The 57671-nt window shown below is 41.0% G+C and carries 63 protein-coding genes and 1 other annotated feature (1 of these 64 running past the window's edge); of the genes, 6 read left to right on the forward strand and 57 right to left on the reverse strand.

The genetic code is table 11. The features are described from left to right. The first annotated feature begins 202 nt into the window (after positions 1-202). Positions 203-859 carry a VTT domain-containing protein gene (locus tag HMPREF0501_RS05065; protein ID WP_006916808.1) on the forward strand — a complete coding sequence of 219 codons (657 nt, stop codon included), beginning with the start codon at positions 203-205 and terminating at the stop codon, positions 857-859. Here HMPREF0501_RS05065 and HMPREF0501_RS09365 read toward each other — a convergent pair. From HMPREF0501_RS09365 to HMPREF0501_RS05140, 18 genes are all read right to left on the reverse strand, one after another. Further along, positions 830-1168, reverse strand: coding sequence for a DUF1461 domain-containing protein (locus tag HMPREF0501_RS09365; RefSeq protein WP_081443420.1), 339 nt, complete (start codon positions 1166-1168; stop codon positions 830-832). The two genes, HMPREF0501_RS05065 and HMPREF0501_RS09365, sit on opposite strands and share 30 nt — an antisense overlap. Further along, positions 1131-1286, reverse strand: a complete 156-nt coding sequence (locus HMPREF0501_RS09370) for a DUF1461 domain-containing protein (protein ID WP_081443421.1) — start codon at positions 1284-1286, stop codon at positions 1131-1133. The genes HMPREF0501_RS09365 and HMPREF0501_RS09370 overlap by 38 nt, the downstream gene beginning before the upstream one ends. Continuing rightward, positions 1261-1911 (reverse strand): metallophosphoesterase family protein, encoded by a 651-nt coding sequence (locus HMPREF0501_RS05070; protein WP_006916809.1) that lies wholly within the window; start codon positions 1909-1911, stop codon positions 1261-1263. Before HMPREF0501_RS05070 ends, HMPREF0501_RS09370 begins: the two co-directional genes overlap by 26 nt. 81 nt (positions 1912-1992) lie before the next feature. Beyond that, positions 1993-3192 (reverse strand): acetate/propionate family kinase, encoded by a 1200-nt coding sequence (locus HMPREF0501_RS05075; RefSeq protein WP_006916810.1) that lies wholly within the window; start codon positions 3190-3192, stop codon positions 1993-1995. A gap of 12 nt (positions 3193-3204) precedes the next feature. Then, the gene (locus HMPREF0501_RS05080) at positions 3205-4215 is read right to left on the reverse strand and encodes a class I SAM-dependent methyltransferase (RefSeq protein ID WP_081443422.1); all 1011 of its coding nucleotides are present in this window, start codon (positions 4213-4215) and stop codon (positions 3205-3207) included. A 76-nt stretch (positions 4216-4291) separates the two neighbouring features. Further along, positions 4292-4567, reverse strand: coding sequence for a hypothetical protein (locus HMPREF0501_RS05085; RefSeq protein WP_040455951.1), 276 nt, complete (start codon positions 4565-4567; stop codon positions 4292-4294). Next, positions 4536-4970: a competence type IV pilus minor pilin ComGF gene (locus tag HMPREF0501_RS05090; RefSeq protein WP_040455954.1), complete on the reverse strand. Its 435-nt coding sequence runs from the start codon at positions 4968-4970 to the stop codon at positions 4536-4538. Before HMPREF0501_RS05090 ends, HMPREF0501_RS05085 begins: the two co-directional genes overlap by 32 nt. Continuing rightward, a complete protein-coding gene (locus HMPREF0501_RS05095) occupies positions 4964-5230 on the reverse strand; it encodes a hypothetical protein (RefSeq protein ID WP_006916814.1) in 267 nt (88 codons plus the stop codon). The genes HMPREF0501_RS05090 and HMPREF0501_RS05095 overlap by 7 nt, the downstream gene beginning before the upstream one ends. Next, positions 5202-5597, reverse strand: coding sequence for a hypothetical protein (locus tag HMPREF0501_RS05100; RefSeq protein ID WP_204365201.1), 396 nt, complete (start codon positions 5595-5597; stop codon positions 5202-5204). Before HMPREF0501_RS05100 ends, HMPREF0501_RS05095 begins: the two co-directional genes overlap by 29 nt. Positions 5598-5632: 35 nt before the next feature. After that, the gene (comGC, locus tag HMPREF0501_RS05105) at positions 5633-5935 is read right to left on the reverse strand and encodes a competence type IV pilus major pilin ComGC (RefSeq protein ID WP_006916816.1); all 303 of its coding nucleotides are present in this window, start codon (positions 5933-5935) and stop codon (positions 5633-5635) included. Continuing rightward, complete coding sequence (locus HMPREF0501_RS05110) at positions 5932-6999, reverse strand: type II secretion system F family protein (protein ID WP_081443423.1); 1068 nt, start codon at positions 6997-6999, stop codon at positions 5932-5934. Before HMPREF0501_RS05110 ends, comGC begins: the two co-directional genes overlap by 4 nt. After that, positions 6917-7693, reverse strand: a complete 777-nt coding sequence (locus HMPREF0501_RS05115; protein WP_006916819.1) for an ATPase, T2SS/T4P/T4SS family — start codon at positions 7691-7693, stop codon at positions 6917-6919. The genes HMPREF0501_RS05110 and HMPREF0501_RS05115 overlap by 83 nt, the downstream gene beginning before the upstream one ends. After that, positions 7632-7895: a hypothetical protein gene (locus HMPREF0501_RS09110; protein ID WP_081443424.1), complete on the reverse strand. Its 264-nt coding sequence runs from the start codon at positions 7893-7895 to the stop codon at positions 7632-7634. Before HMPREF0501_RS09110 ends, HMPREF0501_RS05115 begins: the two co-directional genes overlap by 62 nt. A gap of 120 nt (positions 7896-8015) precedes the next feature. Further along, positions 8016-8756, reverse strand: coding sequence for a YebC/PmpR family DNA-binding transcriptional regulator (locus HMPREF0501_RS05120; RefSeq protein WP_006916821.1), 741 nt, complete (start codon positions 8754-8756; stop codon positions 8016-8018). 67 nt (positions 8757-8823) lie between these two features. Continuing rightward, a complete protein-coding gene (locus tag HMPREF0501_RS05125; protein WP_006916822.1) occupies positions 8824-9639 on the reverse strand; it encodes a hypothetical protein in 816 nt (271 codons plus the stop codon). Between the two features lie 10 nt (positions 9640-9649). Beyond that, a complete protein-coding gene (ccpA, locus tag HMPREF0501_RS05130; protein ID WP_006916823.1) occupies positions 9650-10675 on the reverse strand; it encodes a catabolite control protein A in 1026 nt (341 codons plus the stop codon). Positions 10676-10896: 221 nt separating this feature from the next. Continuing rightward, complete coding sequence (locus HMPREF0501_RS05135) at positions 10897-11274, reverse strand: hypothetical protein (RefSeq protein WP_006916824.1); 378 nt, start codon at positions 11272-11274, stop codon at positions 10897-10899. A gap of 17 nt (positions 11275-11291) precedes the next feature. Further along, entirely contained in the window at positions 11292-11696 is a 405-nt protein-coding gene (locus HMPREF0501_RS05140; protein ID WP_006916826.1) for a DUF948 domain-containing protein, read from the reverse strand. Positions 11697-11847: 151 nt separating this feature from the next. Here HMPREF0501_RS05140 and HMPREF0501_RS05145 point away from each other — a divergent pair, with 151 nt between their 5' ends. Continuing rightward, positions 11848-12690, forward strand: a complete 843-nt coding sequence (locus HMPREF0501_RS05145; RefSeq protein WP_006916827.1) for a mechanosensitive ion channel family protein — start codon at positions 11848-11850, stop codon at positions 12688-12690. A 12-nt stretch (positions 12691-12702) separates the two neighbouring features. Then, positions 12703-13560 carry an HAD-IIB family hydrolase gene (locus HMPREF0501_RS05150; RefSeq protein ID WP_006916828.1) on the forward strand — a complete coding sequence of 286 codons (858 nt, stop codon included), beginning with the start codon at positions 12703-12705 and terminating at the stop codon, positions 13558-13560. A gap of 52 nt (positions 13561-13612) precedes the next feature. Here the strand turns inward: HMPREF0501_RS05150 and HMPREF0501_RS05155 are convergent, their stop codons facing one another. The 3 genes from HMPREF0501_RS05155 to murI are packed head-to-tail and all read right to left on the reverse strand — an operon-like array spanning position 13613 to position 15533. Then, positions 13613-14134, reverse strand: a complete 522-nt coding sequence (locus HMPREF0501_RS05155; RefSeq protein ID WP_006916829.1) for a YfcE family phosphodiesterase — start codon at positions 14132-14134, stop codon at positions 13613-13615. Further along, on the reverse strand, positions 14134-14727 hold the full coding sequence (locus HMPREF0501_RS05160; RefSeq protein ID WP_040455961.1) for an XTP/dITP diphosphatase: 594 nt from the start codon (positions 14725-14727) through the stop codon (positions 14134-14136). The genes HMPREF0501_RS05155 and HMPREF0501_RS05160 overlap by 1 nt, the downstream gene beginning before the upstream one ends. A 2-nt stretch (positions 14728-14729) precedes the next feature. Beyond that, positions 14730-15533, reverse strand: a complete 804-nt coding sequence (murI, locus tag HMPREF0501_RS05165; RefSeq protein ID WP_006916830.1) for a glutamate racemase — start codon at positions 15531-15533, stop codon at positions 14730-14732. Between the two features lie 163 nt (positions 15534-15696). Between murI and HMPREF0501_RS05170 the strand changes: the two genes are divergently transcribed. Then, the gene (locus HMPREF0501_RS05170) at positions 15697-16194 is read left to right on the forward strand and encodes a DUF2507 domain-containing protein (protein ID WP_006916831.1); all 498 of its coding nucleotides are present in this window, start codon (positions 15697-15699) and stop codon (positions 16192-16194) included. 69 nt (positions 16195-16263) lie between these two features. Here the strand turns inward: HMPREF0501_RS05170 and trxA are convergent, their stop codons facing one another. From trxA to HMPREF0501_RS05185, 3 genes are all read right to left on the reverse strand, one after another. Next, positions 16264-16578, reverse strand: a complete 315-nt coding sequence (gene trxA, locus HMPREF0501_RS05175; RefSeq protein WP_006916832.1) for a thioredoxin — start codon at positions 16576-16578, stop codon at positions 16264-16266. A gap of 76 nt (positions 16579-16654) precedes the next feature. Next, positions 16655-19030, reverse strand: a complete 2376-nt coding sequence (locus HMPREF0501_RS05180; RefSeq protein ID WP_006916833.1) for an endonuclease MutS2 — start codon at positions 19028-19030, stop codon at positions 16655-16657. 10 nt (positions 19031-19040) lie between these two features. Continuing rightward, on the reverse strand, positions 19041-19580 hold the full coding sequence (locus HMPREF0501_RS05185; protein WP_006916834.1) for a CvpA family protein: 540 nt from the start codon (positions 19578-19580) through the stop codon (positions 19041-19043). A gap of 38 nt (positions 19581-19618) precedes the next feature. Here HMPREF0501_RS05185 and rnhC point away from each other — a divergent pair, with 38 nt between their 5' ends. Next, positions 19619-20539 (forward strand): ribonuclease HIII, encoded by a 921-nt coding sequence (gene rnhC, locus HMPREF0501_RS05190; RefSeq protein WP_006916835.1) that lies wholly within the window; start codon positions 19619-19621, stop codon positions 20537-20539. 121 nt (positions 20540-20660) lie between these two features. Here rnhC and HMPREF0501_RS05195 read toward each other — a convergent pair whose 3' ends face one another. The 30 genes from HMPREF0501_RS05195 to tpx form a co-directional block, all read right to left on the reverse strand. After that, positions 20661-20966 (reverse strand): DUF1292 domain-containing protein, encoded by a 306-nt coding sequence (locus HMPREF0501_RS05195; RefSeq protein ID WP_006916836.1) that lies wholly within the window; start codon positions 20964-20966, stop codon positions 20661-20663. A 9-nt stretch (positions 20967-20975) separates the two neighbouring features. After that, entirely contained in the window at positions 20976-21416 is a 441-nt protein-coding gene (ruvX, locus tag HMPREF0501_RS05200; RefSeq protein WP_006916837.1) for a Holliday junction resolvase RuvX, read from the reverse strand. Next, entirely contained in the window at positions 21416-21679 is a 264-nt protein-coding gene (locus HMPREF0501_RS05205; protein WP_006916838.1) for an IreB family regulatory phosphoprotein, read from the reverse strand. The genes ruvX and HMPREF0501_RS05205 overlap by 1 nt, the downstream gene beginning before the upstream one ends. A 97-nt stretch (positions 21680-21776) precedes the next feature. After that, on the reverse strand, positions 21777-24428 hold the full coding sequence (alaS, locus tag HMPREF0501_RS05210; protein ID WP_006916839.1) for an alanine--tRNA ligase: 2652 nt from the start codon (positions 24426-24428) through the stop codon (positions 21777-21779). Between the two features lie 246 nt (positions 24429-24674). Next, a complete protein-coding gene (locus HMPREF0501_RS05215; protein ID WP_006916840.1) occupies positions 24675-26063 on the reverse strand; it encodes a DEAD/DEAH box helicase in 1389 nt (462 codons plus the stop codon). 10 nt (positions 26064-26073) lie between these two features. After that, entirely contained in the window at positions 26074-27021 is a 948-nt protein-coding gene (locus HMPREF0501_RS05220; protein ID WP_006916841.1) for a DHH family phosphoesterase, read from the reverse strand. 68 nt (positions 27022-27089) lie between these two features. Beyond that, a complete protein-coding gene (yajC, locus tag HMPREF0501_RS05225) occupies positions 27090-27488 on the reverse strand; it encodes a preprotein translocase subunit YajC (RefSeq protein WP_040456036.1) in 399 nt (132 codons plus the stop codon). Between the two features lie 90 nt (positions 27489-27578). Then, positions 27579-28646: a tRNA-guanine transglycosylase gene (locus HMPREF0501_RS05230; protein WP_006916843.1), complete on the reverse strand. Its 1068-nt coding sequence runs from the start codon at positions 28644-28646 to the stop codon at positions 27579-27581. A 14-nt stretch (positions 28647-28660) separates the two neighbouring features. Next, on the reverse strand, positions 28661-29674 hold the full coding sequence (ruvB, locus tag HMPREF0501_RS05235) for a Holliday junction branch migration DNA helicase RuvB (protein ID WP_006916844.1): 1014 nt from the start codon (positions 29672-29674) through the stop codon (positions 28661-28663). Positions 29675-29689: 15 nt separating this feature from the next. After that, positions 29690-30292 carry a Holliday junction branch migration protein RuvA gene (gene ruvA, locus HMPREF0501_RS05240; protein ID WP_006916845.1) on the reverse strand — a complete coding sequence of 201 codons (603 nt, stop codon included), beginning with the start codon at positions 30290-30292 and terminating at the stop codon, positions 29690-29692. 14 nt (positions 30293-30306) lie between these two features. Then, positions 30307-32295 (reverse strand): DNA mismatch repair endonuclease MutL, encoded by a 1989-nt coding sequence (mutL, locus tag HMPREF0501_RS05245; RefSeq protein ID WP_006916846.1) that lies wholly within the window; start codon positions 32293-32295, stop codon positions 30307-30309. 12 nt (positions 32296-32307) lie between these two features. Further along, the gene (gene mutS / locus HMPREF0501_RS05250) at positions 32308-34932 is read right to left on the reverse strand and encodes a DNA mismatch repair protein MutS (protein WP_040455965.1); all 2625 of its coding nucleotides are present in this window, start codon (positions 34930-34932) and stop codon (positions 32308-32310) included. Between the two features lie 79 nt (positions 34933-35011). Then, positions 35012-36559 carry a ribonuclease Y gene (rny, locus tag HMPREF0501_RS05255; RefSeq protein ID WP_006916848.1) on the reverse strand — a complete coding sequence of 516 codons (1548 nt, stop codon included), beginning with the start codon at positions 36557-36559 and terminating at the stop codon, positions 35012-35014. 180 nt (positions 36560-36739) lie between these two features. Beyond that, positions 36740-37819 (reverse strand): recombinase RecA, encoded by a 1080-nt coding sequence (gene recA / locus HMPREF0501_RS05260; RefSeq protein WP_006916849.1) that lies wholly within the window; start codon positions 37817-37819, stop codon positions 36740-36742. Positions 37820-37901: 82 nt separating this feature from the next. Further along, positions 37902-39149 carry a competence/damage-inducible protein A gene (locus HMPREF0501_RS05265; protein ID WP_006916850.1) on the reverse strand — a complete coding sequence of 416 codons (1248 nt, stop codon included), beginning with the start codon at positions 39147-39149 and terminating at the stop codon, positions 37902-37904. A gap of 78 nt (positions 39150-39227) precedes the next feature. Beyond that, positions 39228-39812 carry a CDP-diacylglycerol--glycerol-3-phosphate 3-phosphatidyltransferase gene (pgsA, locus tag HMPREF0501_RS05270; protein ID WP_006916851.1) on the reverse strand — a complete coding sequence of 195 codons (585 nt, stop codon included), beginning with the start codon at positions 39810-39812 and terminating at the stop codon, positions 39228-39230. Between the two features lie 15 nt (positions 39813-39827). Beyond that, positions 39828-40865: a helix-turn-helix domain-containing protein gene (locus HMPREF0501_RS05275; RefSeq protein ID WP_006916852.1), complete on the reverse strand. Its 1038-nt coding sequence runs from the start codon at positions 40863-40865 to the stop codon at positions 39828-39830. A 79-nt stretch (positions 40866-40944) separates the two neighbouring features. After that, entirely contained in the window at positions 40945-42240 is a 1296-nt protein-coding gene (gene yfmH / locus HMPREF0501_RS05280) for an EF-P 5-aminopentanol modification-associated protein YfmH (protein ID WP_006916853.1), read from the reverse strand. Positions 42241-42244: 4 nt separating this feature from the next. Next, complete coding sequence (gene yfmF / locus HMPREF0501_RS05285) at positions 42245-43492, reverse strand: EF-P 5-aminopentanol modification-associated protein YfmF (protein WP_006916854.1); 1248 nt, start codon at positions 43490-43492, stop codon at positions 42245-42247. Positions 43493-43601: 109 nt separating this feature from the next. Next, positions 43602-44447, reverse strand: coding sequence for an amino acid ABC transporter substrate-binding protein (locus tag HMPREF0501_RS05290; protein ID WP_006916855.1), 846 nt, complete (start codon positions 44445-44447; stop codon positions 43602-43604). 17 nt (positions 44448-44464) lie between these two features. Then, the gene (locus tag HMPREF0501_RS05295) at positions 44465-45109 is read right to left on the reverse strand and encodes an amino acid ABC transporter ATP-binding protein (protein WP_006916856.1); all 645 of its coding nucleotides are present in this window, start codon (positions 45107-45109) and stop codon (positions 44465-44467) included. Positions 45110-45127: 18 nt separating this feature from the next. Then, on the reverse strand, positions 45128-45775 hold the full coding sequence (locus HMPREF0501_RS05300) for an amino acid ABC transporter permease (RefSeq protein ID WP_006916857.1): 648 nt from the start codon (positions 45773-45775) through the stop codon (positions 45128-45130). A 455-nt stretch (positions 45776-46230) separates the two neighbouring features. Beyond that, on the reverse strand, positions 46231-46767 hold the full coding sequence (gene mreD / locus HMPREF0501_RS05305; RefSeq protein WP_006916858.1) for a rod shape-determining protein MreD: 537 nt from the start codon (positions 46765-46767) through the stop codon (positions 46231-46233). 10 nt (positions 46768-46777) lie between these two features. Then, the gene (gene mreC, locus HMPREF0501_RS05310) at positions 46778-47629 is read right to left on the reverse strand and encodes a rod shape-determining protein MreC (RefSeq protein ID WP_006916859.1); all 852 of its coding nucleotides are present in this window, start codon (positions 47627-47629) and stop codon (positions 46778-46780) included. Between the two features lie 111 nt (positions 47630-47740). Next, positions 47741-48769, reverse strand: coding sequence for a rod shape-determining protein (locus tag HMPREF0501_RS05315; protein WP_040455970.1), 1029 nt, complete (start codon positions 48767-48769; stop codon positions 47741-47743). Positions 48770-48895: 126 nt separating this feature from the next. Beyond that, a complete protein-coding gene (locus HMPREF0501_RS08570; RefSeq protein ID WP_006916861.1) occupies positions 48896-49234 on the reverse strand; it encodes a JAB domain-containing protein in 339 nt (112 codons plus the stop codon). After that, complete coding sequence (locus HMPREF0501_RS08575) at positions 49215-49508, reverse strand: hypothetical protein (RefSeq protein ID WP_050755760.1); 294 nt, start codon at positions 49506-49508, stop codon at positions 49215-49217. The genes HMPREF0501_RS08570 and HMPREF0501_RS08575 overlap by 20 nt, the downstream gene beginning before the upstream one ends. Positions 49509-49559: 51 nt before the next feature. Next, positions 49560-50879, reverse strand: coding sequence for a bifunctional folylpolyglutamate synthase/dihydrofolate synthase (locus HMPREF0501_RS05325; RefSeq protein WP_006916862.1), 1320 nt, complete (start codon positions 50877-50879; stop codon positions 49560-49562). Between the two features lie 73 nt (positions 50880-50952). Then, on the reverse strand, positions 50953-53616 hold the full coding sequence (locus HMPREF0501_RS05330; RefSeq protein WP_006916863.1) for a valine--tRNA ligase: 2664 nt from the start codon (positions 53614-53616) through the stop codon (positions 50953-50955). A 48-nt stretch (positions 53617-53664) separates the two neighbouring features. Then, positions 53665-53871 (reverse strand) — a binding site (T-box leader). Positions 53872-53911: 40 nt separating this feature from the next. Continuing rightward, the gene (gene tpx, locus HMPREF0501_RS05335; protein ID WP_006916864.1) at positions 53912-54406 is read right to left on the reverse strand and encodes a thiol peroxidase; all 495 of its coding nucleotides are present in this window, start codon (positions 54404-54406) and stop codon (positions 53912-53914) included. A 112-nt stretch (positions 54407-54518) separates the two neighbouring features. Between tpx and HMPREF0501_RS05340 the strand changes: the two genes are divergently transcribed. After that, entirely contained in the window at positions 54519-54887 is a 369-nt protein-coding gene (locus HMPREF0501_RS05340) for a DUF1304 domain-containing protein (RefSeq protein WP_006916865.1), read from the forward strand. Between the two features lie 66 nt (positions 54888-54953). Here HMPREF0501_RS05340 and thiI read toward each other — a convergent pair whose 3' ends face one another. The 3 genes from thiI to ezrA all read right to left on the reverse strand — a co-directional run. Continuing rightward, positions 54954-56174 carry a tRNA uracil 4-sulfurtransferase ThiI gene (thiI, locus tag HMPREF0501_RS05345; protein WP_006916866.1) on the reverse strand — a complete coding sequence of 407 codons (1221 nt, stop codon included), beginning with the start codon at positions 56172-56174 and terminating at the stop codon, positions 54954-54956. A 9-nt stretch (positions 56175-56183) separates the two neighbouring features. Then, entirely contained in the window at positions 56184-57332 is a 1149-nt protein-coding gene (locus HMPREF0501_RS05350; RefSeq protein ID WP_006916867.1) for a cysteine desulfurase family protein, read from the reverse strand. Between the two features lie 139 nt (positions 57333-57471). Then, a protein-coding gene (gene ezrA, locus HMPREF0501_RS05355) for a septation ring formation regulator EzrA (RefSeq protein ID WP_006916868.1) crosses the window boundary here: on the reverse strand, positions 57472-57671 show its 3' end. It continues 1501 nt past the right edge of the window; 200 of the gene's 1701 nt are visible here — the last part of the coding sequence; its start codon lies off the right edge, out of view; its stop codon occupies positions 57472-57474.

Below are 57671 nucleotides of genomic sequence, written 5' to 3' on the forward strand. Positions count from 1 at the left end.
TTGTACGATTTTAATTTGTCATTGAAAATTACGCCGCTAAACACGAATGAAAATATCATCTAAAGAGCAAATAGGTCATAACTATTTTGGCACAATTTATGTTACGAAGAATTTACTTTTATTAAAATTATCACCTAATTCTTCACATTACTATTTGGTACTGATAGAATTTACAACTGATTAAAACATAAAGGAGAAAAAAATGGGATTCCTAATTGATTTTATTTTACATATCGATGCACATATCATTCAAATTGTTAATACATTTGGTAATTGGTCTTACATATTACTCTTTCTAGTAATCTTTATTGAGACGGGAGCAGTCATTTTACCTTTCCTCCCTGGTGACTCACTTTTATTTGCTGCAGCGGCACTCTCTGCAAATCCACAGTATCACTTAAGCATTGAAATCTTTACTCTTGCTTTTCTAATTGCTTGTATCAGCGGTGACTCTCTCAACTTTTTCATTGGTCGTCGTCTTTCTAAAACCTTATCCAAACACAAATGGTTTAACAAACTGATTGACCAAAAAAGTCTTCACAAAACTGAAAGATTCTTTGAACGCCATGGTGCTCCCGCTATTATTCTTGCCCGCTATATGCCAATCATTAGAACATTTGCTCCGTTCGCAGCTGCCGGATCTGGCTTCCCATATCGCCGGTTCATAAAATACAATCTTATTGCTTGTGTCTCATGGGTCTTCATCTGTTGTGGTGCTGGTTACTTCTTTGGTAACCTGCCCTTCGTTCAAGAACACTTCTCACTAATCATCATTGCAATCATTGTGGTTACCTTGATTCCGGCTGTCGTTGGTGCAATTAAATCTAAGCTAGCTCCGACGGAAGAAGAAATTGATTAATAGCTTAGTGATCCAAATAATAACTAATATTAAGAATAAAGTTAAAGCTAACCAAAATAACAAATAATGTATAAAGTAATTCTCTGTCAAAATTAATATAATTGGATCGGCTTTCGGATCAAACACCCAATCATTGTTTTGAAAAACAATCTCATGAAAGTGTAAAAAGCTATCCTGAAAACTAGCTAGAAATAAACACGTTAAAACACTAATTAAAATTAAAGCTTGTTCAAAAAGAGGTACCAGTCGCCACAACTGGTACCTCTTTTTTTCATAATAATAGAAAAAAAACAATAAACAACAATCCACAAACCATTGTTATCAATTCGCCAGCTTGTGTCAGGTAATGGACATCCACAAAGTGTTGAATTGCCGACGTTGACATCGGTATTTGATCAAACTCAAACTTCTTCTTTGTAAAACTCATTAAGTAAATAACTAGTATTTTGCTTATTCTTTAATAATTCTACCTTTTTTTGTGCAATGTAATCAACTTCGCGCAATAAGATGGGTGTCCCAAAAGGTAAATGCTGATCGAGTAGATCTAATTCAGGAGCATCTATTCCAACATTAATGTTATTTGCACTTGGCACCATGTAATGATGAATATGCCCATGCAGATTTACAATCTGAGGAGCGATCCCCATCATCATTGGATAATGTGTCATATACAATTGCTGATGATTATATTTAATCAGCTTCCCCACATCATGAAATTCAAACTTTGGATGACCAGCAACTTGATAATTATGACTAGCTAAAAACTTAAACAAATCACGTCGGTCATGATTGCCCTTAATTAATACTAATCGACCATTGAGTTCCCGTAAAACAGATAACACTTGCTGATCTCCAACGCGTGGTGGTTTTGTATAGTTAACTGCAATATCACCCAAATGATAAACAATATCATCATTGGTAACTCGGGAGTTCCAATTATTAATAATGGCCTTATTCATCTCATCTACTGAATCAAATGGGCGCGGAGCAAAATTATCGATACCTAATAAGTGTTCATCGAAAAAATGCGTATCCGACACAACATACATCATTTTAACCACATTCCTTATTTTGAAGTTAGTTTGAATAAACAACAACGAGGCTGAGTTGACCTCAGCCCCGTTTATCATTGCTTATTTAGCTGCTTTTCGCAACCGTTCAATATCCTTAACAATCATTAATTCTTCGTTAGTTGGGATCAGAAGAACTTTAATTTTAGCGTCATCACTCGAAATATCACGTTCAACTCCGCGAACATCATTCTTCTTTGGATCAACACCAACCCCAAAGAATGAAAGCCGATCCGCGATGGTTTGACGGAATTCCTTGTCATTTTCACCTACACCAGCAGTAAAGACAATCGCATCCGCACCATTCAATTCTGCTAAGTATGAACCAATGTATTTGACAACTGTATTTTCGTCAATATCCAACGCTAACTGAGCTCGTTGATTTCCTTTATCTGCTACCGCTTGAACATCACGCATATCACTAGAAACCCCTGAAATTCCCAATAGCCCAGATTTATGGTTGAGAATATCAATCATCTCATCACTATCAATGTTCAGCTTATGCTCCATAAAGTTGACCAAAGATGGATCAACATCTCCAGAACGGGTTGCCATGGTAATCCCTGCTAAAGGTGAAAAGCCCATCGAAGTATCAAACGACTTTCCATTTTTAATCGCCGTGATTGAAGCACCAGCACCTAAGTGACAAGTGATTAACTTCAGTTTATCTAATGGTTTGCCTAACATTTCTGCTGCTCGTTGGGCAACATACCGGTGACTAGTACCGTGGGCACCATAGCGACGGGCACCATACTTTTCATACCATTCATAAGGAACACTGTATAGAGCATTCATCTTTGGCATATCTGAATGGAATGAAGTATCAAATACTGCAACTGCAAAGGCATCCGGTAAAACCTTCTTAAAAGCCTTAATCCCTTCCAATTCAGCAGGGTTATGTAGTGGAGCATATTCAGATAACTCATCAATCTTCTTCATGACGTCATCATCAATCACTGCTGAATCCTTAAAGAATTCACCACCAGCCACAATGCGATGGCCAACTGCGGTAATTTCATCATATGTTTGAACAATCTTTAGAGAAATTAATTGGTCTAATAAATATTGGACTGCTTCTCCATGATCAGCAAATTTCCGCTCATCTTCATGAACTTGACCATCACCAAACTTAATTTTGGCATGGCCTTTATCCATCCCAATTCGTTCAATCAATCCTTCTGCCACAACATTTTCGCTTGGCATATCAAAAAGCTTAAACTTAACTGTTGAGCTACCAGCGTTAACTGCAATTGTTTTTGACATCTTCTTATCTCCTTATCTGTTCAAACTAGTCTTAACCCATTGATTAATTTCCGTCATAAAGCTACGAAAAGCACGTTGATCCTTAATTGACGGGAATGTTCCCAATAAAACTTGTTTAGCTTGGTATGCACCACTACCGTGATTTTGCAAAATCAAAATAGATTTTTGTGCTTCGGCGTTCCTAAACATGTCTGTTGGAAGGTTAATAAACCCTTGTAAAAATGCTACTGAATGAATCCATTTTACGAAATTCTCAGATTCCTTAGTTTTAAATAAATCACTCGGCACTACAAAGAAAGCAAACCCACCCGGCACTAAGTAATTCATCGTATGTTCAATCAAAAGGTGATGAACATACGAATGACCAGACGCCGCTTTAGTTTGATAATTCTTCGCATTATCATCTAACGGGTAATAACCAATTGGCAAATCAGCAACCGCCAAATCTACTTGTGGGACATCTAAATTAGAAATCGCGTCTTGATGGATTAATTGGAGCGGCAAGCCTTGCAGTTCACTGCTAACACTAGCTGCCGCGAGCATTGATTCATCATTATCAATTCCATATCCCTGAACAGGTTGTTTACTAACCTTGGCAAGATAATTCATCACCGTCGTCAATAAATTACCGGTCCCCACAACTGGATCTAAAATTGTGGATGGTTGATCTAATCCAACAATTTGTTCGATTAAGTAGGCAATCAACATTCCAATTGTATCAGGCGTCATCTGATAATTTGGTTGAATTGTATCCTTTTGAATAACCTTCAATAAACTAAGCTGAAGAAGCCGTCGGACCGTTTCGGATGATTGATGAGGCAAATCTAGTTGCTTATAAATGGTTTCCAGTTCCTTAACCGTTGTTGGTTTTGGTAAACCATCTTCGACCCGAACTTTACCGCCATCAATGATATTCTCTGCATTTTCCAAATAGGCATCTAAATACGAGCAATCTAAATCAGACTGAATTAACTCCGTAGCGTGATCAAATTGTTCAAATAACTGCTCAGGTGTCTTTTGCATTCCAAACCGCCGCTCCTTTCATGGATAAATTCACAATCTTAAGTTTACCTATTACCAGAAAGAAATTCAAGTTGGCTCAAATAATAACTTTAATGTTCTCACCATTTTTCATCGTAACTGACCAGTTACTTTGTGAAATTTTAGTCGTCCATCCATAGTTAAACTGGCTATCATGCTCTGTCGACAGTTTTACCATGCTCTCCGCAATTAATTGATTCGTTAGTTTCATATTAATCATCCGCTGACGCTTCAAATAATATTGGTAACCAGTCATTGTGCCACAAAGAACTCCTAAAACCACCATTGACATCAATAATGCACTACCGTTCCTGTTGAAAACTAATTTTCGCATTCTTCTCTTCTCCATTATCTAATTTGCAACTCACCGTTACACTATTCGGTTCGCTTTTATAGAAAGTAAGACTATAAGGTTCATAATTCACTAAAAGCGGCATATACCCACCCTGCATTGTTTTAAGATAGACCGCCTTCTTGCCACCAAGTAAAAAATAATTTTCCCCATTAACTATACTGTTCAATTCTAGGCAACTACTCGTCACTTTTACTAAGCGAAATTTGTAGGCAGGATCTTCGACCCGCTTCAAAAATAAATACCAGTCCGTTGTATCTTTCCATGAATGTGTGTTCAACTTACTAGCCATTGGTATCACAAACTGAATTAGACTACTAATCATTACCAATACTAATAGACTGACGATGCATTCTAAAATGGTGAAACCGTTTCTCTTTAACACTTTTTTATCTCCAGAATGGTCTGTTGGTCCTTAGAGACGATAACACTGCCATTTTTTTGTCTCAATTGATAGTCTGATTGATATCCAATATTTCCTGTATACAAATATTCCTTACAAAGTCGTGCCGCTACTAACCGCTCTTCCAACTGCCGATTTGAACACAACATCGAATGCGCAGTGATGACAAAAAAAGTTACCCCGGTAATTAAAACACCCAATGCTAATAGATGTTCACCGAGCAAAAAGCCGTTTCTTTTCAAGACGATATCCCCCTCCCGCCATTTGAATACGCATCAGTATTTCCTGTTGGTTTAACTGATCGATGAATTGCCAAGTTCCTGGTTGAATATATCCATTTGCTTTCATCGTTCGAGCTGGCGCTGATTGGACGCGTAACTCTTCTGGCACCCGAATTGTTCGTTCATGATTATTGCAGATAAAAACGAATTCACGATTCATCGGATCATAATTAATCGTAGTTGGTTGGTGATTGACTAATGCTGTGCTTTGACTAAATTGCCATTCCTGACGTAATTCACGCCAGAAATGATGGTGTTGCCATTGACAAATACCATTTCCTGCTGATCTTATCGTGAATAGTAGAATCATACTAACGATTCCTAACACAATCACTATCTCTCCAAAGGTGAAACCAAACCTTTTCAATTCTTCATCACCTGGCCATCTTTAATTTTTAAGCGATTCTGGTTAGCAGCTTTTACTTGCGTAATGGTCAGATAGTGCTTTTGATATAGCTGCTGAAGGTTCGTCGGTGTTTGCCCCGTTTCATTGATGTATAAATCAACCTGGGTTTGAATGACATTCACCATTGCCCTCTGATGAATTTTCGAGGCATTTTGCCGCTGTTTCGTTAAATTTGGAATCATAATTAAAATCAGTAAACTAATAATAAATAAGACAATCGACATTTCTAAAAGCGTAAATCCTTGACGACGTTTTTTCATTGGACCACCTGCATGTTTTGATAAATTGGTAACATTACTCGTAAATAAAGCAGCACAATCACGAATGCAATTACAAGGTAGATTAGCGGCTGTACAAATGTTAAACGACGTTCACATTTCCGCATTAGCCGGTTGAATAATTGATCAGCCAGCGCAGCGACCCGTTGACTTAACTGCTGATTTGATAATGCTTGTTTAAACAGTAATGATAGTTGCTCGGGAATAAAGTCAATTTGACTGACCAGCTGTGTAATTGATTCACCACGGCTAGTAATTTCTTTTAATTGATCACTGAGTTGATAAAGAAGTGAATCATGACGAAATTGGTGACAAGTTTGAATAATTCCCTGGGTTGAGATTCCCTCACCCAAGAACAGCGCTAGGTTACTACAAATATAGTAGCCATAATAATCACGCACCAATGTCCCAATTATTGGTAAATGACATTGCTGATGAACTTGTTGAAGTCGATTACTATGACAATAACGCCAATATCCAATTACCAAAATTGATATTATTCCACCTCCAAGACTTGCAAAACTTGGTGCTAAAATATTCCACACCTCATGGGAAGCTGACTGATGGAATTGATTTAATTGTGGAAATACAAATATCGTCAACATTACAATCATCCCCACCAATATGGCCAACAATACCAACGGATATTCTAAAAGGTGACGCAATTTTTTTACCTGTTCATTTCGCATCGTTAAATAATGACAGTAATGTTCAATTGTTTTCGTCATCTGTCCATGCTGTTCCGCCAGTAAAAACAAGTAATAAGTGTCCGTTGATACTAATCCTGCAACAGCTTTTGCAAAAGAATGACCACTTGCTAATGACTGCTCGACGGGCTGTAACACACTGGACCATTGCGGATACAAAATTAGCGAAAATTCAATTGCTTCACGCAAAGAAAATCCAGTGTTTAATAACTCCAATAACACTTCAAACCAACGCTGTTGTTGAGTGCGACTCCAACTATCCTTGCCAAAATTTCTGACGGTTTTTTTGAGTAATTTTGCCCTGGTCAAAAGCTGCCTGTAAGATTGCTTTCCATTCATCACCAATTTTTCCTCCCTGATTCTCTTGTAATTGATCAAAAGTCTGCAAATCAAAAATAATTCCTTGATCATCCCGGCTTATTAACGGTACTAAGCGTTGGTAACATGCCCCATGCACCGCCTGTTGGACATAATATTTTTCAATTCCCAACTGCTCTAAACGGGCGATAACTCCACTAGCACTTTGGGCATGAATTGTTGCTAGCACAACATGGCCACTTAGCGCTGCTTCAATCGCCGTTTTAGTTGTTGTCGGATCTCGAATTTCACCAATAATTAAAACTTGCGGATGGTGCCGCAATGCTAAACGCAATAATTCCGGGTATCCCATCCCTGCAACTGAATTAACTTGCAACTGAATAAAGTTCTCCTCAACAACCTCCACTGGATCTTCAATTGTCAAAACAACCGCTTGAGAATATTGCTCACGAACTAATCGATACATGGTTGTAGTCTTTCCTGACCCTATTGGCCCCGCAAAGAGGACCAATCCGGCTTGAGCAGTCATTTGCTTTAATTTTTCCCACTGTTCTGGTTTCAACATTCGATAGGATAAACTTTGCAACGGATAGATAAACCGCAATACCATTGATTCATAGCCACGGAAGTCACCAACTGTTGATAACCGAATATTAATTATCTGGTTTCGATACTGCCAACGCCAAGCACCACTCTGGGGGTCGACGGTGTTCACTAACTGCCATATTGACTTGATATTTTAAGTAAGTCATGATTCGTTGACCATCGGCCATATTCAGGTAACCAATTAAAACAACCCGATTATTGTAGTGACCCATAATTCGATATTGCTTTCCCGCCCATAATAAATAAATATCGGTAAACGATTTTTGACAAACCGTATTAAATAACCGTTGAACATATTTCTGTGGTATCATTTTTTGTTTACCTCCTCAATATTTAAAGACGGCAAAAAGGTTTCAAAAAATTAAAAAAGTCTGCCAAACTAATAAAAGTTTGACAGACTTTTGTGATTTTTTTGGGCTTTTTAAGTTAAACTAATCTTCTTCGTCTTCCGCAATGAATCCAGCTTCATAAATATCAGCCACGTCATCATTGTTTTGCAATTTCTCAATCAAATGACGGTACTGACCAACCTTGTCACTTGGCACTTCCGTCTTGTTTTCTGGAATCATTGTAACTTCAGCAGTATCTAAATCGTAACCTTTTTCTTGTAAAGCATCACGAACACTGGTCATTGAACTTGGGTCAGTGAAGATTTGGAATTTTTCATCCGAAGCTTTCATATCGTCAGCCCCAGCGTCTAAAGCATCCATTAACATATCATCTTCGCTCTTGTCTAACCCATCACGAAGAATTTCAATTAATCCTTGACGGTTAAACATGTATGAAACTGAACCACTTGCCCCAAGTGAACCACCTGAGTGAGTAAATGCAGAGCGAACTGCCGCTGCTGTCCGGTTCTTATTGTCCGTAAGGCAGAAGACCATTACGGCAACCCCACCTGGACCGTATCCTTCATAAGTGGTTTCCTCAAAGTTAGCGCCACCAGCACCAGTCGCCTTATCGATGGCCCGTTGGATGTTTTGCTTAGGCATGTTTGCAGCCCGTGCCTTATCCATCACCAGACGTAATTGAGGGTTGTTGTCGGGATCAGGGTCACCTGCTTTAGCGGCTTGGTATAAGTCACGAGAAATTTTTTGAAAGATTTTACCACGCTTAGCATCTTGGGCGTTCTTCCGTCCTTGAATGTTATGCCATTTTGAATGTCCTGACATGAACTAACTCCTCTTTTCTATTTATGATACGTAAACATTAAGATTTTACCAAATGAAGTGGTATAATTCAAGCTTTTCGCCGGTGGAAAACAAAAGCAATAATAAAAAGAAAAATCGCCAATCCAAGATCAACCATTATCATTTGCCAGCCCACTTTTAAAATAGCATGCCCAATCTCATTAATCACTTCAGAAAATGAAGCATAATCACTAGCATACCTTTCCGGTTTAATTAAGCTTAAGCCAAACGCACTCAGAATTCCACTCAGAAGTGTTATCCATCGAAAGTCTGCTATAATCGCTTTGGTAAAGACATCCCGAATAACAATCAACAATAAAACTATAATGCTAACAACCAAGCCGATAATTGATCCAATCCGTGCCACATGGATACCATTTTCCAATTTTTTGACATCCGAAGCGTTGAGGCGATTATTAATAATCGTTGACACTTGATTATTAATCGCTGAAGTCGGCACATTGTTAATTAACGAAGACGACACTCCGTATTTTGCTAAAGTATTCCCTGCACTGTTCTGAACCGCATTTGCCACGTCACTAGTATCAAGTTGAAGTGGCTTGTCCTGATATATTTGGCGGATGGCTTGTTTTAACAGCTGATTTGTTTGGGAAGTCGTAATTATATCCCCTTGAATACCGTAACCCGCCAAACTTGCATTCACATCATTTCGGACTTCCCGTACCAAACCGGAATTTGTTAATTCCTTAACCATAAATCGTTCACTCAAAACTGTGGTCTGTGCAAATGAGCAAAATAGTAGCACAATTACTGCGCAAATTCCCAACAACCGGGTTCCCCAATGACGTTTATTTTGAACTGACGAACCCTGATTAAGTTCACGAAGTTGTTTACGAGACGGCACACGAATCACCTTACTTAGTTGACTGACGATCAACGAAACCATGCTGCAAAATTACATTGCTATTTTCATCTTGTTCAGCGTCGGCTTCTGCTGTTTCTCTGTCTTCCGACATCAACTTAGTTAACAGGCGCATTGAAACTGCCCCAATATCATAAAGCGGTAACGTCACACTAGTCATCATTGGTCGGGTTACCGTTGCTAACTTAGTATCATTACCAGTAATAATTTCGAAATCATCAGGAACTGTTACCCCCCGATCATTTAATCCATTTAGCAATCCAGCGGCAATTCCATCATCACTAGAGAATACTGCTGTAACACCAGACTTCATCACCTTCTCAGCTAATGCGTAGCCTTCATCATATGAATCATGAGCTTCAAATACAAGGCTTTCATCATACTTTTGTCCGGCTGCCTTCAGAGCTGCTTGATAACCTGGAATTCGTTGCTGAGCATTAATGGTACTTGACTTACTGCCAACTACCAATGCCACCTTTTGATTCTTCTTTAATAACCGAGTAACAGCTTCCTCAGTAGCTTTCTGATAGTCAATTCGCACTGCCGGGAGTTCTTCATCGTTAGTAACTGATCCGGCCACTACGACTGGCACTGTCGAATTTTCAAATTCTTCACGTAATTCATCACTAATGTCGTGACCCATAAAGATAATTCCATCCACTTGCTTGGCAAACATGCTCCGGACCACTTGGAGGGCTTTTTTATCATCCGCGTCAGAATTCGTCAATATCATATTGTACTTGTACATCGTAGCAATATCATCAATTCCTAGTGCTAATTCTGCAAAGTAATCATTAGTAATGTCTGGAATGACAACCCCCACTGTCGTAGTCTTTTTGCTAGCTAAACCACGTGCCACTGCATTTGGCCGGTAATTAAGCTTCTTAATTACTTCTAAAACCTTCTTCCGGGTATCTGGTTTAACATTTGGATTACCGTTGACAACTCGCGAAACGGTTGCCATTGAAACATGTGCTTCATTTGCCACTGTATAAATGGTAATTGTTTGTTTTTCCATAATATAAGCCCTTTCTTCTTTGATATGACTTGTTTTCATATCTTTTTTCATTACAGAAGAATATACCAAAAAAACTACTAAAGTTCAAACTTTATAACTAAAGATTATGATTCAAGCTCTTTAAGCCCGTTTTCAATGTAAACATTGTAAAACTAAAACGGGCTGCAGTACCCGGTCAAACCAAGTTCTGCAACCCGTTATAAAATTTTTTCGCTCAACTTCTACTTTTGACTTGTCTGATCGATAATAATATCGTCATTGTCATCCTTATGAGCATTTTTTAACGCCTCACGAATGTCAGCTGTTTGTTCATCAAAATCATCACTAACGAAATGATTAGTAAATCTATCCTTTTGATCATTAACTGCAGCCTTAAGATTACTCATTTTATCAGCTGCTCCTTCACCATAATCATGAAGCATTGCATCAGCAATATCTAATGCATTTAAGGTGTAGTCAGTTACAACATCCATTGCTGTATAAACACTGTCAGAAACTTTTGCCTTGATCCGCTTTTGCTGTTGATCATCTAACGAAGCCCAAGCTGCTAGCCCTGCGAGACTACCAAACGCAATCCCAGTCAGAAATTTTTTACCCATTTCAAAGTCCTCCTAGATTAATTATTCCTTTGCTGACGACGATTTTTAAAACGATGGAATAAGCCTAAAGCTGCCGCTTGACTAATGTTCGATACGACTTTGGAAACGGTACTACGCTGACTCCGTCTGGTATTAATCTTTTCAATCAAATTACGGGAGGCATCATTCACATCGGAAACACTTTGGCCAACATCTGCAATTGCTTGAACTGCAGGGGTAAGCATTTCTGCTTTATCATTGACATCTGTCAATAATTCATTCGTATTGTTTAGAACATTATCAAGTTCATTAGTTAGATCATTAACATTATTGGCAAGATTAGCTAAATTTTTGACAACCTTCGTTAGGAACCAGCCAATCCAGATTACTAAAATTAAGAATGCAATTGCTGCAATTAAAGCAGCTGTTTGTCCAACTGTCATTTTGCTCCTCCTTACTTTCCTTGTTCAAAGGATATCACGAATACAAAATTCGGGCAAACCATTGCTTTTTTCGCATTTTCTGATATGATACTAGCAATACAAACACTTTTTAAAAAGTGACAAAATTATTTGATGAGGATGACTTAATTTAATGAATTCACAACTCACAACCTATTCCAAGCACTTTCAAAAAACGATTACTGACATCAATTGGTTTCACATTGGTGACAACATTATTCATAAGTTCAGTACACTAGTGTTTGCCACGGTCGTCTTCGCAATTATTTTATGGGTGGGTAAGTGGATCATTAACTCCATTTTTCAACAAACGAAGCGAATTGAAATCCTCGGTGGCTTTAAACGTGCTGCCACTTTTCGGGCGCTATCTTTGAATATTTTCCGATATACAACTTACTTTTGTTACTTATATGCGGTCCTGTCAATTATTGGCGTTCCGGTAGGCACCCTAATTGCTGGGGCAGGGATTTTCAGTATTGCCCTTGGTTTAGGGGCCCAAGGTTTCGTTAGTGATGTTGTAAATGGTTTCTTCATCTTATTAGAGGAACAATTGGATGTTGGTGACCTGGTTGAGATCAATCAAATTAAAGGAACCGTAAACGCAATTGGTTTGCGCACAACAAAGTTGTTGAGCCCTGATGGAACTCTTAATTTCATTCCTAACCGATCTATCAATATTATTAAGAATTATTCCCGTCATGCCCACCTGGTCAATATTGACTTAAATATTCCAGTGGATGCAGATTTAGAAAAAGTCAAACAAATCATAACAAAGGAGAATCAAGAAATGATGCAGACCGAGCAAGCCGAGCTAGTGGCAACGCCAGAAATTATTGGACCAGTCGACGTTAATGGTAAAGTAGTTTTCCGCGTTGCCGTAAATATGCCAACCAACAATCAAGCCAAAATCACCGCAAAATTATTGAGTGCCTACCTGAAAGCACTTGCTCGGGGAGGCATTCATCTAGCTGAATAGGAGATGAATACCATGACCGTGAAAATGATTGTTACGGATATGGATGGAACATTTTTAAACGACCATCATTCTTATAACCATAACTTATTTGCTTATGCTTTCGCTCTGATGCGAGCGCGGGGAATTAAATTTGTCCTCGCCAGTGGTTCAAGTTATCCGCGACTACGACGTGACTTTTTTGAATTCAAGGATCATTTAGGTTTTATTTCACAAAATGGTTCAGTCACTCACGTGGGGAATCGTTTAATTGACTACATCCCACTTACTCCACATGATTTAAATAGTCTTTTATTTGTCCTGCACCGAACTTCCTTGACTGACTTCATTGATCAACTAGTTGTTTCTGGGGTTCATGGTTCATACGTTGATGCTTCCATGAGTGATGATGACTTTAACCGAATGAAAATTTACTACGAAAAAATCACTCGGGTCCCATCATTATTAAACGTTTTTCAAACATTCCCAGATGAAATCTTCACCAAAATTACGATTTGCTTTTCCCATTCTTTAAACTTGGATGACATTCACGCCAAATTAGATAACCATCTACCAGCCAATTTGTTAATGGAAAATTCCGGTTATAACTGTGAATTAATTGGTAATGCCTTGGCAACTAAACGGAATGCCATCCAAACTTTGCAAAACATTTATGGTATCAAAGATCCAAACGAAATTGTAACTTTTGGTGATAACGAAAATGATCTCGGTATGTTGTCAATGACCCGAAACAGCTTTGCGATGGCTAACGCTGCTGACCACATTAAGTTTCAAGCTGCTCACACGACCGCTGTTTCAAATAATGATGATGGTGTTTTAGCAACCATCATGAATATTCTTGATATGAAGTTGCCCCTCCAAGTTGCCCAATAAAATAAACCGCCTCATCATTCTCGGACTACCGAATGATGAGGCGGTTTTGATCTTAACCACGTTTAAACGTAAATTTTAATTTTGGCACTGGTTGTAAATGACGATCATAATACTGAACATGAAAGCTTGCTTTCGTGGCTTCAACAACCGCAAAGGTTCCACCAATTCCAACATACTCACCACGTGGAAAACTAATGCTTCCCGGGTTTATAAAAAGTCGCTGATCACGTTCAGTCACTGCTAATTGATGCGTATGCCCATATGCAACAATGTCAGCATTAGTTTCTTGAGCGAGCAGTAGCAACGGTGTTAGGGTCGTATTAACTTGATAAAGATGTCCATGGGTGACTGTCACAACCTGATCATCAATTTGACGAGTAATTACTGACGGATAATCAAATCCCCAATCAGTATTACCAATCACGGTTGCATAATTCTTCATGACTGGCGTTGATGGTGCCAGATTTGAATCTCCACAATGGAAAATACCGTCGACCCGGTCACCAAATTGCGTTACAATCTCGTGAAGGATTTCTTCATCACCATGATTATCACTTACAAAAAGAACCTTCATTACTGTCGCCACCAATCATTAAAATCCTTCATAAATGCGGTTAATGCTCGTCTCCGATGACTAACTGCATTTTTTTGTTCATCAGTCAACGTCGCCATTGCACAACCCAGTTCGTCAACATAAAACAGAGGATCATATCCAAATCCATTCTCTCCCTGCGGGTTACGTAAAATATGACCATCAACTCGACCGTGGGCAACCAATTTAGCTCCATTGGGTTTTAACCCCACAATCGTGGTATGAAAATGTGCCGTTCGATACAAATCATCCACACCGGCTAACTCACGTAATAATTTTTTATTATTAGCCAGATCATCATGATCACCAGCATATCGCGCCGAATGAACTCCCGGTGCGCCCCGTAAAAAATCAACCATTAATCCAGAATCATCAGCTAATACTGGCAATCCCAATTTTTTAACCGCCGCTTGAGCCTTGATGAAAGCATTTTGCTCGAAAGTCTGCCCATTTTCATTAATTGGACATTCTGGAAAATCAGCTAGGGTTCTGGTTTGAATACCAACTGGTTCTAACATTTCAGCATACTCACGCGCCTTACCCAAATTTTTCGTTGCAATTACAATTGTCTTCATCATTAGTCTCCCGGAATATCAACATGCTCACACGTAAAATGATCTCCAGGGAGCCACTTTTCAGCACCCGTTTGTAATTCCTGGAAATCACCCGTACTATATAGTTTCATCGTTCCCGGTTGGTCACTGCTAGTTAGTTGATCAGCTTCCGTCAACATTTGCTTCGCAGTTTTGACCGTTTCTAGTGCGGGATCAACTAATTTCACATCTGGCAGTAAATTGCTAATTTCCTTCGCCAAGAATGGAAAGTGTGTACATCCCAGTACCAGGACATCTACTGGCTGTTTTTTAAAAATCGCCAATTGCTCATTGACAACTTCTTGTGCTTTCGGTGTGCCAACCTCATTGTGTTCAACCACACTTACCATCGGTTGTGCGGCCTTTGGAATGACCGTGACATCTGGATTTAATTCATGAATCGTTTTCGGGTAGGCACCGGCCTTAATCGTTCCCTCAGTTGCGGTCACCCCAATCCGAGCATGTTTAGGCTGCGCTAAAGCAGCTTCTGCCCCCGGCTTAATCACACCAATTACTGGAATTGGTAATTCTTTTTGTAAAGTTGGTAATGACGCCGCAGTCGCGGTATTGCATGCAATGATCATCATCTTAATATCATAGGTCATTAAATACCTACCAATATTTAATGCCAGTTGACATACATTTTCTTGTGTCCGTACCCCATAAGGGAAATGACCCTGATCACCAACAAAAACGATTGATTCATTTGGTAATTGTTCCCGAATAATGCGGATGACCGATAAACCACCGAGTCCAGAATCCATAACACCAATTGGTCGATTATCCATTGTAGTGCCTCCTTAAATTAGACAAATTAGATTAAATGACATATTCAACTTTATTATATCGTTATTATATCGTTATTTAAAAAGAATTACTAATTCTGTGCACTTTTGTTTATGAATTGGTTATAATGATAAATGATTTGAAAATGGAAGGATTACGTTTAGAATGACTCAAAAACGTTACGATCAATTAATAAATAGCCAGCGCGGCTTTGTAACTGCCACCATGCGTGATGTAATCTTACCTGCCCTATTAGGCAAGGAAACGGATGGGATCCTTTACTGGATTGGGAAAGATTTGGCCCGTGAATACCCCGTCGCCTCAATTGACGACCTAGTTTTACTTACTCACCAACTGGGTTTTGGCAGTTTACAGTTAATCAAGGACTCCCCGCTCCAACATACCTTTAAATTAAGTGGTCCGGAAGTAACTGAGCGCTTAGCGATTGACAAAGAAAAAACCTCGTTTACTTTAGAAGCTGGCTTTATTGCTCAAGAACTAGAATTCCAACTGGGCACTATTACTGAAGCGGAAGTAGAAAGTATTAAGCATAAGGAAGTCCGCATTTTTGCCCAAAATGATCCACAAAAATTAAGTGATCAAGAGGAAACTGAAATTGCTTCGTTTATTAAACTCAAACGCCCACAGGATCAACATAAATAATAAAAATAATGGCTCAGAGTTCAGTATCAAGAACTCTGAGCCATTATTATATTCAGAAACATATGAACACTACATGTATTGCTCAAGCACCTTTTGCAGCTGTTCCTTCGAGTGGTAACCAATTACCTTATCCACGACTTCACCATCTTTTTTGATCATCAGCGTCGGAATACTCATGATCTGGAATTTTTTGGCGGTATCTGGATTTTGATCAACATCTAACTTAAAGAAACTAACTTGATCTGCCATCGTTTCTGATAGATTTTCAACTACTGGTGATTGCATGCGACATGGACCACACCAAGTTGCCCAAAAATCAATCAAAACCAGGCCTTTTGCAGTATCTTGTTCAAAACTTTGATCCGTTGTTACGTTAACTGCCATTTGTAATTCCTCCTTAAATCGAATTGTTATCTCTATTTTACCAGAAGAAATTGTAAAAACAATCAAAAATACTTACTTATTCAAAGTAAACAATTGTAGCACCATCACCACCATTTGAAGGTGAAGCATATTCAAATGACTTTACTCGTGGATTACTCCGTAGATATTCCTGAGTTCCTTTGCGAATTGCTCCCGTTCCCTTACCATGAATAATCGTGACGCTTGGTAAGTTATTCAACAACGCATGATCAATAAAACTAGACAAGTTTGCCATTGCTGGTTCGTATCGTTGACCACGTAAGTCTAACCGTGCAGATGTCCGTCGAGTTTGAACTGTCCGGACTCGTTTTGGCTTTACAACTTGTTCTTTCTCCGCTTGGGCAAGGACCTTTGAAGAAACCTTTTCTAGATCACGTTCATCAATCGCCATTTTGAGAATTCCCAGTTGAACCTCCCATTGATGCTTACCGCGTTTAGCGATTAAAGTGCCGACTTGACCATATGATTTTACTTTAACCGCATCACCAATCTTTAAGTTATGTTTCTGCTTAGCTCGTTGTAAAACTTTATTCCGTTTCAAACGCGGATCACGATGCAAAGCATTTAATTGTCCTTGCGCATCAATTAATTCATTTTCCTTAATTTGAGTTCCCCGCTGAACTTCCATTTGACGTAAGTGGTGAATGATCCGATCTGCCTTCCGTTTCGCATCCGCAACCTGATGGTTGGCTTGCATCCGCGCCTTTTCATAAAGATCATCCCGCTGTTCATTGAACCGATTCAATTTTTGTTCTAAATCGGTCGCTTTTTGTTGATTTTCCGCAACCAATTTGGCTAACCGTTCCTGATTTTCACGTGCCTGTTTTCGTTGCTCAACTAACTCACCAATCATTGCATTCAGTTTCTGGCTATCATCTTTAACTAACGACTGCGCATCATTTATCACCGTGGATGCTAATCCCAGTCGTTGCGCAATTGCAATCCCATTCGACTGACCTGGAACTCCCAGCATTAGCCGATAAGTGGGCTGAAATGTATCCACGTCAAACTCCATGCTAGCATTAATAGTCTGTGGACGTTCAAATCCATATACCTTTAATTCAGGGTAGTGAGTCGTAATCACGACTTCACTTCCCACCTGTTGGATTTGGTTAAGGATCGCCATCGCCAATGCGGCCCCTTCTTTCGGGTCAGTACCCGCTCCTAATTCATCCAGTAGAACTAAGGACCGCTCCGTGATCTGTTCTAATATTCTTTTGACATTTTCCATATGACCAGAAAAGGTAGAAAGATTTTGCTCCAGTGATTGCTCATCACCAATATCCGCAAACACATTATCAAAGATTGTGATTTGACTACCTTCATTTGCCGGTATGAAAAAGCCCGATTGTCCCATTAGCTGAATTAACCCTAAAGTTTTTAAGGTAATGGTTTTACCACCAGTGTTCGGTCCCGTAATAACGATTGTCCGGTATTGGTCTCCTAATTGGATATCATTAGGCACGACCCGTTGTGGATCAATTAACGGATGCCGTGCTTGACGTAGATTAATTAATCCATCGTCATTGATAACGGGCAGCGTCGCGTGCATTTTCGTAGCTAACCGGGCCTTGGCGTTTACGAAGTCCAGATGACCTAACAGACGTTCATTGTTAGCAATTTCTTTTCGGTAAGGCGCAATTAACGCAGATAACTCAGCCAGTACCCGTCGAACCTCTTGACGTTCTTCAATTTGTGCTTGTCGCAGTCGATTGTTAATTTCCACCACGTTCTGCGGTTCAATATAGAGCGTTTGTCCACTGGCACTTTGGTCATGAACAACGCCACCAAAGCGACTTCGATAATGAGCTTCAACTGGAATCACATAGCGATCATTGCGCATTGTAATAATCGTGTCACTCAAGTATTTAGCTTCTCGTCCCCGGGTATACTTTTCCAATGCTTGCCGAATCTCCGTCTCCGTTGTTGCAATTAATTGACGTAATCCATGCAACTTACTCGAAGCTTCATCCTTCACTCGGCCATCTTCATCAACTGATTTTAATAGGCGTTTCGTTACCTCCGGGATGGTTACTAACTGTTCAACCACCTGATAGAGCCGTCGTAAATCAATCTGATCATCACGCAAACGATCGAAGAAATTATTCATCGCTAAAGTCGTCTGTAATACTTTAGCAATTTGTGCCAATTCTGTTCCGTTGAGGCTTGCTTGAACCCGTAGCCGTTTCAATTGGGGACGAATATTTGCTAATGCCGGCACTGGAATTGGTCCCACAATTCGGTTAATATCCGCTGCATCCGTGGTTTCCTCAACCATAGTTTGAACAGTCTTCAAATCAGTTTGAGGGACCAGCTGTTCGAGCTCTTCTTGTCCAGCTGCACTTGCCAAAAATGGCACTGCCATGTGTTTTAATCGTTGATATTCTAATATTTCTAAAATTTTGTTATTCATAATTACTCTCCTACATAAACCAGTGTAGTGCACTTTCCGCTAAAATAGGGGTCTTCAAAATAATCCATTGTGCAAGTCCAGAATTTGCTAGTTGATTCTGCCACCAAACAGCTGGCCACATTTGAAAAATAATGAGCACCATAAAAATAATCAGATAACCTAAAAGGACATCCAGTAAACCGCCAGCCCATCCATTAATAGTTCCTAAGACCGGCACTTTTTTGAGAAAATTAACACGTTTTAATAACCACCGGCTAAAAAAAGTAATGCCATAAAAAATAATAATAAATGCAATCCCATTATAAAAAAACTGATTGCTGCTGACCGTTAGGACACCTGAAGCTGAGCCACCGGTCGCGGGCACATCCTGATTACCAATTGATGGTAAAATACTACTGAGGATCATCCCTAACGACTTCGCCCCCAAACGGGCTACTACCCACCCAATAAAATAGGTGATCGTCGAAATAACTAGGGCAATCAGGCCGCGTTTACGACCATTGATCCAACAACCAAGTAATATTAATAAGATGATCAGATTAATAATCATACTTCCACATCCATTTCAAACTAAAGGAGTTATCGATAATGACCGAAGTTTTAAAAGTTACTCCCACCAAATTAAACCAGATCGCTAATCATTATACTACTCATACAGCTCATCAAAAATTACCAAAGGGAACTAAATTTATGGCTAAACTCCCTGGGGTCACCATTACCGGATACCAGTCTGGCAAAGTCATGTTTCAAGGAAAATTAGCTTCCCAGGAAGCTTCCCAATGGCAAGCGGCTGCTGTCTCCACAAACGAAGTCTATCCACAAATGAAATCCGCCAACGATTTACCAACCAACTTCAGTCAATTAGCGGTCCTGGGTTCTGACGAGGTGGGTACCGGAAGCTACTTTGGCCCCTTAACCACCGCAGCCGTTTTTGTTGATCAAGATCACCTAGCTTCCTTGCGTAAGTTGGGGGTTGAAGATTCCAAAAAGCTTTCCGACCCAACCATTATTAAAATTGCCAAACAAATTATGGCGCAATGTCCTTACCACGTCGTGAATGTGAAACCGCAAGACTATAACCGGCTAATCCGTAAATATAATCAGGCCCAACTAAAGGCCATTTGCCATAACTTTGTTCTCGGAAAAGTCCTTAACCAAATTGCGCCAGTCCAACCCGCAGCAATTCTAATCGACCAGTTTGTACAACCGTCTACCTATTTCCGCTATGTTCGTGATCAATCGCCAATCATTGATAAACACGTTTTCTTTAAAGAAAAGGGAGAAAGCTACCATTTAGCCGTAGCAGCAGCTTCGATTGTGGCACGTTATATTTCGCTCCAAACGATGGACGATTTATCAGCTCGCGCCGGAATAACCTTACCAATTGGTGCCGGTCTCAAAGTCGATCAAGTTGCAGCTCAACTGCTGAAACAAGGACAGGATCTAAATAATTTTGCTAAGCTTCACTTTGCCAATACTAAAAAGGCAATCAAGTTGGCTCGTCAATAAACATTTAACCCAAAACGGACCAGATGCAAACGAACTCCAAAGTCAGATTTTTCCGGCTCTGGAGTTCGCTTTATTTTGGAATCATTCATCAGTAACTAACTAAATTTGATTCATTTCATTATTAAACATTGAAGTTACCATCATCATCAATAAACGTGTTGATAACTTCTTGAACCATTTCCCATTCCTGATCACTCTCAATGGGTAGTAATTGAACTTCATCATCTTCATCCTCTGTCGGACGCATTTCGAACGCTTGAACATTTACTTCTTCAGCATTTTCTTGATCGACTGGGTAAAGACAAATGTACCATTTATCAGAATGATCAGCTTGGAAACGTAACGCTTCCTTATATAACTCCTCATTCCCCTTTTCATCGATCAGAGTAAAGGTTTCACCACGATCTTCTGGTTGAATTCTTGCCATCTTGTTACCTCACAATTCTTGAACTAGTTTACCGTGCCGGTCCAAATAATTTTGCAGGATCAAACTCGCTGCTAATTCATCAATTACCTTTTTTTGCTTGCGTCGTGACACATCGGCCTCTTCCACTAACATCCGGTGTGCTTGAACAGTAGTCAGCCGTTCATCTTGAAAATCAATTGGTAATTTGGGGAACCGTTGCCGTAGCAATTCGCCATAATGACGTGATGCTTCAACACGTGGTCCTTCAGTATTATTCATGTTTTTAGGTAAGCCCAATACAAAGCCTGCTACTTGACGAGCTTGGACTAGTTCAGCAATCCGGTCAATTCCAAAAATTTCATTTTCTTCATCAATCGGAATAATCTCCACTGCTTGAGCAGTCCATCCTAAGGGATCGCTTTCAGCCACCCCAACTGTTTTTGAACCAACATCTAACCCTAATAGCCGCATTACTTTTGTGCCTCATTACTAGTTAGATATGAACGCACCAGTTCTTCAATAATCTCATCCCGTTCGTGTTCACGAATTAGGTTCCGAGCATTATTCAGCCGTGGAATGTAAGCAGGATCTCCTGATAAAAGGTACCCAACAATTTGATTGATGGGATTATAGCCCTTTTCTTCAAGTGCATTGTAAACCGTCTTTAATGTTTCCTTAACGTTCTTTTCGTGTTGTTCATCAAAGTTAAAGAACATCGTTTCATCATTTGCCATTCGGGTAACCTCCCCTTTTTATTCTAATGTTCAAATTATACCATATCTAAATTATAAAAGGGACGTGGTCATTAATTCATCCCCGTCCCTGATTCAATTATTGATTTAAATAGTCGTTAGCTTGTTGCAAAGCTTGTTTGATACCAGCAGGATTTTTCCCACCTGCTTGTGCTAAGGTTGGTCGGCCACCGCCACCACCGTTAATGGCAGGAGCAATCGCCTTAATCAAATCGCCTGCTTTAACTTTTTTAGCCTTCGTATCGCTAACTGCAACCAATAAGTTAGCCTTGTCACCATTGGCCGTTGCTAACACCAAGAAATCAGATTGGCCCTTAGCTCGCCATTGGTCGGCTAATTGTCGTAATTGTCCCATCCCAGCAACATTCAATTCTGCTGCAATCAATCGACCCTGCTTGGTGTCTTGAACATCATCAAACACTTGTGATGCCTGTTGAGCAGCAATCTTTGCTTGGAGGTTGGCGTTATCTTTTTCCAAATCCTTTAACTGCGTCTGCAGTTCTTGAACCCGATGAGGAACTTCCTTTTCTTGGCTAACCTTTAATTCATTAGCGACTGTATCTAAAAGATCAGTTCGTTCTTGCATAAATTTAAAGGCATCACTACCAGTAACGGCTTCAATCCGTCGAATTCCCGCACCAACCCCAGCTTCTGAAACAATCTTGAACAGTCCTAATTCATTCGTATTTTGAACATGATCACCACCACAAAATTCGGTGTTGTAGTCGCCAATCTTGACTACCCGGACCTTATCACCATACTTGTCAGAGAAGAGGGCAATAGCACCCATTTCCTTAGCTGAGTCAATATCGGTTTCCACCGTGGTGACTGGAATTTCCTTCCAGATTTGATCATTTACCATTTTTTCAACTGCTTTTAAATCTTCAGCAGTGACCTGTCCAAAGTGGTTAAAATCAAACCGTAAGTAATGCTCTTCAACAAGTGAACCTGCTTGTTGCGTATGACCACCTAGAACGTTCCGTAACGCCTGATCTAAGAGGTGGGTTGCCGTATGGTTCTTTTCAATCTTAAGGTGACGAATCCGATCAACAACTAAACGGTACTTAGCCCCCAGTTTAATTGGTGCGGTCAGCTTAACCCGGTGAAGATTCTGCTGGTGAGGAGCATGTTGGACGTCTACAACTCGGCCCACTTGATGACCATAATTGTCAATAATGTCACCAGTATCGGCCACTTGGCCACCCATTTCAGCATAGAATGGCGTTACATCAAAAATCACTTCAATATCATCCGCTTGGGGGTCAGCTTCTTGGACGTGCTGACCATCCGCAGTTAGACCAATGATCTTAGCATTCTCGACACTCAATTGGTGATAACCAACGTATTTGCTTGGTTCCGTAAAATCAGTCCAAACATCTGTCTGCACACCCATTCCGTTATCAATATCACGAGCATTTCTGGCCCGATTTTGTTGTTCAGTCATGGCAGCTTCAAATCCTGATTGATCAACAGTTAACCCTTCATCACTGGCATATTCTTTGGTCAATTCAATTGGGAAGCCATAAGTATCATATAATTTAAAGGCCGTCTTCCCGTCAATTTCATTCGTGCCATTTTGCTTGGCATCATCAATGACGTTATTTAGCAGATTTAACCCACCGTTCAACGTTGTACTAAACCGTTCTTCCTCTGACTTAATTACGGAGGCGATGTAGTCAGCATTCTCTAACACATCTGGATAGTAATCCTTCATAATCTCGCCCACTGTTGGTACCATCTTGGCCAAGAATGGTTCGTCAATTCCGAGCTTTTTACCAGTAACTACTGCTCGCCGCAGTAAACGCCGAATAACGTATCCACGACCCATGTTGGATGGTAAGGCACCATCACCGATCGCAAAAGTAATTGTCCGAATATGATCGGCGATAATCTTAAATTGGACATCATCGGCAGCATTTTGTCCATACTGCTTATTTTGGCTAAACGTCTCCGTCTGCTTAATCAATGGCATAAAGAGGTCCGTTTCAAAATTAGTTGGGGCATTTTCAAAAATTGAAACTACCCGTTCCAAACCCATCCCCGTATCAATGTTCTTATGTGGTAGTGGTTCATAAGTATCCTCAGGAGTATGGTTGAATTGACTGAAAACAATGTTCCAAATCTCTAAGTAACGTTCATTTTCGCCACCGGGATAATTTTCTGGATCATCTTCAGCAACATTGTTCATTTCCTGACCACGGTCATAGAAGATTTCAGTATCCGGGCCAGAAGGACCCTGACCAATATCCCAGAAATTATCCTTATTCTGAATCAGATGATTTTCTGGCACTCCGGCTGCCCGCCAGTAATTGTAAGCATCATGATCCTTTGGGTAGTAAGTAACGTATAGCTTTTCTGGATCAAAACCAAACCATTCATCACTGGTTAATAATTCCCAGGCCCATGGAATAACTTCTTTCTTGAAGTAATCACCTACGGAAAAGTTGCCAAGCATTTCAAACATTGTGTGGTGACGGGCTGTTTTACCAACATTTTCAATATCATTGGTTCGAATACTCTTTTGCGAACTGGTCATTCGTGGGTTGTCCGGTACCACTTTACCATCAAAGTACTTTTTCATTGTGGCCACACCAGAGTTAATCCACAATAGAGTCGGGTCATCAACCGGCACTAATGAGCGACTTGGCATTTCCTTATGACCATGCTGGATAAAGAAGTCTAGATACATCCGTCGCACTTGCGCACTATTTAATTTCTTCAGCTTTTTCATTTGTCTCTCTTCCTCCAAAAGAAAAACCATCCCTGCATACAGAGACGCCGAAAGCGCGGTACCACTCTGTTTGCAACGATGGATCGTTAACCTCTTTTGATTCCCAAGCGGGATTTATTCACTTATCTTACTGGGGAGCAATAAACAATCTTCAGAATCCCTTTCACCAACCAGGATCTCTCTAAGCATTCCAATCATCTACCATGTCCCAGACGGATTTTATTATAACTTTCTCAATGCATAAAATCAACGGCCTAATGACTGCTTTTTCCTTTCGGCCCGGTGCTGACGTTGACGCGCCCGCTTGGCCTTTCGAATTTTATGACGTTGCTCTTGCTTTGCCTGTTGTCGTGCCTCTTCTTTAATTTTATTTCGAATCCGCTTTTTATAACCAGGCTTAACCTTCTTCTTGGTTTTTTTGACAAACCCCTTCATCGTCGGATCAAGGGCCTTCTTACGACGTTTATAACCGCGTCGTCGATTTCGATCATAGGTGGTTTTGACTCGGCCATTGCTGAGTACCTTCGGAATGAACTTAATTCCCCGTTCTTCTAACTTGGCAATTAAATCATCTTCATAAGGTGCATACAGTGTAATTGCCGTCCCATGAAGGTTGCCCCGGCCGGTTCGGCCGACCCGGTGAATAAAATATTCTAAATCGCTTGGAATATCATCATTGATCACTAGCGAGACACCCTCAATGTCAATTCCGCGAGCTGCTAGATCAGTGGCCACCACATATTGAAAGTCTAAGTTACGGACTTGGCGCATCATCTTTTTACGTTCCCGTGGTTCGAGTCCCCCGTGAATAAGCGCTACTTTCAGGCCCTGTTCTGTTAGGTAATGATAAATCTCCGTTGCCCGTTCCCGAGTATTGGCGAATACTAATGCCAAGAAAGGTTCACCCATCGTCAGTAATTCGTAAATCAGTGAATTTTTATCACGACCCTTAGTAGACATTAACCAGTTTTCCACATTCGGATTAATCACCGTTTCGGTGGGAATCTCTTCCACTACTGGGTTCTCCAAATACTTCTTTAAAAATGGACGTAAGCCAACTGGAATGGTAGCGGAAAAGACCATCATTTGTAGTTTTTCTGGAAAGTGCCCAGCAATCTGGTCCACCTGTTCCAAGAAGCCCATATCCAGAGTCATATCAGCTTCATCAATCACAAATTGCGTTGCTAAATGAATGTCTAGCGCTCCTGAATTAATCAAGTCTAAAATTCTTCCTGGTGTTCCAATGACCAATTGGGGTTGTTTCCGCTTTAATTGTTCAATTTGATGTTCTTTATCCGTCCCACCAACGTAATTATGAATCGTCAATGGTTCTGGAGCAAACTTGTTTAACTGTTTGGCAGCATTATAAGTTTGAGTAGCCAATTCACGGCTCGGCGCAGTCACAACCGCCTGTACCCTTTGTTCATTCACGTCCATCATTGAAAAAATGGGCAGTAAAAACGCATGTGTTTTACCTGAACCAGTTTGCGATTGGCCAACGACATTTTCACCCTTTAACACTTCCGGAATCACTCGTTCTTGAACTGGAGTTGGCTGAACAAAATTAATGGACTTTGACTTTAACGCAGTCAGCAGCCAAGGTTTTAATTTAAAATCAGCAAACGTTGTTGTCATAATATCCTCACTATCTATCTTGACTAGTTAATTTCTCTAATTCTTCCACAATCTGGTTAATTTCCGCTAAGTCGGTCGCTTTGGCTCCACTGGCTAATTCATGGCCACCACCCCGGTGCTTCTTCGCCAGTTCATTAATTGCTGGGCCCTTGGAGCGGAGCCGGACACGGAAGTGACCGTCCTCTTGTTCGACAAAAATCGCCCACGCCTTAACCTCGTTAATGCGTCCTGGCAAAGGAACTACCGCTGACGTTCCCGCTTCAGTCAATCCAAAGCGTTTCAAAACTTGTGAACTCAGAACCACATAACCAGCACCGCTTTCGGAAATGGTCAAATTCTCGTAGACGTATGCGGACAGTCGGGCTAGTGGAACTGTAATTTGATTTTCCCGTTGGCTAATTGCGGCCGCATCTGCTCCATGGGCAATTAATGCCCCCGCGACTAACATTGTGCGCGCTGTCGTTGCCGGGTATAAGAAACGGCCAGTATCACCAACAATTCCTGCATATAAAGCATTCGCCGCTTTCTTCGGTAACTTTAAATCATCAGCAAAGTGTTGATAAAAATCATAAATCATTTCTGAACAGCTTGATGCTTCTGGACGAACCCACATTAAGTCACCAAAAGGTTCATCATTCGGATGGTGATCAATTTTGATTAACTTATCCCCATTATCAAATCGCCGGTCATCAATCCGGGGCGCGTTAGCCGTATCGACAACGATCACCAACGCATCATTAAACTCAGCTGATTTAAGATCATTCATCTGACCAATCCAACTCAAACTCGGAAAATCCTTGCCGACAACATAAACATCCTTATAAGGGAAGGAGGCTTTAATAATTTCTGCTAATCCAACTTGAGAACCAAACGCATCTGGATCTGGACGTTGATGCCGATGAATAATAATCTTTGGGTATTTTTTAATTTCTTGATAAATTTGGTCCAAAATTTCCATAATGTTCTCCTTATCAATTAATCATGATCCTAAATAAAAAAAGCTGGGACTGCTCCCAACTTTTCTCACTATTTAGCTGAATCTTGATGATCATCAACTTCAGCAGAATCCTTGGCATCATCAGCCGCGGCTTCTTTAGGAGCAGCTTCTTCTGCAGGAGCATCTTGAACTGCTTTATCTGCTGGCTTTTCTTCAACATTCTTTGCTGATTGCTTAGCAGCAACAACCCGTTGCACCGCAACCAGGTCAAACGTTAAGTAAATTCCTTCACAGTCAAGCGTAACTGTTTGTTCTTTTTCGTTGACTTCACTTACTACACCGTGCAGACGGCTAATAGTCACCACGTGATCGCCCGGTTGCAACTTGCTCATCATTGCTTGATGTTCCTTGCGTTGCTTTTGTTGAGGACGAATCATGAAGAAATACATGAAGACCACCATCAAAACAATCAAAATGATGCTTGACATACCTTGACTATTCAATATTCTTCATCCCTTCTAAAAATAATTCACCTTTTAAGAATACCAAAAAACAAGGGTAATTACCACTATCTTATTTCAAGCCTTAGTATAATATTTGGCAATTCGCCACAAGTCATTAATCTTTACTGAATTTTCTGCTTGAATTGCGTCCCGGAGTTGTTTAGCAAAACTATTAATCCACGACCAATTATTCAATCCCAAATAATGGTCAGCTAAGGGATCACGCTGATGGTTAAGATAGTGTAAGTAAGCATACGTAACCTGGGTTGTGGCATGCACGGTTATTAATCGTGAATCATCCTGATATTTTTCATGACCAATCCTACAAGAACCTGTTGCTGTATATAGCTCACCACGATGAGCAGTTTCCATTGGTGACGCAGTGATCACAATATCAACTCCCAAGCGCAGTGCGGCAAATATTTGCCAACTATCTGATGCAATAATCATTCGAGGTCGATCTTTTGGCAATAATTCACAAGTTTCTTTCACAATTCGAGACCACTCTTCAGGTTCATCTGGCAAATCAGCAATTAAGTAACCGCATTTGTCACCTAACTCGGTAATGCAGTGGCTACGAAGCGCTCGCAAGCCAGCACCGACAACCACTCCCCACTCACTATTGATTTGTTTCTGCCATGTGAGGTTCAATTCGACCGCAGTTTTCAAATCGTCAACCGGCGAATAGTAGTCAGGAACCTGATAAATAGGAAATTGAATATCAGCTTTGCCCATTATCTGGAATTGATTTGCTTGGTAACTCGTTAACCGTTTATGAGCTTTGGTAAATGGTTCTTCATAACGAACCCCCAGCTCGCCAGCATTTTTCTTAACCTTCTGCATGGGTCCAAACTCCGCTACCAATGACATTAAAGGTCGTGACCAGTTCATAAATCTTTGCAATGAACCAAGTTTTTGCATCGCTTTTTCACCAAGTTGCACAAAGAACGGCAATGCCGGTATCACTAAAGCTTGGCATTCTAGCGATGCTAATTCAGTCGTCGTTAATGGACTAACTGCTTCTCGTTTTGCAAAAGGAATCACTGCTGGTGTTTGAATTGAACCATGATCAGTAATTAATTCTCCCCTCCGTAGTTGTTCCTTTTCAGAACGTGAAGCTAAAATTTTAAACTGATTTTTCATTACCATTTCCTCATTTAATTCGACTCATAATTTAGCCCTAAGTGTTCATATGCGGCTGGTGTTACCACTCGACCACGGGAAGTTCGTGACAGAAAGCCGATTTGTAATAGGTATGGTTCGTACATTTCCTCAATCGTATCGACTTCTTCACCAATATTGGCAGCAATGGTTTTCACCCCGACTGGTCCACCATGATATAGGTTAATCATTGTTAAAAGCACCTTCCGGTCGACTTCATCCAAGCCCTTGCCGTCAACTTGAAGTAAGTGGAGTGCCTTAACCACAATCTCATGATCAATGGCTGGCTTTTTAGCGACCTGAGCGAAATCGCGCACCCGCTTTAATAATCGGTTGGCAATTCGTGGTGTCCCTCGCGACCGCAATGCTAATTCATGTGCTCCTGTCTGCTCAATTGAAATTTTAAAAATACCCGCACTCCGTAAAATAATTTGCTGAAGTTCTGCTGAATCGTAGTACGCCATATGTTCAACAATTCCAAAACGATCTCTTAAGGGAGCCGATAATGCACCAGCCCGGGTGGTTGCTCCAATCAATGTAAAGGGCGGTAACGGAAAATGAACCGGATGTGCAGTCGGCCCTTCACCAACCACAATGTCAATATAGAAATCTTCCATGGCTGAGTACAGCATTTCTTCAACCACCTTCGGCAACCGGTGAATTTCATCAATAAAAAGAATATCCCCAGCTTGCAATTCATTTAATAGTGCCACTAAATCCCCAGGCTTTTCAATTGCCGGCCCACTGGTCGTTTTGATTTGCACGCCCATTTCATGAGCCACCACCATTGCTAACGTCGTTTTACCAAGACCCGGTGGTCCATACAGCAAAACATGGTCCAGTGCTTCCGAACGGGATTTAGCAGCTGTGATGTAGACTTTTAATTCTTTTTTAATTTTACGCTGACCGATGTAATCATCTAAAGTCTGCGGACGTAAACTCTTTTCGATCACACTTTCATTTTCGTTCGTCGCTTGATTTGACATAATATTTTCTGCATCACTCACCATTACACCCTCCTTTCACTAACTCAATAGGGTCAGGCCCTTCCGCAGATATTGGTCTGTCGAGAGACCTCCTTCTTGTTTCAGTGAACTAGCCACTTTTTTAACATCCTTTGCCGAATATCCCAACGCCTTTAATGCAGCTAAAGCATCCGCCAATTCAGGGTTATCCTGATTATTCGTTGGCAACTGTTCAACTTGTGGTTGCAAGTCAAAGGTTGGCAATAGTGAGTCAACCTTATCCTGCAATTCAATAATAATCCGTGAAGCAGTTTTCTTACCGATTCCCGGAAATTTGGTAATATATGAAACATTATTATTAGCAATTGCTTCGACCAATCCCTCATGATCAGGGTTCGCCAAGATCGCTAAAGCACTCTTCGGCCCAATCCCAGATACGGCTAATAATTTAGTAAAGAGACGCTTTTCTTCGGCATTGTGAAAACCGAATAAACTAATTGCGTCATCGCGAACTGCTTGATAGACATAAATCTTAGTTGCATCTTCATTTAATGGGTAGCTATATGGGTTGGCAACTTGAACCCGAAAGCCTACCCCATTCACTTCAATTACTAAATAATCAGGATGGGCTTCCGTAATCGTTCCCAGTAGATATTCGTACATTCTCTTCCTCGTTTCTAATACTCATGATCATCAAAATCGTTGGCAAACGGTTGATGACTTTCTTGAATCCGTTTAAATAATTTTTCTAGGTCAGTATCAGTAAAGTGAATCAATACTGGACGGCCATGAGGACAATTAAATGGATTTTCACAATGCGGTAAAGTTTTTAATAGGGCTTTAGCTTGTAAATCATCCAGGTGGTGATTAGCTTTGATGGCCCGCTTACAGCTCATCATAATCGCCGTTTTGGCACGAAATTCTGCTACCGTAAGATGACCATTTTGAATTACCCAATCAATCATTTCACGAGCAGTATCTTCTTCCTGACCATCAATAAACCAAGTTGGATGGCTTGATAGTAAAAAGCTATTTTGCCCAAATGGTTCTAAGTGGAGACCAACCTGTTGCAAAGTGGTTAATTGTTCATTAATTTTTAACGCGTCTGAAACAGAATAATTCAATACCAACGGCTGTAAAAAGTTTTGCTGATCAGCCGAAACCTGCCCAATTGCTTTCCTAAACCGCTCATAGTTAACCCGTTCTTGGGCGGCATGTTGGTCAATAATATATAATCCATCAGAAGCCTGTGCCAATAAAAAGGTCCCTTGTAACTGGCCAATGTATTGTAATTGTGGAAAGCGCTGTTGATCATGATCTCCTTGGTCATTAATCGCCAAGCTTACTTCTTCCGTGTGCTGATTAGTCTCTTCCCTGTTATTCACAGTGGTTTGCTCATCATTAAACGGGGTTGCAACCTCATTTTGATATTTACGATCAAATTCCTTTAAACGCGGTTGTTGAAGTTCAGCCCGACTATGGATAACAATCGGGGTTGCAACAATACTATCCCTACTATCAACTTTCGCCGGATTACTATGATCCATCATAACAGGGGTTGCGGCTTCATTGCTCGTTAAATTAGCAGTTTGACTATACGTATCAGTTTTTTCTTCAACCACCGACGAATTCGGTGTGGTTAGTAATTGATTGGCCCGTTCGCCAACATCTGGAATTAAATTCTGCTGGGCAATTTTCTGCTGAATGGTCGTACTGATTAAGGTTGCCAGTTGTTGCTCTTTACTCAGACGAACCTCTCGTTTAGCAGGATGCACATTAACGTCCACTAAAAGTGGATCCAAATCAATATTAACGACAACTACTGGATAGCGACCAACCATTAATTTAGAGCCATAACCCTCAATAATTGCTTTAGTTAATTGGTAATTACGCACGTAACGATGGTTGATAGTAATCGTCATGTACTGCCCGCTTGCCCGGGTTAGTTCTGGTAAAGAAACAAGGCCATCCACCGTAAAGTCTGGATCAGCACCGTGAATTGCTAACATTTTACGACCCACTTTGACCCCATAAATTGCTGCAATCACTTGTTGAACATTGCCATTTCCAGCCGACCGAAACATTTCCCGACCGTCATGAGTAAATGAGATGGCTACATCAGGATTGGCAAGCGCTAACCGGTTAATAATATCAACCATTCGACTAAGTTCCGTCTGCGGTGATTTGAGGTATTTTAGGCGGGCTGGAGTGTTAAAAAACAGCTCACTAACTTTGACATCCGTACCGCGCCGTGCTGGTGCAGCCTGAAAATCTTTTAGTTCGCCACCATGAAAGTGGATCATTGTTCCTGATGCACCACCAGTTGCCGTGGTCATCACCACATCTGCAACTGAAGCGATACTTGGTAACGCTTCGCCACGAAATCCCATCGTCTGCACGCGGAACAGGTCTTGCCGAGTGCTAATCTTACTGGTTGCATGGCGTTTAAAAGCTTCTTTAACATCTTCCGTGGCAATTCCATCACCATCATCAATCACCCTTAATTCACCCAGGCCTGCTTTTGTCACCACAATATCAATTCTTTTACTGTGGGCGTCAAGTGAGTTTTCAACTAACTCTTTGATAATTGAGGCTGGGCGTTCGATTACTTCACCAGCCGCAATTTGATTAGCAAGTACATTATTCAACTCATGAATTTTACCCAATTCACATCATCCTTACTTTAACTTTTGCTGCCACTGGTAAACTTGATTCATTACTTCCATCGGCGTCATACTCATCAAATCTAAGCCCTGTAATTGCTTAAGCACCTTATCATTTCGCCGATGATTTGGCTGCTTAGGTGCTGGTGAAAAGAGTTCCAGCTGGCCATCTTGTTCCACTGGATATTGCGGTTGCGTATTGCTTTCATTGACCGTATTAACTTCTTTAGACTCAGTAACCGTGGCTCCAGCAACGTGATCATCCTCATGTTCACTCTCTAGCGACTGTAAGATATGATTAGCCCGCTTCAGCAACGTTGCAGGCATCCCGGCCAGTTTAGCAACATGAATCCCATATGATTTATCTGCTGGTCCATCTGTTACCTTATGGAGGAAGATTAATTCACCATTTTCTTCAGTGGCACCAACATGAACATTTTGCAATTTATCCAACTGCTGATCCAAGCCCGTTAACTCATGATAGTGAGTAGAAAAGAGGGTCTTGGCGTGCACATTATTATGAACATATTCGATAATTGCCTGTGCTAGTGCCATCCCATCATAGGTCGCCGTCCCCCGACCAATTTCATCAAACAAAATTAAGCTATTACGGGTAGCATGCAGTAAAGCATTGTTGGCTTCCATCATTTCAACCATGAAGGTACTTTCACCTGATACTAAATCATCGGCAGCACCAATTCGGGTGAAAATCTGATCAAAAATCGGCATATTAGCTTTTTCAGCCGGAATAAAACAACCCATTTGGGCCATCACTGCCGACAAGGCCAATTGGCGCATATAAGTACTCTTTCCTGACATGTTAGGTCCGGTAATCAGTAGGATATCCGTATCTTGCCCCATTTGAACATCATTTGGGACGTATTCTTGATGGCCCATAAACTTTTCAACTACCGGATGACGACCATTTTTGATCATTAGCTGATGATCATGATTCAACTCTGGCCGCACAAAATGATATTTTTCAGAAACTACAGCAAAGCTTTGTAAAACATCTAATTCAGATAACGCTTCTGCAAGCGCTTGAAGCCGCTCAATCGCGGTTTTCACCTGCTCACGAACTTCCACAAACAAATCATACTCCAATGCGGTTGATTTTTCCTGTGCCCCTAGGATTAGCGCTTCCTTTTCCTTTAATTCTGGGGTTGAGAAACGTTCTGCGTTCGTGAGGGTCTGTTTTCGTTCGTAGCGATCTTTAGGGAGTTTATCCAAATTAACCTTGGTAACTTCAATGTAATAGCCAAACACATGGTTATAACCAATCTTTAAGTTATTAATTCCGGTCGTTTGACGTTCTTTTTGTTGCAAATCGGCAATCCATTGTTTTCCATTATTCATGGCATCACGGTAATTATCTAGTTGATCATTATAGTGGTCTTTAATAACTCCACCATCCGTTACCGAAATCGGCGGATCATCATTAATGGCCTGGTCCATTAGATCAGCAATATCTTCCAGTGGATCCAAACGATTACCAAGCTCGTCAAACACTGGTGAATCCATCGTTTCCAACACATATTTAATTTTCGGTACCTGTTGTAGCGAAGTTTTTAATTGGATCAAATCACGACCATTAACACTACCGTACGCCACGCGCCCGGCCAATCGTTCTAAGTCATACACCTTAATTAATTCATCTTGAAGATTCTGACGTTCAAAGTAATTATCTAAAAGAACTTGTACTTTATCCTGTCGCTTTTCGATCTTTTGCTGGTCGATTAATGGTCGGTCTAACCAGCGTTTTAATAACCGACTTCCCATCGCCGTTTTGGTTTCATCCAGCAACCATACCAGTGTCCCTTGTCGTTTACCGCTCCGTAGGTTCGTCATTAATTCAAGATTAGTTTTTGAATAATGATCAATTTTCATAAAAGAGCTGGGCTGATATGACTGTGCAATTTGTAAATGCGCCAACGAACGTTTCTGGGTTGTCAAAAGGTATGACACCAAAATAGCGACCACGTGTTGCTGATTTTGGTTTTCCAGATTCTGGGTCAGATAGCTAACTTCTGCTTCCTTTGCCAACTGAGATTGACTAGAAATCAAAATATTCCGTTTTCCTAATTCATCAATAATGGATTGCGGCAGCTTTTCCAAATGAACAACTTCACGCGTTTGCAGGTTAATTAATTCATTCATCAATTCACTCTGCTGCTGAAAAGTTGTCGTTTTCAATTCCCCGGTTGATAAATCTGCATAAGCCAGGCAGTAGTCACTACCATCAAGGTAGACCGCTGTTAAGTAATTGTTACTCTGGGCCTGATCGCCCTTTAGGTCCATTTGTGTTCCCGGAGTTACTAATCTAGTGACTGCTCGTTTAACCATGCCCTTAGCTTTTTTGGGATCCTCCATCTGCTCACAAATGGCTACCTTATACCCCTTGTCAATCAAAATGTCGACATAGTTTTCCACAGCACGGTGCGGAACCCCACACATTGGAATGGGATTTTTCGCGCTATGACTCCGACTGGTTAATGTTAACTCCAGTAATTGTGCACCCTTAATCGCATCATCATTAAATAGTTCATAAAAATCACCCAACCGATAAAACAAAAAAGCATCCGGATATTGGTCCTTTACTTTCTGATATTGTTCCATCATTGGTGTTAGCTTTTTGGCCACTATTTTCACCTCTCGTTACTTAATCTCTCTTCTCACTATTTTAAACGAAAAAGGCCGGGTCAACATCCCAGCCTCGTTTTTATTTTGCATAGTCTACAGCACGAACTTCCCGAATAACCGTGACCTTAATGTGTCCGGGATACTCTAACTGATCTTCAATTTCATGTTTGATATCATGCGACAAGGCAGCAGCCTGGTTGTCAGAAACCTTCTTCGGTTTAACAATAACCCGGACTTCACGGCCAGCCTGAATTGCATAGCTATGGTCAACACCCTTATGATGATTGGCAATTGATTCAAGCTGCTTCAGCCGCTGAATGTACTCCTCCAAAGACTCACTCCGTGCCCCTGGACGGGCGCCAGAAATCGCGTCTGCCGCTTGAACCAGCACCGCAATAATGGATGTTGCTGGGACATCTCCATGGTGCGAAGCAATTGTATTAATGACCACAGGATTTTCCTTATACTTACGGGTCAATTCAACCCCTAATTCAACATGAGAGCCATCAACTTCATGATCAATTGCTTTACCAATATCATGTAATAATCCGGCCCGCTTAGCTAATGTGGTATCTTCGCCCAGTTCAGCTGCCATAATCTCTGTCAATTTAGCAACTTCAATTGAGTGTTGAAGAACATTTTGACCATAACTTGTCCGGTATTTCATTCGGCCAATTGTCTTAATGAGATCCGGATGCATACTATGAATTCCGAGGTCAAAGATCGTTTCTTCACCGACTTCACGTAGTTGTGCATCCATATCATTACGTGCCTTTTCAACTGCCTCTTCAATCCGTGCCGGATGAATCCGCCCATCTTGAATTAGTCGCTCCAGTGCCATTTTGGCAATTTCTCGGCGTACTGGATCAAAACCACTCAGTACTACCGCTTCAGGCGTATCATCGATAATCAAATCGATTCCCGTTAATGTTTCTAGGGTCCGAATGTTCCGTCCTTCACGACCAATAATTCGTCCCTTCATATCATCATTAGGGAGATTAACCACTGACACTGTTGCTTCTGACACCATATCAGCACTACTCCGTTGAATAGCACTAACAATTAAACTTTTAGCTTTCTTTTCCGCTGTTAATTGTGCGTCTTCTTCGCTTTCTCGGATCATCTTATCGCGTTCAACCGCTAACTCTTCTTTTAATTTCGCTAGCAATAGTTTCTTAGCTTGATCCTCACTTAATCCTGCAACTTCCTGCAATTTATCTGCTTGTTGCTTGATTAAATTTGCCACTTGTTCATGATCTTTTTGAACTTGTTCTCGTTTTGCATCCAATTTGGATTCCCGAGAACTAATTACATTTTCTCGATCTTCTAAGGCACTATCCTTCCGATCCAACGTGTTTTCCCGTTGAATTAAGCGTTCCTCTTGTTTTTGAACTTCTTGACGACGCTCTTGTAGATCTTGTTCTACACTTTCCCGATAGCGATGACTTTCTTCCTTTGCTTCCAGAATGGCTTCCTTTTTTGCGGTTGCCGCTTCTTTCTTAGCAGACGAAATGATTTCCTTAGCATTATTTTTGGCCTGTTCAACTTGTCGTTCTACAATGAAACGACGAATAAAGTAACCAAAAACACAAGCAACAATAGCGATGACGGCCGTCAATATTTTCATTATGACCCCTCCAAATCAACTATTGAGTTGTGATTTAATCAATTAAATTACAAACTGCCGTGTAAAAAACACGTACAAAGTTAATTTTAATCGTTGTCGGAAAGGGTGTCAATAAATGGTTGTTCCACAAATAAAAAATGCGTGAGAAAATAACATGCTTTCTCACTCATTTTTAGTTCACTATTTTTCCGAGGCCTCTTCAATGGTTTCTTGGGTACTTGCTGGTTCCTGGCTGGCAGCAGTCTTAGCTTCAGCTTTATCTTCATCGCTAACCGGCATATTATAAGCTTCCCGGACCTTCGTCATTAATTCCTGCATTTGTTCAGGGTGTTCGCTTAACCACTTTTTGGCATTTTCACGACCTTGCCCAATCCGATCTGATCCGTAGGAATACCAAGCCCCACTCTTCTTGACCAGATTCTTTTCTACGGCCATGTCAAGCAATTCACCCGTCTTGGAAATTCCTGTGCCGTACATAATGTCGACTTCAGCACGCTTGAATGGTGGGGCAACCTTATTTTTAACAATCTTAATTTTGGCACGGTTTCCGATTACTTCCTTCCCCTCTTTAAGTTGTTCGCCCCGACGAATTTCAATCCGAATGGTTGAGTAGAATTTCAAAGCCCGACCACCAGGAGTAGTTTCCGGATTACCAAACATCACTCCGACCTTTTCACGGATCTGATTAATAAAGATGGCAATCGTTTTGGTCTTATTGATTTCACCAGAAAGCTTCCGTAAGGCTTGTGACATTAAACGGGCTTGCAGACCCACATGGGTATCACCCATTTCACCTTCAATTTCTGCTCGTGGTACTAAAGCAGCAACTGAGTCCACAACGACAATATCTACCGCACCACTAGCAATTAAGGCATCCGCAATCTCTAATCCTTGTTCCCCAGTATCCGGCTGAGAGAGTAATAAATTGTCGATGTCGACCCCTAATGCTTCCGCATATTGTGGATCTAAGGCATTTTCAGCGTCAATGTAAGCGGCTGTACCGCCTTGCTTTTGAACCTCTGCTACTGCATGGAGCGCCACCGTAGTCTTACCAGAACTTTCTGGCCCGTACATTTCAATAATCCGTCCACGAGGGTATCCACCAATCCCAAGTGCATCGTCGATTGCTAAGGAACCACTTGAAACTGACGCAATTTTGGTATCTGCTGCATCCCCCATTCGCATGATGGAGCCCTTACCAAAGTTTTTTTCAATTTTTTTAAGAGCATTATCTAATGCTGTCTTTCTTTGATCTGCCATTATTTTCCTCCTTAACAGGATCCTGTTTTAATAATATCAGTTTTTTATCAAAACACAAGCATTTTTCGAACCAATGTTCGAGTTAATTGAGAGATTTTAGTAAATGTTCAATAGCCAACAAACCCCGTTGGACGCTTTGCTGACGGATTGCTTGTCGTCCCATTTGCTGCGACAGATGTAACTGCTTGGTGATCGTTTGTTGGCCATTTGCGATACCAATCCAAACTTCCCCTACTGGATGTCCTGCCAAGCCATCCGGGCCAGCAACTCCAGTAAAACCAATGCCCAAATTTGCACCAGTTAATTGACGTGAATGTTGCGCCATTGCACCTGCAACTTCCCCACTCACTACACTGTGTTCATTAATTAACTCTTCTGGAATTCCCAGCAGCTTAGTTTTCATTTCAGTGGCATAGGTAACAAAACCACCCGTAAATACTTCTGAAGCACCCGGTACTGAACAAATTGTAGATTGGAACAAACCAGCTGTCAGGCTTTCTGCAGCAGAAATCGTCATGCCCAACTGTTTTAAGTGTTTAACAACCTGACTTGCTAAAGTCAGTCCTTCTCCACTTCCAAAATAATAACTTCCTAACTCACTAACAATCTGCTCTTCCGCTTGATCCAATCGCTGCTGAGCCACGTCCATCGGACAATCAAAAACCGTCAAACGAACTTGGGTTTCATCTGGTTGAACATATGAGGTTGCAATCACCTTCGTCTGTGTCCCCATGACTTTCTGAATATCATCCATCAACGTTGATTCTGGATAACCAACAAAGTGCAATACCCGGTTCATGATAGTTCGGCCACTAGTCAACTTCTCCAAATGTGGCCGCAATGATTGAGTTACCATTGCCTGAAATTCACGTGGTGGTCCTGGCAGCACCACGTAGGTATGGTCATGATCACTAAAAATACTACCAAGTGCCAAGCCAACTGGATTAGTTAAAGCTTGCCCACCTTTTAAGTAGTATGCCTGACGAATATTTTCGGGACTCAAAGTAAGGTGCCGCTGGCGGAAGTCGTCTTGCACCGTTGCCCAATACATGTCATCAAGTACCAGGTCGGTATTTAGTGCCTGGGCAACACTTGCCATCGTCACATCATCAGCGGTTGGTCCTAATCCTCCGCAAATAAAGATTAGTTGAGCACGTTGTTTGGCCTGTCTAATTGCCGTAACAATCCGTTCCTTTTGATCATCAACTGTCGTTTGCCAATAATTATGAATGTCAAACTGACGCAATTGATCTGCCAAGAATCGGGCGTTGGTATTGGTAATTTCACCTAACGTTAGTTCCGTTCCGACCGAAATAATTTCTGCATTCATTTTATTAACCCCCTAACTTATATAAACGAAAAAAGCCGGTGAAATAATTAAATTTCACCAGTCTTTTTGTTAACCGCTCTACTTAAAACCATCTGCGAACACACCGCGTCCTTGGATAAAATAGTCAACTCCTGAGTAAATCGTGAAGAATAGGCAGATATATAACATAATTTCACCAAACGGGATGTTCCAAATTGCAAAAATAGCATTATGAAGCAACAAGAAAATAATGGCAATGAACTGCGTGGTCGTTTTAATCTTACCCGGCATCTTAGCTGCTAATACTTGACCATTTTGTTCCACGATTAACAACCGTAATCCGGTCACTGACAATTCACGCCAAATAATGATACAAGTAACCCAAGCTGGCACCGCATGACTAGCAGTTAAAACGATAAACGCTGTCATGACCAATAACTTATCTGCTAATGGGTCGGTAAACTTACCAAAATTGGTTACTAAGTGGTCGCGACGGGCAATTCGTCCATCCAAATTATCAGTAATCGTTGCCACAATGAACAAGATTGTGGCGATCAACTGAGCAACCGGAACTGTAGCACCAAGAAACGTTACTGTTCCCCATGCCAGTGGCACAACCATTAAAATTAAGAAAAACGGGATAATTATTAACCGAACAATGGTTAATTTATTGGGTAAATTCAAGTTTCTTCCTCCTCATTATTGCCGAGTCGATTGTTGAGTCGTAGTCTGTTGCGCAGTCCCGTTATTTCTTTGCGTAGTCGCTCCTTGGGTTCGACTAGTCTGGGTTGTGACATTAGACTGATTATTGTTCGTGCGTTGCGTACTTGAAACGGTTGAACTACTTGAACTGCTGGAACTGGCTGTTTCATTGCCAAGTAAAATCGTTACTACACGGGTAGCTGGATACCGATTGTTATCCGTAAAGTCAAGTGTTTGGTTACCAATCTTAATCTTCGCAACCCGAGCATTACCAACCCGAATGGTAATACTGCGTGCATTCTTCGCTAAAGTAACTGTTTGCTTACCATTAGCAGCCATCGTTCGACTCAACCGGGTCATTCCATCAACCATCACACTGTTCGTTGAAGTTCCAGTCGTCGTAATCTCTAAACTAGTGGCTTTAGAAAGTGCTTTAGTGGACCGGTAAGTTACCGCATTGGCAGTTCGTGAACTTTGCGTTAATTTAAGCTCATCCTTTGCTTTTTTGGTCGTCTTTTTCGAACTGGATGACGCCTTCTTTTTACTAGATTCACCAGAAACTGAAACTGAACTGCTATCAATCTTGGAAGAATCATTATGGTTACGTGCAATTGCCGTTACCCAAATTGCTGCTAAAATTACCAAAACAATTACACTGATAATAATAGTTGGCAGATACTTACGCATACCATCAATCCGCTTTACTGCTGTCGGCCGGTTGCCGCTCCGTCGTGGTTCAACCGCTTCATTAAGGTGTTCGGAATAATCAGCTGTTTTGGTCTTTGGCAGATAGTCATCGTACTCTTTCAATAATTCATTACCATCTAGACCAACCGTATTGGCGTACTGCTTAATGAAAGCCCGGACGTAGAAATCTCCGGGTAATTCATCAAATTGCTCATCTTCAATTGCAATCAAATACCGCTTTTGGATTTTGGTGGCTTGTTGAAGATCATCAAGGGTAAAGCCATTTGCGACCCGTGCATCTTTTAGTTTTTTTCCAATATTGAGCTTTTGTTCTTGTTCTTCACTCATTATTAAGTTCCACACCCTTCTTTATTTAAACCAGAACCTAGTATAGCATACTTCGTCTAATGTAAATTCTAAGAATCTATTACATCTTTAACGGCTCAATCACGAAGTTTGTCCAACAATGCGGTTGAATAAATTGTTGACAGGCTTGGTATAGATCATCGAGCTGAATTGATTGTAATAAGTCAATTTCATCAAAAACATTTAAATTACCAAAAAGAGCTGATGAATAACGATTTGCAATAGCTTCTGGAAAATTAAAACTCATAATTACCCGGCCAATGGCACCTCGTTTGGTGGCTATAAATTCATTTTTCATTACATCTAAATGATCGGTGGCGGATTGCAAAATATCCTCAATTTCACCAATAAACCGCTGCGGGTCATCCGTATCGGAACTAATGGTTGCAAAATGAAAGCCCCGTTCCATTTCGAAACTGAAACCAAAAGAATCATCAATGACGTGCCGATTATACAGACGTAAATAATTGCTAGTGGTATCGTCAAAAATCATTTCTAACATTAATTCACAGGCTAACTTATAACGTAAACGTTCCCGATCATCCGTAAATTGCTGAAGACCTCGAATAGCGACCATCGCTTTGGGTCGTTGAACCGCCATCCGCAAGTTCCCCGTGGCAAGAACATCCGTGCCTTGATCATCACTAATTTGTGGTGCTCGGTTAATGGAACGAATAATTGCCGCATGTTCCTTTTGACTCTCATAAACGGTCGTCATTGTCTCAGCAATGTCAATATTACCAACTACGACTAAGCGTAAATTAAACGGTTGATAAAAAGTGTGATAGCACTGCATTAACAGGGTTGGCGTGATTTTTGCAATGCTGGATTCAGTTCCAGCAATATCAACACTCATTGGATCATTTGGGTACAAATTCGCCAACGCTCCCGTATATAATCGTGAATCCGGATTATCGTTATACATGCGAATTTCCTGTCCAATGATTCCTTGTTCTTTCATCACCCCAGCTGCTGAAAAATAGGGTGTCTGAACAAAATCTAACAAAGTTGCCAGATTTTTCTGGATATTTTGCGTTGTTGAAAATTGATAGCTAGTTTGCGTATAGCTAGTAAAAGCATTTGAATCAGCCCCTAATTCACCAAACAAATCAAACGCATCATGATTCTTCTTTTCAAAGAGCTTATGTTCTAAAAAATGGGCGATCCCATCAGGAACTTGAACCATTTCTTGACTGTCAAGCGGGATAAACTGATTATCAACAGAGCCATAATTACTCGTTAAAATTCCATACACTTTCTGAAAACCACGACGGGGAATTAACACCACATCCAAACCATTAGTAAGTCGCTCATGGTAAACGGGTTGATTAAATTGAGCATAAATCTTTTTTTTCACGTTCCTATCTCCGATCCAGAAAATATTCTGCCTGTAACTTTAGTTTTTGCGCTACATCACTCACTTGTTGCCGGTCGACCGATTGGATCAATTCGACCGGATTTGCAGGTAAATGTAAGCCAGTTAAATTACTAATCAACGCACGTTCAACCAAGTGGTTAGGATTATCTTGGGACACTAGATAACCATTAATAAGGTTCTTCTTAACTTGTTTTAAATCGCTAATATTAATTTGGCCATCTTGAATAGCTTTTAGCTGATCACCAATTAATTGTTGAGTGCGCTGACGATCCTGACTATTAATTCCCGATTGAACGAAGAGATAACCCGCAAACGGTCGATACCCAGTCGATGCATAATAGGCTAAACTAGCTCTTTCACGAACATTCTTAAATAAGAGTGAATACGGTCCACCACCAAATAAACCATTCATAACTAACGCTGGATAATAATCATGATCCATAAAATATACGGGAAAAGAATAGGCTAAATCGAGTTTGGCCTGTTGAATATCAATCTGGTGAGATCCAACTTGCACATTAGACCACACTGGCTGATGATAAAAAACATCTGTTTCAAATGACGATCGTGCTTGCCATGGCCACTGTCGTAATGCTCGTTTCACTTGATCAGCATCAACGTCACCTTCGATAATAATTTCAACCTGGTCTTTGGCCAGCATATTTTGATAGGCACGAACTATTTCCCGATTCAACACCTTGGTGACCATTTCAGCTGTCCCGGTACTAGGCACCTTCATTACTGAGCCCTTAGTAAAGTATAAATCCAGCAGCCGTTTCGCTGCTAAATATTGCTTATCGTCTTCCCAAGAAGATAAAGTTGCCGCAATGTTGTCCCGTTGCAGTTGCCAACTTTGGGGAGATAGTTCATCCTGGTCACGAAGCGGATTAAATATTAATTCTTGCATGAGGTCTAACGCATCATTAATCCTCATTTGCGGTGCTAGATGTTGATTAACAAATGATAAGTTCAAACGAACGTTATGGGTCGTCCCGACTCTTGTAACATAGCCGTCCAATTCCGCACCATACATTGTGGCTAACTTACGAGCTAATACTGTTTGATTCGGGTAATTAGCAGTTGCATTAACCAATAGGTTAACAAGGACATTCCGCACTGAACTATTCGTAAGTGTTTGCTTAGTCGCAAAGTTTACTAAAATTTTAGTGGTCGTATATTTCGTTGTCGGAATGATTGTTAAATGAACACCTTTTACTAATTCTATCTGCATTTTTTATTCCTTTTTTAATCAATGTATCAAATATCATACGCATTTTTACCATAAAAGACAAGCAATCCCCTAGCAAAATAAAAAGGCCGGGTTACCCCAACCTCGAAAATTAATTATTTGGTCCTAGATAATTGCTATCCTTGCCAAACCATTTTTCATTAATTTTACGCAATTCGCCATTCTTTTGTAGCCGGCCAAGACCTTGATTAACTTTTTGACGCAAGGTCCGATCACCCTTACGCATTCCAACCGCAAATTTATCTGCTGGCATTTTCGAACTACTGTAAGTCGCGTAAGCATTACGGTCTGGCTGGTGTTGAATGTAGTAGTCTGCATATACTTCATCCATTAAGATACCCTGAATCCGGTTGGCATTCAGATCGATAAACGCATTGGGAAATGTATCATATAAAACTGGCTTATGATCTTTAATCCGGTCTTTCAGTAAACGTGGGTATTCATCCAGCATCGTCATCCCGGTCGACCCATTTTGGACTCCCAAGGTTTTCCCAGTCATTTCCTGAAAATTGTTAATGTGATCACTTTTTTTGGTAACCAGAATTTGCTTATTCAGAAGGTAGACCCGACTAAACGCCACTTTCTTCTGTCGTTGTGGAGTAACTGAATAGCCATTCCATAATAAGTCAATGGTCCCGTTCTTCAACTCAGTTTCTTTCATTGACCAATCAATCGTTTGAAAATCAGCTTTAATTCCGTATTGTTTAAAAACTGCGCGAGCTAAATCTACATCATAACCCACCAGTTTGCCATTTTTTTGTCGGAAGCCCATGGGAACAAAGCTATCATCAACACCAATAATAACCTTGTGTCGTCGTTCAATTCGCGACCACGTGTCTTGATGATTGGCACGTTTTGTCACGCTCTCGCAACCACTAAGCATCATGAGTGGCAGTAATAAACACAGAATTAATATCCATCCGCGACGTTTTTTCATATTGTCACCCTCTCACTTTAGTTTTGCTGGTCTAATGCTTGAACCTTCAACATACTATCTGCAATTTTTTTGGCAAATTCCATATCGTGAGTAACTACTAATTGAGTAACCCCTTGTGCCTTTAATGACAATATTAGGTTAGCGACTTCGTCCCGTAAATTCGGATCTAGTGCACTGGTAGGTTCGTCATAACAAAGAATCTTCGGTTGCATTGCCAATGCCCGGGCAATAGCTACTCGTTGTTTCTGCCCACCAGAAAGTTGATATGGGTAAAGCTGTTCCTTCCCCTTTAAGCCTAGTTGTTTCAATAATTCCCGCGCCTTTGTTTCAGCTACCTTGCGCTCCTGCTTTAAAACTAAGGTCGGAGCAAGTGTTAGATTTTCTAAAACTGATAGGTGTGGAAAAAGGTTAAAATCTTGAAAAACAACTCCCATTACATTATCAGCACTTGTTAAATCCTGGGGATTAAATTCTTTGCCATCGATTGTGAAAGTTCCAGAATCAGCAGCTTCCAGTCCCGTGATACAACGTAAAAGGGTCGTCTTTCCGGCTCCAGATGGACCAACAATTGTCAAAATATTTCCATCTTCAACCGTGAAGTTAACATCATCAAGAATTTGTCGACCGTCAAAGCTCTTTTTTAAATTTGTAACTTTTAACATTCTAACCCCCCCCTTTGTTTATTTATAGTAAGAATAGCGTTGTTCAACTTTGTGTAAAATATAAGTACAAATTCCAACCATCAATAGGTAAATAATCCCGACTAAGACCAACGGAACAAGTGTAACATCCCGTGCGGTGGCCACATTTCCGGCCCGTAGAAGGTCGCCTAACCCAATTACGTAAACCAATGAGGAATCCTTAACTAAATTTACAACTTCGTTTCCAATTGACGGAATCACAATTTTAACCACTTGGGGAATCACAATTTTACGAACTGTTTGCCAATAACTCAGGCCCAGAACGCGCGCTCCTTCGTACTGACCTTCATCAATGGATTGTAATCCACCCCGGAAAATTTCTGCAAAGTAGGCTGCATAATTAAGGATAAACGCAACCAAGGCTGCATCAAAACGTTGAAAAACGATTCCCACAATTGGCAAACCATAAAAAACAAAAATTAATTGCAATAACAATGGGGTTCCCCTCATTAGCCACACGTAAAATTCTAGAACCCATTTAAGTGGGCGAATTTTTGATACTAATCCTAAACTACAGATAATTCCTAAAGGTAATGAACCAATTAACGTAAGAAAGAACAACTCCAACGTCATTCCTGCACCCTGAAATAATGATGGTAAAATTTCAAATACGTATTTTAGCGACATAAGCAACCTCCTACTCTCTGTCCGAGCAAACAAAAAACGCCTCCCTGGAATAATCTCCAAGGGGACGCTAGACCGTGTTTCCACCCCAATTCATAGCCAGCTTACACTAGCTACCTCAGTAAGTTCATTTGAAACCAAAAGCCCTCTTACTACTTATCGTAGTAAGAGGGCTTTACAGCGGTTCCACCTCATTATTGTTAAATTCTCACGAATCTAACCTCAGCAAGTTCAAATAAACTCTGCGCTGTAACGGGCTTCCCCGGACTATTTTTTGATCAATAGTCAACTCACAGTTGTGATTCAAGTACCAGTTCATGTCCCATCTCAGCTACTGAAACTTTCTGTAAAGAACCAATTACTCTACTAGTCTGCTCTTCGTCTTTAATTTGTTATAAGTATAATAACCACGTTTTATTCGAATGTCAACATTAATATTAAAAAATTCTCATAATTGTTTATGAACGCTGCTTAGCCAGTGCCCGTTCATAAAGCGAATGAATTGGCCAGTACAATAGAACAAAGTAAACTAAGTTTAATGCTAACGTCGGCGCCAAGGTATTCAGCAGGAAATTAACAATATTGACATGGACTACTCCAATTATCAAAAACGCCCAATAATTTAAGAGCTGAAATACACAAACGTCAATAAAGAAAACTAACAAGGTGTTAAAAAAGTTTTCGTTAAAAAATGTTGCCAACAGCTTTGTTAACCACACAATTAGTGGATACAAGACAATGAATAAGCCAAAGATCCCCGAATAGAATAAATCAGTCAACACACCAACTGCAATCGCAAATCCATACAATGGAATCTTGATGTTACCCTCGAAGAAATAGGCTAACACCAACCACAGCAACACTAATTGGCTGACCATTGAATATGGATAGCTGAAAAACTGATTAGCAAAAACTTTACTAAATGAACCATCTAAAAAAAATGTGATAAACAAGCCAATCGGAAATAGAAATCTTAAGCGAGATAAACGGTACATTTGCTCCCTCCTATGAATCTAATTCAGCCACGGTCACGATATTAACATCATTAAAGTTGGCTGCAGGCTTGATATAAATCTTTTGGGCAAGGCCATAATCATCTTTACCAACCTTAGATACCCGACCGACATACAGTCCCTTGGGAGTAATACCTCCCATGCCGCTAGTCGTAACTTTGGTTCCCTTCTTGATTTTCGCCTTTGAGGTTACCTGCCCCATAATCAAGCTATTACTTTCAGAATCATAATCAGTAATGATTCCGTTCACGGTTTTACCACCTTCACCATCAATTTGGATCGCAAAGCGGTTAGCAGATTCACCAGTATTACTTAATAATTCAACCTTGCTATTGGTTTTATTAACTTCCGTAATTCGACCAATTAAACCACCAGATGACATTACCGGCATATTTTTCTTAATACCACTTGTCTGACCCTTATTAATAACCAACTGTTTTTGCCAAGATGAAGGGGTTCGCGACATCACCGCAGCACTAATGGTGGTATAGTCAGTCATCGACTTGTTAACTTTCAGTTCCTTCTTTAATTCTCGGTTTTCCTTGGCTAACGTTTGATCACGAACCTTAGCCTGAGCTAAATCAGCTACTTGTTCTTTTAACTTCTCATTCTCGGAATAAGTATTTAACAGTTCAGTAAATGACCGAACACCATTTTGAGCTGCGTTGACGGGATAAGCTACTACCCCATCAACCATACCGACAATGTCATTGCCAAATTGCTGAATCAGTGGTGGCGTCTGTCGCCGATTTCGTAGGGCGACTGACCCGCCCATTAAACCGAATGCAAGAACCAGCACGATCACAATAAATACCAATCGCCGGTTTGAAAAAAACTTGCGCATTCTGAAATCCTCCTCCCAATTGAGAAAAGTGAAGCGGAGCTTGGCAAAACACATCGTTTTGCGACTCGCCCCGCCCATCTGGATAATTAATTCTCAATTGGTTTATTTGAATTACTTTTTCTTCTTCATTACATCAATGCTCTTGAGGGATTCTCCCGTTCCAATTGCAACACAATCAAGCGGATCATTCGCAATAAAGACTGGTACCTTCGTGGCATCAGCGATTACATCTGGCAAATGCTTCAACAGTGAACCACCACCAGTTAACACAATCCCGTGGTCAATAACATCCGCTGCAATTTCCGGAGATGTCTCTTCAAGGGTCGACTTAATTGCCTCAATAATTTCTGCCACGACATCCTGGAGTGCGCCAGATAATTCTTCGGCAGTCACTTCCATTGTCTTTGGCAATCCAGTAACGAGATCACGACCACGAACTTCTGAGCTTTCCATATCTTTAGCAGCTTCAGGTGAAGCTGAACCAATATCCCATTTGAGTTTTTCAGCCGTTCGTTCCCCAATCAAAAGGTTCTTATTTTGCCGGATAAATTGAATAATGGCATCATTCATCTTGTCACCAGCCATCCGAATAGAACGACTAGAAACAATTCCACCAAGTGAAATGGTAGCAACATCAGTGGTCCCTCCACCAATATCAACAACCATACTCCCGGTTGGATCCATGACTGGCAAACCAGCCCCAATCGCAGCCGCAAATGGCTCTTCAATAACGTAAGCATCCCGGGCCCCCGCAACACGGGTAGCATCAATTACTGCTCGTTTTTCAACTTCAGTAATTCCACTTGGCACACAAACCATCACGTATGGCTTCCCAGCATTACCGCCAAGCGCCTTATCCATGTAGTACTTCATCATGGCAACTGTCGTATCGTAATCAGCGATTACACCGTCTTTCATTGGTCGAATCGCAACGATACTAGCCGGTGTCCGTCCAATCATATCCCGGGCAGCTTCACCAACCGAAATCACTTCGCCAGACTTTTTATTTCGTGCAACCACAGACGGCTCACGTAAAACGATTCCCTTACCTTCAATGTAAACAATTGTATTGGCAGTTCCTAAATCAATACCAATATTTTTGGTTCCAATTCCTAATGGCAATCTATGTCGTCCCTTCATTTTGGTTTCAAGTATCTTTTTATTATAGAACAGCAGTATTATACCATAGCAGTTCTGCAGATTAACAGTCACAATATACTACACTCGGCATAAAAAAACCAATTTTTTCCCGACATTTAAAAATAATTAAAGATCCGCCGCACACTCCCGCCAACTATAGTATTTATTATGGCCGATAATTAGAAAATCAATTAGCTGAATTCCAATGAGGTTCCCAGCTCGTTCAAGGCGTTGACACATCATTAAATCATTATCTGACGGTTCGCTGTAGCCAGTTGGATGATTATGCACAATAATCACTCCCGCTGCGCAATTTTTGAGTGCGTAACGAAAAATCTGGTCTGGATATAAACTGCACTGGCTCCGCCCACCAATGAATAACTGTTGACGGGCAATAATTTCATTATGAACATCCGTACATAGGACTACGACACTTTCCTGTTGGTCACCAGCATACTCGTTCATAAAGCTCTTCCCCCACTAAAGCGCTTGAATATGCGTGCCCATAAAGGTTGCGCGGACTTTTGACAATGAGTTCACCAAGTTGCACTGCCAACAAAAATTTCTCCACTTCCGTCGGACTAGTTCCCTTTAAATACCGGAGCTCGTTTTTAGTCAGATGATGAAAATCTGCCGGTGTTGGTGATTTAAGCAGTAGCGCTTCGGCCACTTGTGGCTGATCAGCAAAATACTTTCGAACTAATTGGTGGTAATGATTACTTGTATTATCTAAAATCATCTAATCTCTCCCTTCACTTTTTATAGACGGAAGAAATCAGTCAAATCATTTTTAATCCAACATTAAATGTCGAACATCTGAAATAAAGTATAAGGATCCAGTAATTAAAATGACGTCGTCCGTAGAAACCTGCGTAGCAAGTTTAGCAAATGCTTGCTGCCAATCTGGCACCATTTGAATTGGATGATGGCTTGGGATCATTTTTACCACCGCACCTAAATCAGCACTCTTACGACCAGCATAAGGACCTTCAAAAGTCGTTACCGTAATATGAACGTTGCTCAGGCTAGCCAATTCACCGAGCATCAATTCATACTGTTTATCAGCTAAAATCGCCACTAATACATAAACTTCATGCCCTTTGAAATCGTCTCGAATGGTTTCAGTTAGTGCTTGCATTCCTGGAAGATTATGTGCCCCGTCTAGAATTATCATTGGTTCCTGATTAACCAGTTCCATTCTACCAGGCCACTTAGTATTCAGGAGCGCTTGTCTAACAGCACGCTGATCTAACTTCAAGCCATCAGCTTGCATAAAGAGCTGGGCAAGCGTCACTGCAATACCACAATTGGCAAGTTGATAATCACCAGCCAACGATAAACGATAACGCTCATTATGCAATTGGAGTCCTGAATAACTCAACTCTGGATAAATTGTTTGATGACCAACTAGCGTTGTTCGAAAATCGCGGCCAAACTGATAGACAGTGCAATCATGTTCCTTTGCAACTTGTGTAACCACGCGTTGCGAATCATTTGGTAGATTGCCAGTGACCATCGGGACCCCATTTTTGATGATTCCCGCCTTTTGCCGCGCAATATCCGCAATGGTGGAACCCAAGTACTTCATATGATCATAGCCAACGGTAACTATTGCTGTCACGACCGGGGATTCAATTACATTCGTTGAATCATATAATCCCCCAATGCCGACTTCTAAAATTACTACATCCAGGTCATGATCCGCAAAATAGCAGAACATGATTGCGGTATCAATTTCAAACTCTGTTGGTCCCCCCGCTGGCAGTTCTTTATCAAGGGCTTCAACAACTGGTGCCACTTGTTGAACGTAGTGCAATAGGTCCTGATCTGCAATCGGCTCCCCATTAATTGCAATCCGTTCATTAAATCGGGTAATAAACGGAGAAGTAAATGAACCGACCGTTAAGCCTTGTTCCATCAAAATTTGCCGGGTCATTGCCACTACGGACCCTTTACCGTTAGTTCCGGTAACGTGAATATATCTTTGACCACGCTGTGGATTTCCCAAGCGTTGCAAAAATAACCGCATCCGAGCCAAGGTTGGCTTTTTCTTAAAACGTGGCCGTTGATGGATAAAATTTAGCGCATCTTCATAAGTCTGAATTACCATTTAATGCTCCTTTTTAACAAAAGAGGCGTGACAGAAGTCATATCTGACTTCGTATTCACGCCCCACTGGTCTGCTATGCATTTTCAAGCGATGCTAACCGCTCCTTGGCAGCATTTAACTTTTGCTGCCACTCAGCAGCTTTCTTACGTTCGTCGGTGACAACCTTTTCAGGTGCGTTTTGAACAAACTTTTCGTTCCCTAACTTCTTAGCAGAACGTTCAACTTCCTTTTGCAATTTTGCAATTTCATCTTGAACCTTCGCCTTTTCTTCATCAAGGTCCACTAATTCTGCCATCGGAATATAAACCGTTGCTCCTGCTAAGATTCCGCTCATTGCCAACTTTGGCACTGCGACTTCTGTCCCAATCGTCAATTCTGCTGGATGACAGAACCGTTGAATATAATCCTGATTATCGCGGAAAATGTTCCCTAATGCTTCAGTATCAACCTTGATTAGCATGTTAACTGGTTTTGATAATGGTGCACCCGCATCATTTCTAATCGTCCGCACTGCCTTAATCAGGTTAATAAGATCACCCATTTGCTCAACGGCATTGGCATCTGCCAATTCAGCGTGTGCAACTGGATAATCACTGACCATAATTGATTCACCATCATGTGGCATTGATAACCAGAGTTTTTCCGTCACAAATGGCATAATTGGGTGAATCAATTTCAGCGTTTGATCCAGAACGTAGGCTAAAATGTTCTTGGTATCTTCCTTTTCGGTTGGCGTTCCGTTGGTCAACTTTTCCTTGGACATTTCGATATACCAATCACAGAAATCATTCCAAATAAAGTTATAAAGGGCCCGGCCAGCTTCACCAAATTCGAATTTCTCGAATTGTGCATTCACTTGTTGCACCGTTGCGTTCAATTTAGCTAAAATCCACCGGTCTGCCAAGTCCCACTTACTCTTATCAGGTAACTGTGGCGCATGCTCCATCCCATCCAAATTCATGATGACGTAACGACTGGCATTCCAAATCTTGTTAATGAAGTTCCATGCCGCATCCATCTTCTTGTATGAGAAACGAATATCCTGACCAGGAGTTGAACCAGTTACTAAGAACCAACGTAAGGCATCTACACCATACTTAGCAATAACATCCATTGGATCAATCCCATTTCCCAATGACTTGCTCATCTTACGACCTTGTTCGTCACGAATTAACCCGTGGAGGAGGACATTCTTAAACGGCGCCTTGCCGGTAAATTCAAGTGATTGGAAAATCATCCGGGAAACCCAGAAGAAAATAATATCATACCCGGTAACTAGTGTACTGGTTGGGAAGTAACGCTTGTAATCTGGAGCATCCGTATCTGGCCACCCCATTGTTGAAAATGGCCACAATGCACTCGAAAACCAAGTATCTAAGACGTCGTGATCTTGTTCCCAATTTTCTGCATCCTTTGGTGCTTCCATTCCCACGTACATTTCACCAGTTTGCTTGTTATACCAAGCTGGAATTCGGTGTCCCCACCATAATTGCCGTGAGATAACCCAATCGTGAATATTTTCCATCCACTGCGTAAAGGTATTTTCAAACCGCCCTGGAATAAAGTTAACCCGATCCGCAGTTTTTTGGTTCTTTAATGCGGCCTCAGCTAATGGCTTCATCTTAACAAACCATTGCGTTGACAACCGGGCTTCAACTTGCACCCCAGTCCGTTCTGAATGCCCAACTGAGTGAACGATTGGATCAATCTTAAGCATGTATCCTTGGTCTTGTAAATCTTGTACCATGGCCTTCCGTGCTTCAAAACGATCCATGCCTTCATACTTACCCGCATTTTCGTTCATTGAAGCGTCTTCGTTCATGGTATTTAATTCTGGAAGATTGTGCCGCTTACCAACCTTAAAGTCGTTTGGATCATGTGCTGGGGTAATCTTAACCATCCCAGTTCCAAAATCAGGAGTGACATAATCATCCGCAATAATTTCAATTTCCCGATCAACTAGTGGAACCCGTACATGCTTGCCGACCAATTCTTTGTACCGTTCATCATGAGGATTAACCGCGACTGCTTCATCCCCAAACATTGTTTCCGGACGGGTTGTAGCAATTTCAATGTAGTCCTTACCGTTAAATGTGGTGCCATCGGTAAATGGGTATTTAACGTGGTAGAAGGCACCCTTATCATCCTTATGAATAACCTCAATATCAGATAACGCTGTCCGTGCTTGTGGATCCCAGTTAATAATGTACGTTCCACGATAAATTAATCCCTTATTGTATAAATCAACAAAGACTTTCCGCACGGCCTTATTTAACCCCTCATCCAGGGTGAACCGTTCACGGTCATAATCAACCGAGATCCCCATCTTAGCCCATTGTTGGTGGATAATATCCGCGTATTCATCTTTCCAATCCCAAACTTGTTGGACAAACTTTTCCCGTCCTAAGTCATAACGTGAAATGCCCTGCTTACGCAACCGGGCTTCAACCTTGGCTTGAGTAGCAATTCCTGCGTGATCCATCCCAGGGAGCCAAAGAACATCATAGCCCTGCATCCGCTTTTGACGAATAATCATGTCTTGCAATGTTGTATCCCAAGCATGACCTAGGTGCAGTTTTCCCGTAACATTCGGTGGTGGAATCACAATTGAATACGGGTGTGCCTTTTTATCGCCACTCGGTTTAAAGAATCCATGGTCTTGCCACCAAGCATAGCGACCCTTTTCAACGGCAGTTGGATCGTACTTGGTTGACATCTCTTTTGATTGGTCTGTCATAATTAAAAACTTCCTTTCATGGTGGTAAGCAAAAAAAGCCCGTCCTCATAATAGGACGAGCTTACTCGCGGTACCACCTAAATTAAGATATTAAATATATCTCCACTCTTCATTACATAACGGGAATGACCCGAGCTAACCTACTATTGGTTCAATTAGCTTGCTCGCGAGCTACTAAACAAGATTCACTCGGCATTCTCACCAGTAGCCGTCTCTGTTGATTGAATCCATAACTTTCTCGGTCATCGCTTTAGTGCTGTAATCATACGCTATTTTAGCTAAAATCGTCAACCCTCTACAGTAATTTTTTCAGTTCCGCTAGTGCCGCATCATAATCTGGTTCATCAGTTAATTCACTCACGATTTGACGGTAAACAATCTTGCCGTTAGCGTCGACAACCCATACTGAGCGTGCCAATACACCTTCATCCGGAATTAATAAATTCATGGCATAGCCAAATGACTGTTCATAGTCAGACACTAGCTTCATCTTTTTAACGCCTTCTGCTGCACACCATTTTTGTTGATCTTCAATTCGGTTGGTAGAGATCGTGAGGAAGTTCACTCCAGAAAATTGATCCATTGTTTGGTTAAACTTCTTTGTTTGTAAGCTGCAAACTGGAGTGTTAATGTCTGGAACCACACTCAGTAACGTTGGTTTGCCAAATAAGAATCTCGTCTTTACCTTTTCGTTATTCTGATCAAAAACTTTAAAGTGAGGTAATTCTTCACCAACCATTGGTGGATTGCCCACTAGTTGACGCTGTTCACCATTAATTGTGATTTTCATCTTACAACACTCCTTCACTAAAATTCTTAACTTAGCCTAAGTATAACAAACTCTTTCCCTAAGAAGCTAAAAAATATATAATTAACCTACTAAATTTGAAAAGGAGCAAACAATGTTAATAATTGCGATTATTTTGGTCGCCGTGGTCGGTATAGAGCACCTCGGCATTATGCTTTTGGAAATGTTTGGTCAGCCCCAACAACAAGCAAAATCTTTTGATCTATCGTCAGACTTCACAAAAATCCCTGAAGTTCGCGTCCTTATGGCAAACCAGGGAATTTATAACGGCATGTTGGGTCTATTATTGTTACTTAGTTTTTGGCTTTTTAATGGTCCAGTACAATATAGCATCCAACTATTATTACTATCCTTCGTTGCGGTGGTCGCCTGCTATGGTGGTTTTACCGCAACCAAAAAAATCTGGTTAATCCAGCTTTTACCAGCGGTATTAGCAATCATTGCTCTGTGGATTGCCAAATAAAGACTGACACAAAAAAGAAACGATGGGATTATGTAGCCCTTAGCGGTTTAATCCCATCGTTTTTTTCTAAAGTAATTCAGCAAAGACATCCTCGTTTTGATTGAGAAATTCATCACCAGCGTGAATCTTAGTGACTTTAATTCCATCAAGCGAACGTTGCATTAAGCCATTAATATCCAAGACCTGCTCATACTTTTGCGCCCGATCAATCCGTGGCTTGGTCTTTGGAGAAGGTGGTGTAAAGACTGTACAACAATCTTCATATGGCAAAATCGATAAATCATAAGTACCAATTTCTTCGGCAATCTTAATAATCTCCGTTTTATCATACGACAAGACGGGTCGTAAAACCGGTAAATTAGTAACTTCCTCAATGGTCCGCATACTTTCCATCGTCTGGGAAGCAACTTGACCAAGGGATTCACCATTAAAGACCGCTAATCCCTTCCGCCGGTTAGCAATTTCCACCGCTAATCGCAACATCAAGCGCCGTTGAATGGTCATTAAATAACCTTCCGGGACCTTTTCCTTAACCGTTTCTTGAATTTCAGTAAACGGGACTTCAATAAAGTTAATACTTCCACAATAATGTGCCAACTTACCCGTTAATTCTTTGGCTTTCGCAAGGGCTTGTTCACTGGTATATGGTGGACTATAAAAATGGACCATTTCTAGTGAAACACCACGTTTTAATGCTAGGTAAGCAGCTACTGGAGAATCAATTCCGCCAGAAAGCATCATCATCCCTTTGCCAGCCGTACCAACTGGTAATCCACCAGCACCCTTGATGACTTTACTACTTAAATAGATCCCATCTAGTCGAATATCCACCCATACCGTGATCTCCGGGTGATGAACATCCACCGTCAATTGATCACCAAAGTGGTCTAAAATGAACCCACCCAATTCTCGATTCATTTGAAAAGTATCCATTTCAAAGTGGTGGTCACTTCGCTTGGTTTCCACTTTAAAAGTTGCAGGTTCAGTAATCTGATCAGCCAGCATTTTCTTTGCAGCGTCACAAACTGCCTCATAATCTTTAGCAACTTTTAATACCGGTGAGAAAGTTTGAATTCCAAAAACTTTTTTCAAGTGACTCATCACTTTGGTACTATTCTCACCATTTAAAATCACGTGTAACCGGTCAGGATTAGGATGAACTTTCACTTTGGGAAATTTATGAAGCGCATCCCGCACGTTGGTACCTAACCGATCAATAAAATGGCGCTTATTCCGCCCCTTCGTAGACAGTTCACCATAGCGAACCATTATTTCATCGTATTGCATAGCCGCCTCCTAATCTAAAATCTTTTTAAAACCTGCATACAGCTCATCAAAGGTTTGGTTAAACTGTTCAGCTTCTGCCAACGTATTCTGATCCCCCAAGCTAACCCTTACTGCGCATTCCGCAATATTTTGCGGTACCTTCATTGCAGACAAGGTGCTCGTTTCCGTGTCCTTTTTGGACGAACATGCACTGGTCGTGGAAAGATAAATTCCTTGATCTTCAAAGGCATGTACAACAGTTTCACCACGTACACCAACAATTGCAAAACACAAAATGTGCGGAGCAAATCCAGCGTCATTTTTAGAGAACACTTTAACATGAGGAAAATCTTTTAGATGGTCCATGATCCGCTGCTTAACTTCTCTTTCCCGCTGAACCGTCACGGTCTCCTTTTCCTTCATTAACCGAATGGCTTTGGCCATTGCCGCATCACCAGGAGTATTCTCGGTACCACCACGAAGGCCCTGTTCCTGGCCACCACCATTAACCAGTGGCATTAGCTGACGGCCATTCTTTTTATATACAAAACCAGTTCCGCGTGGCGCGTGAAATTTATGTCCAGAGAACGTTGCAAAGTCCACCCGATCACTAAAGACAACATCATCTAATCCCTTACCAATCGCTTGCACCGCATCTACCATAAAGTGAATCCGTGGATAATTATTCAAAATTTTGCCAATTTCTTTAATCGGTTGGACCGTCCCAATTTCATTATTGACGGCCATAATCGAAACCATAATCGTATCAGGACGAATCGCCTCTTGAACTGCTGCTGGATCTACCCGTCCCTCGCCATCAACAGGAAGGTAGGTAACATCAAACCCTAATTCTTCCAATTGGTGAAGCGAATTTCTCACGGCTGCATGTTCAACCGAACTAGTAATGATATGCTTACCAAACTGCTGTTTTGCTAACGCGGTTCCCTTAATAACCCAGTTATCACCTTCGCTACCACCACTCGTAAACACAATTTCTCCTGGTTGGACACTGAATAAATCAGCAATCTGTTTGCGTGATTGCTGCAAAAGGTTCCATGCAGTTTCTCCTAAATTATGCAAGCTCGACGGATTTCCCCAAATCTTTTGACTAACCGTATTATAAGTCGTCAAAGCTTCCGGGCTAATCTGCGTCGTTGCACTGTTATCGAAATAGATCAAACTAATCCCCCTTTTCCCTTACCAATTTCTAATCATCGTTTGATTATAACAAACATTACTTACTATTGGTAACTAAAAAAGCGATTTCTCAATCCGTAATTATTCCATTACTGAGTTGAATCGCCCTTATTATTTAGTTTTAATTCTTCATTTGTTGGTAATAATCCTTTTCAATTCGTTTAAACGAACCAGCTTCCGCTTCTTCCAGAGCCGTACCGATCGTTTCCAATGCCGCTGAATATTCGTGGCGGTTGAATAATTCCTGAGCCTTTTGAATATCTTGGTCAATCGTATCATTGGTCGTACTTAACCGATTGGCATACTGAATCATCCGCTCAG

This window comes from Limosilactobacillus coleohominis 101-4-CHN (assembly GCF_000161935.1).
GTDB lineage: Bacteria > Bacillota > Bacilli > Lactobacillales > Lactobacillaceae > Limosilactobacillus > Limosilactobacillus coleohominis_A.

Excerpts from the sequence above, each read along its gene's own strand:
- HMPREF0501_RS05085 (WP_040455951.1), bottom strand. The coding sequence starts at position 4,567 with ATGCGAAAATTAGTTTTCAACAGGAACGGTAGTGCATTATTGATGTCA.
- rnhC (WP_006916835.1), top strand. The coding sequence starts at position 19,619 with ATGACCGAAGTTTTAAAAGTTACTCCCACCAAATTAAACCAGATCGCT.
- comGC (WP_006916816.1), bottom strand. The coding sequence starts at position 5,935 with ATGAAAAAACGTCGTCAAGGATTTACGCTTTTAGAAATGTCGATTGTC.
- ruvX (WP_006916837.1), bottom strand. The coding sequence starts at position 21,416 with ATGCGGCTATTAGGGTTAGATGTTGGTTCAAAAACAGTTGGGGTGGCT.
- recA (WP_006916849.1), bottom strand. The coding sequence starts at position 37,819 with ATGGCAGATCAAAGAAAGACAGCATTAGATAATGCTCTTAAAAAAATT.
- ruvB (WP_006916844.1), bottom strand. The coding sequence starts at position 29,674 with ATGGTGAGTGATGCAGAAAATATTATGTCAAATCAAGCGACGAACGAA.
- HMPREF0501_RS05160 (WP_040455961.1), bottom strand. The coding sequence starts at position 14,727 with ATGAAGACAATTGTAATTGCAACGAAAAATTTGGGTAAGGCGCGTGAG.
- HMPREF0501_RS05145 (WP_006916827.1), top strand. The coding sequence starts at position 11,848 with ATGAATTCACAACTCACAACCTATTCCAAGCACTTTCAAAAAACGATT.
- HMPREF0501_RS05140 (WP_006916826.1), bottom strand. The coding sequence starts at position 11,696 with ATGACAGTTGGACAAACAGCTGCTTTAATTGCAGCAATTGCATTCTTA.
- HMPREF0501_RS05265 (WP_006916850.1), bottom strand. The coding sequence starts at position 39,149 with ATGAATGCAGAAATTATTTCGGTCGGAACGGAACTAACGTTAGGTGAA.
- rny (WP_006916848.1), bottom strand. The coding sequence starts at position 36,559 with ATGAAAATATTGACGGCCGTCATCGCTATTGTTGCTTGTGTTTTTGGT.
- HMPREF0501_RS05295 (WP_006916856.1), bottom strand. The coding sequence starts at position 45,109 with ATGTTAAAAGTTACAAATTTAAAAAAGAGCTTTGACGGTCGACAAATT.
- yfmF (WP_006916854.1), bottom strand. The coding sequence starts at position 43,492 with ATGCAGATAGAATTAGTAAAAGGTGTTCATTTAACAATCATTCCGACA.
- HMPREF0501_RS05080 (WP_081443422.1), bottom strand. The coding sequence starts at position 4,215 with ATGCAAAAGACACCTGAGCAGTTATTTGAACAATTTGATCACGCTACG.
- mreD (WP_006916858.1), bottom strand. The coding sequence starts at position 46,767 with ATGTACCGTTTATCTCGCTTAAGATTTCTATTTCCGATTGGCTTGTTT.
- HMPREF0501_RS05290 (WP_006916855.1), bottom strand. The coding sequence starts at position 44,447 with ATGAAAAAACGTCGCGGATGGATATTAATTCTGTGTTTATTACTGCCA.
- HMPREF0501_RS05340 (WP_006916865.1), top strand. The coding sequence starts at position 54,519 with ATGTTAATAATTGCGATTATTTTGGTCGCCGTGGTCGGTATAGAGCAC.
- HMPREF0501_RS05170 (WP_006916831.1), top strand. The coding sequence starts at position 15,697 with ATGACTCAAAAACGTTACGATCAATTAATAAATAGCCAGCGCGGCTTT.
- HMPREF0501_RS05300 (WP_006916857.1), bottom strand. The coding sequence starts at position 45,775 with ATGTCGCTAAAATACGTATTTGAAATTTTACCATCATTATTTCAGGGT.
- HMPREF0501_RS05205 (WP_006916838.1), bottom strand. The coding sequence starts at position 21,679 with ATGGCAAATGATGAAACGATGTTCTTTAACTTTGATGAACAACACGAA.
- thiI (WP_006916866.1), bottom strand. The coding sequence starts at position 56,174 with ATGCAATACGATGAAATAATGGTTCGCTATGGTGAACTGTCTACGAAG.
- alaS (WP_006916839.1), bottom strand. The coding sequence starts at position 24,428 with ATGAAAAAGCTGAAGAAATTAAATAGTGCGCAAGTGCGACGGATGTAT.
- yajC (WP_040456036.1), bottom strand. The coding sequence starts at position 27,488 with ATGTCAAGCATCATTTTGATTGTTTTGATGGTGGTCTTCATGTATTTC.
- HMPREF0501_RS05195 (WP_006916836.1), bottom strand. The coding sequence starts at position 20,966 with ATGGCAAGAATTCAACCAGAAGATCGTGGTGAAACCTTTACTCTGATC.
- HMPREF0501_RS05110 (WP_081443423.1), bottom strand. The coding sequence starts at position 6,999 with ATGAATGGAAAGCAATCTTACAGGCAGCTTTTGACCAGGGCAAAATTA.
- HMPREF0501_RS09110 (WP_081443424.1), bottom strand. The coding sequence starts at position 7,895 with ATGATACCACAGAAATATGTTCAACGGTTATTTAATACGGTTTGTCAA.
- HMPREF0501_RS05315 (WP_040455970.1), bottom strand. The coding sequence starts at position 48,769 with ATGAAGGGACGACATAGATTGCCATTAGGAATTGGAACCAAAAATATT.
- HMPREF0501_RS05135 (WP_006916824.1), bottom strand. The coding sequence starts at position 11,274 with ATGGGTAAAAAATTTCTGACTGGGATTGCGTTTGGTAGTCTCGCAGGG.
- HMPREF0501_RS09370 (WP_081443421.1), bottom strand. The coding sequence starts at position 1,286 with ATGAGTTTTACAAAGAAGAAGTTTGAGTTTGATCAAATACCGATGTCA.
- mreC (WP_006916859.1), bottom strand. The coding sequence starts at position 47,629 with ATGCGCAAGTTTTTTTCAAACCGGCGATTGGTATTTATTGTGATCGTG.
- HMPREF0501_RS05325 (WP_006916862.1), bottom strand. The coding sequence starts at position 50,879 with ATGGTAATTCAGACTTATGAAGATGCGCTAAATTTTATCCATCAACGG.
- HMPREF0501_RS05220 (WP_006916841.1), bottom strand. The coding sequence starts at position 27,021 with ATGGAAATTTTGGACCAAATTTATCAAGAAATTAAAAAATACCCAAAG.
- HMPREF0501_RS05185 (WP_006916834.1), bottom strand. The coding sequence starts at position 19,580 with ATGATTATTAATCTGATCATCTTATTAATATTACTTGGTTGTTGGATC.
- ruvA (WP_006916845.1), bottom strand. The coding sequence starts at position 30,292 with ATGTACGAATATCTACTGGGAACGATTACGGAAGCCCATCCTGATTAT.
- HMPREF0501_RS05150 (WP_006916828.1), top strand. The coding sequence starts at position 12,703 with ATGACCGTGAAAATGATTGTTACGGATATGGATGGAACATTTTTAAAC.
- HMPREF0501_RS05330 (WP_006916863.1), bottom strand. The coding sequence starts at position 53,616 with ATGACAGACCAATCAAAAGAGATGTCAACCAAGTACGATCCAACTGCC.
- murI (WP_006916830.1), bottom strand. The coding sequence starts at position 15,533 with ATGGATAATCGACCAATTGGTGTTATGGATTCTGGACTCGGTGGTTTA.
- HMPREF0501_RS05070 (WP_006916809.1), bottom strand. The coding sequence starts at position 1,911 with ATGATGTATGTTGTGTCGGATACGCATTTTTTCGATGAACACTTATTA.
- HMPREF0501_RS05275 (WP_006916852.1), bottom strand. The coding sequence starts at position 40,865 with ATGAGTGAAGAACAAGAACAAAAGCTCAATATTGGAAAAAAACTAAAA.
- HMPREF0501_RS05065 (WP_006916808.1), top strand. The coding sequence starts at position 203 with ATGGGATTCCTAATTGATTTTATTTTACATATCGATGCACATATCATT.
- tpx (WP_006916864.1), bottom strand. The coding sequence starts at position 54,406 with ATGAAAATCACAATTAATGGTGAACAGCGTCAACTAGTGGGCAATCCA.
- HMPREF0501_RS08570 (WP_006916861.1), bottom strand. The coding sequence starts at position 49,234 with ATGAACGAGTATGCTGGTGACCAACAGGAAAGTGTCGTAGTCCTATGT.
- HMPREF0501_RS05215 (WP_006916840.1), bottom strand. The coding sequence starts at position 26,063 with ATGACAACAACGTTTGCTGATTTTAAATTAAAACCTTGGCTGCTGACT.
- HMPREF0501_RS05230 (WP_006916843.1), bottom strand. The coding sequence starts at position 28,646 with ATGAAAAATCAGTTTAAAATTTTAGCTTCACGTTCTGAAAAGGAACAA.
- HMPREF0501_RS05075 (WP_006916810.1), bottom strand. The coding sequence starts at position 3,192 with ATGTCAAAAACAATTGCAGTTAACGCTGGTAGCTCAACAGTTAAGTTT.
- HMPREF0501_RS05120 (WP_006916821.1), bottom strand. The coding sequence starts at position 8,756 with ATGTCAGGACATTCAAAATGGCATAACATTCAAGGACGGAAGAACGCC.
- HMPREF0501_RS05155 (WP_006916829.1), bottom strand. The coding sequence starts at position 14,134 with ATGAAGGTTCTTTTTGTAAGTGATAATCATGGTGATGAAGAAATCCTT.
- HMPREF0501_RS05180 (WP_006916833.1), bottom strand. The coding sequence starts at position 19,030 with ATGAATAACAAAATTTTAGAAATATTAGAATATCAACGATTAAAACAC.
- ccpA (WP_006916823.1), bottom strand. The coding sequence starts at position 10,675 with ATGGAAAAACAAACAATTACCATTTATACAGTGGCAAATGAAGCACAT.
- trxA (WP_006916832.1), bottom strand. The coding sequence starts at position 16,578 with ATGGCAGTTAACGTAACAACGGATCAAAGTTTTGAACAAGATACTGCA.
- HMPREF0501_RS08575 (WP_050755760.1), bottom strand. The coding sequence starts at position 49,508 with ATGATTTTAGATAATACAAGTAATCATTACCACCAATTAGTTCGAAAG.